Raw genomic sequence first — 57,671 nt, forward strand, 5'->3', positions numbered from 1 at the left:
TCCAGGACACCCACGCCACCGCGGAGAAGGTCGCCGCGGCACTGGGCGACTCGGCCGGGGAGGTCGCGGTCTGCTCCACCGGCCTGATCGGTGAGCGGCTGCCGATGGACCCGCTGCTGGCCGGGGTCGACCTCGCGGTCTCCCAGCTCGCCAGGGACGGCGGCCTGGCCGCCGCCGACGCCATCCGCACCACCGACACCGTCTCGAAGATCTCCTTCAGGAAGGGCGCGGGCGGCTACATGGTCGGCGGCATGGCCAAGGGCGCGGGCATGCTCGCCCCCGGCCTCGCCACCATGCTGTCGGTGATCACCACCGATGCCGACCTGCCCGCCGAGCGGCTCGACGAGGTGCTCCGCAAGGTGACCCGGGTCACCTTCGACCGGCTCGACGCCGACGGCTGCATGTCCACCAACGACACCGTGCTGCTGCTGGCCAGCGGCGCCTCGGGAGTCGTCCCCGGCCTCGCCGAGTTCGAGCAGGTCCTCCTCGCGGTCTGCGCCGACCTCGCCCGCCAGCTGCTGATGGACGCCGAGGGCGCCTCCAAGGCGATCGCCATCGAGGTCGTCGGCGCCGCCTCCGAGGACGACGCGGTCACCGTCGGCCGTGCCGTCTCCCGCTCTAATCTCCTCAAGTGCGCCATCTACGGCGAGGACCCCAACTGGGGCCGGGTGCTCTCGGCCGTCGGCACCACCGACGCCGTCTTCGAACCCGACCGGCTCAACGTGGCCATCAACGGCATCTGGATCTGCAGGGGCGGCGCCGCGGGCGACGACCGCTCCAAGGTCGACCTCACCCCGCGCGAGGTGACGATCACCGTCGACCTGTCGGCCGGGCCGCACTCGGCGACGATCCACACCACCGACCTCACCGCGGCGTACGTCCACGAGAACTCGGCGTACTCCACATGAGGCGCGCCGAGGCCCTGACGAAGGCCGCCACGCTGATCGAGGCGCTGCCCTGGCTCGCGAGCTTCCACGGCACGACCGTCGTCATCAAGTACGGCGGCAACGCGATGACCGAGGAGCACCTGCGCGAGAAGTTCGCCGCCGACGTCGTCTTCCTGCGCTACGCCGGGCTCAGGCCCGTGATCGTGCACGGGGGAGGACCGCAGATCAACGCCCAGCTCGACCTGCTCGGCATCGAGTCCACCTTCACCGCCGGCCTGCGGGTCACCACCCCCGAGGCCATGCGGGTCGTCAGGATGGTCCTCGTCGGCCAGGTCAACCGCGACGTGGTCGGCCTGATCAACCGGCACGGGCCGTTCGCGATCGGCATGTCCGGCGAGGACGCCCACCTGTTCACCGCCGTGCGCAAGCACGCCGTCGTCGACGGCGTCGGCGTCGACATCGGCCAGGTCGGCGACATCGTCAGGGTCGAGGCCGGAGTCGTGCGGGCGCTGCTGGACGACGGGCGGATCCCGGTGATCTCCTCGGTCGCGCGCAGCGACGACGGCACCGTCTACAACGTCAACGCCGACACCGCCGCCGCCGCGCTCGCCGTGGCGCTCCAGGCGTCCAAGCTGATCGTCCTGACCGACGTCGAGGGCCTGTACCGCGACTGGCGTCCCGGCGCCGACGAGAACGAGATCATCGAGCAACTGTCCGCCACCGAGCTGGAGAAGCTCCTGCCGGGCCTGTCCAGCGGCATGATCCCCAAGATGGAGGCGTGCCTGACCGCCGTCCAGGGCGGCGTGCCACGGGCCCACGTGCTCGACGGCAGGGTGCCCCACTCGGTGCTGCTGGAGATCTTCACCGACGAGGGCATAGGAACCATGGTGCTGCCGGACGCCCCAGAGGCGGCGGCCACACCGGAGCCGGTCAGGCGGCGGCCCGCGGCCCCCGCCCAGCTGAAGGGGAACGACCAGTGAGCCCGCAGGAAAGTCCCGCAGGAGAGGCGCTCGCCAGACGCTTCGAGGCCGCCTTCATGCCCAACTACGGCGTGCCCCCGGTGGCACTGGCCCGAGGCGAGGGCACGAGGGTCTGGGACGTCGACGGCCGCGAGTATCTCGACCTGATCGGCGGCATCGCGGTCAGTTCGCTCGGCCACGCCCACCCCGCCCTGGTGGAGGCCGTCTCCCGGCAGGTCGCCACGCTCGCCCACACCAGCAACCTCTTCCTGCACGAGCCCGAGGTGCTGCTCGCCGAGCGCCTGCTCGGCCTGCTCGGAGCCCCGGCCAAGGTGTTCTTCACCAATTCGGGAACCGAGGCCAACGAGGCCGCGCTGAAGCTCTCCCTCAAGTACGGCAGGTCGAACGGCCGCACCTACTTCGTGGCCGCGGAGAACGCCTTCCACGGCCGCACCCTCGGCGCGCTCGCCCTGACCGGCAAGCGCTCCATCCGCGACCAGTTCGGCCCGTTCCCGATCGACGTCCGCTTCGTCCCCTACGGCGACGCCGACGCGCTCAAGAGCGCGGTCACCGGCGAGTGCGCCGCCGTCTTCCTCGAACCCACCCAGGGAGAGGCGGGGGTCGTGCCCCCGCCCGAGGGCTACTTCACGGCCGCCAGGGAGATCTGCGACGCCACCGGCGCGCTGCTGGTCGCCGACGAGATCCAGTCGGCGATCGGCCGCACCGGGCACTGGTTCGCCCACCAGCACGAGGGCATCCTGCCCGACGTGCTCACCCTGGCCAAGGGCCTCGGCGGCGGCATGCCGATCGGCGCCTGCGTCGGCTTCGGCGCGGCGGCCACCGTCTTCGCCCAGGGCGACCACGGGTCCACCTTCGGCGGAAACCCCGTCTCGGCCGCCGCCGCGCTCGCCGTACTCGACACCATCGACGGGGACGGCCTGCTGGAGCACGTCCGTACCGTCGGCGCCGAACTCGCCGAGGGCATCGCCGCGATCGACCACCCGCTGCTCGCCGGCGTCCGCGGCCGGGGCCTGTGGCGGGCCGTCGTGCTGACCGCCGACCGCTCCGCCCAGGTCCAGGCCGCCGCCCAGCGCGCGGGCTTCCTGGTCAACGCCCTCCAGCCCGACGCGGTACGGCTAGCGCCCCCGCTGGTGATCACCTCCGCCCAGGTCGCGGCCTTCGTGGCCGCGCTCCCCGCGATCCTCGACGAGGCCGCAGATGCCCAGTAACCCCGCCGGACAGGCGCACGTCAGGCACTTCCTGAGGGACGACGACCTCTCGCCCGCGGAGCAGGCCCAGGTGCTCGACCTGGCCGAGGCCGTGAAGAAGGACCGCTACGGCTACCGCCCCTTCGAGGGGCCGCAGACCGTCGCCGTCCTGTTCGACAAGCACTCCACCCGCACCCGCGTCTCCTTCGCGGTCGGCATCGGCGAGCTCGGCGGCCTCCCCCTCATCCTCGACGCCGGATCCTCCCAGATGGGCCGCGGCGAGTCGATCGAGGACACTGCCCGGGTCCTGGAGCGCCAGGTGGGTGCCATCGTGTGGCGCACCTCGGGCCAGGAGAGGATCGAGGCCATGGCCTCGGCATCCTCGGTGCCGGTGGTCAACGCCCTCACCGACGAGTTCCACCCCTGCCAGATCCTCGCCGACCTGCAGACCGTCAGGGAGCACTTCGGCAGGACGGCGGGGCTCACCCTGGCCTACTTCGGCGACGGGGCCAACAACATGGCCCACTCCTACCTGCTCGGCGGGGCCGTCGCCGGCATGCACGTCCGGGTCGCCGCTCCCGCCGGATACCGGCCCGACCCGGAGATCCTGCGGCGGGCCGGCGAGGTCGCCGCGGGGACCGGCGGGTCGGTCGCCGTCCTCGCCGACCCGGCCGAGGCCGCCGCAGGCGCGGACGTGATCGCCACCGACACCTGGGTCTCCATGGGCCAGGAGGGCAAGGAGCAGCGGATCGCCGACCTGATGCCGTACCAGGTCAACGCCGCGCTGGTGAGCCGGGCGGCCCCCGGCGCCGTCGTCCTGCACTGCCTGCCCGCCTACCGCGACCTGGAGATCTCCGCCGAGGTCCTCGACGGCCCGCGGAGCCTGGTGTGGGACCAGGCGGAGAACCGGCTGCACGCCCAGAAGGCCCTGCTGCACTGGCTGGTCTCGGTGGCGGGCCGGGACGCGTCCTCGGACGACGGCCCGGTGGGGGGCGGACCCGTGAGCGCCGACACGCCCGGAGGCGGGTGATCCGCATGACGATCCCGATGACCAAGGTCGCCCGCCAGGCACGGATCGCCGACCTGCTGCAGCGGCAGCCGGTCAGATCCCAGCCCGAGCTGGCCAAGCTCCTGCTGGAGAGCGGGGTCGAGGTCACCCAGGCCACCCTCTCCCGCGACCTGGACGAACTCGGCGCGCTCAAACTGCGTGCCGAGGACGGCTCCCTGGTCTACGCCCTGCCGGGCGAGGGCGGCGGCCGGATAAGGCTCGCCAGGCTCGGTACCGGCGAGTCCCCTGCCGCCAGGCTCGGCAGGCTCGCGGAGGAGTTCCTCGTCTCCGCAGAGGCCTCCGCCAACCTGGTCATCGTCCGTACGCCGCCGGGCGCCGCGCAGTTCCTCGCCTCCGCCATCGACCACGCCGACTGGGAGTCCATCCTCGGCACGGTCGCGGGGGACGACACGATCCTCGTCATCAGCCGCGATCCGATGGGCGGGGCAGCTGTCGCCGAGGGGCTGCTCCGGCACGCCGATCGACGTATCTAGCCTGCTCAGGTGGGCTGTCCATGGCAGCATCTGACACCTGTGACCAATAAAGATCTTGGAGATACCCATCATGACCGACCGGGTCGTACTCGCATTCTCCGGAGGCCTCGACACCTCCGTCGCCATTCCCTTCCTCGCCGAGAAGACCGGTGCCGAGGTCGTCGCGGTCGCCGTCGACGTCGGCCAGGGCGGTGAGGACATGGAGGCCATCCGCAAGCGCGCCATCGACTGCGGCGCCGTGGAATCCGTCGTTGTGGACGCCCGCGAGGAGTTCGCCACCGACTTCTGCGTGCCCGCGCTGCAGGCCAACGCCCTCTACATGGACCGCTACCCGCTGGTCTCCGCCCTGTCGCGGCCGCTGATCGTCAAGCACCTGGCCGCGGCGGCCAAGGAGTTCGGCGGCACCCACGTCTCGCACGGCTGCACCGGCAAGGGCAACGACCAGGTCCGGTTCGAGGCCGGTCTGGCCGCCCTGTACCCCGAGCTCAAGGTCATCGCCCCCGCCCGCGACTACGCGTGGACCCGGGACAAGGCGATCGCCTACGCCGAGGAGAAGAACCTGCCGATCGAGACCACCAAGAAGAACCCGTACTCCATCGACCAGAACATCTGGGGCAGGGCCGTCGAGACCGGCTTCCTCGAGGACATCTGGAACGGCCCGATCGAGGACGTCTACGCCTACACCGCCGACCCGGCGCAGCCGCGCGACGCGGACGAGGTCATCATCAGCTTCGTCAAGGGCGTCCCCGTGGCGCTGGACGGGCGGCACCTCACCCCGTTCCAGGTCATCGAGGAGCTCAACCGCCGCGCGGGCGCCCAGGGCGTCGGCCGCCTCGACATGGTCGAGGACCGGCTCGTCGGCATCAAGTCCCGCGAGGTCTACGAGGCGCCGGGCGCCATCGCCCTGATCACCGCCCATATGGAGCTGGAGAGCGTCACCGTCGAGCGCGACCTCGCCCGCTTCAAGCGGTCGGTGGACCAGCGCTGGGGCGAGCTCGTCTACGACGGCCTCTGGTTCTCCCCGCTCAAGAAGGCTCTCGACACCTTCGTCGCCGAGGTTCAGGAGCACGTCACCGGTGAGATCCGGATGACCCTGCACGGCGGCCGGGCCACCGTCACCGGGCGCCGCTCCGAGGCATCGCTGTACGACTTCAACCTCGCCACCTACGACACCGGCGACACCTTCGACCAGTCCCTGGCCAAGGGCTTCGTCGAGCTGTGGGGCCTGCCCTCCAAGATTGCCTCTGCCCGGGACGCCCGGCTGGTCTGATTGGGCTAAGGTCGCGGATTGAATGGGGAGGGAGAACAACGGTGACTGATGGTGGCAAGCCCATGCGGCTCTGGGGCGGCCGGTTCGAAGGAGGTCCGGCCGACGCGCTGACCAGGCTCTCGGTGAGCGTGCACTTCGACTGGCGGCTGGTGCCGTACGACCTGCTGGCCTCGCGCGCGCACGCCAGGGTGCTGCACCGCGCGAACCTGCTGAGCGACGACGAGCTGACGCGCATGATCGGCGCCCTGGACGATCTGGAGCGCGCCTGCAAGGCGGGCGAGTTCCGGCCGACCGTCGCCGACGAGGACGTCCACACCGCGCTGGAGCGCGGCCTGCTGGAACGCCTCGGCACGCTCGGCGGCAAGCTCCGTGCCGGTCGCAGCCGCAACGACCAGGTCGCCACGGACCTGCGGCTCTACCTGCGCGACCACGTCAGGCACATCGTGTCCCGGCTGGTGGAGCTGGAGACCGCGCTGATGAGCCAGGCCGAGGAGCACGCCGAGACGGCGGCCCCCGGCATGACCCACCTGCAGCACGCGCAGCCGGTGTCCTTCGGCCACCAGCTCCTGGCGCACGTGCACGCCTTCGCCCGCGACATCGATCGCCTGCGCGACTGGGACAGGCGCGCGGCCGTCTCCCCGCTGGGCGCGGGGGCGCTGGCCGGATCCTCCCTGCCGCTCGACCCGCAGGCCGTGGCCAGGGAGCTCGGCTTCGACTCCGCCGCGCCCAACTCGATGGACGCCGTCGCCGACCGCGACTTCGCCGCCGAGTTCCTGTTCGACGCGGCGATGATCGGCGTGCACCTGTCGCGGCTGGGCGAGGAGATCGTCCTGTGGGCCTCGCAGGAGTTCCGCTGGATCGAGATGGACGACGCCTACTCCACCGGCTCGTCGATCATGCCGCAGAAGAAGAACCCCGACGTGGCCGAGCTCGCCCGGGGCAAGAGCGGTCGTCTCATCGGCAACCTCATGGCGCTGCTGACGACGCTCAAGGGCCTGCCGCTGACCTACAACCGTGACCTGCAGGAGGACAAGGAGCCGGTCTTCGACTCCGTCGACAGCCTGCTGCTCGTCCTTCCCGCGATGGCGGGGCTCGTCGCGACCATGCGCGTCAACACCGCCAAGCTGGAGGCCTCGGCCCCCGACGGGTTCGCGCTCGCCACCGACCTGGCCGAGCTGCTGGTCCGCAGGGGCGTCGCCTTCCGCGAGGCCCACGAGGCGGTCGGGCACCTGGTCGTCTGGTGCCAGGTCAACGACAAGGACTTCGGCGATCTCACCGACGAGGAACTGGCCAAGGTCTCGCCGCACTTCACACCCGACTCCCGCGAGGTCCTCTCGGTGCCCGGTGCCCTGGCGGCCCGCAAGGCGCACGGCGGTACGGCACCCGACCGGGTCCGTGACCAGCTCATCGCGCTGCGTGAGATCGTCGACGCCCAGGCCGCCTGGGCGAGCGGAAGCTGACGCGCGGCGATGGCCGCTGACGAGCACGGCGGGCGACCGCCCGCCGCGTCCACGCCACTGGCCCGCGACTTCTTCGACCGGCCCGCTCACGAGGTCGCCCCCGACCTGCTGGGAAGGGTGCTCGTACACGGGCCGGTCGAGTTGCGTCTCACCGAGGTCGAGGCGTACGGGGTGCCGGGCGAGGACCCCGCGTCGCACACCTACCGGGGCCGGACGCCGCGCAACGCGGTGATGTTCGGCCCACCGGGTCACCTGTACGTCTACTTCACGTACGGTATGCATTTCTGCGCCAACCTCACGTGCCTTCCCGAGGGAGTCGGCTCCGGCGTGCTGCTGCGGGCCGGAGAGGTGATCTCCGGTGTCGAGACCGCCCTGGCCCGCCGGGGCGCGGGAAGCGCCCGTCCCGTCAGGGAGGTCGATCTCGCCAGGGGGCCGGCACGACTGGCGGTGGCGCTCGGACTCACCCGCGAGCACAACGGGCTCGACGCCTGCGCGCCCGGATCACTCTCCGTGGTCGAGGGCGAGCCGGCCAAGCCGTCGTCCGTCCTGTCGGGGCCGCGCACCGGGGTCTCGTCGGGCAGGGAGACGCCGTGGCGCTTCTGGATCGACGGTGAGCCCACGGTCTCTCCCTACCGGCCGCACGTCCCGCGCCGCCGGTAGGGTCGACGGTGTCTTCCCAACGGGCACGTCCTGCGCCGCTGCCAGACCGACGGCGTCTCCCCACCGGGTACGTCCCGCGCGGCCGGTAGCTTCCCACCGGGTACGTCCCGCGCGGCCGGTAGACAGACGGTGTCTCCCTGCCGAGCACGGTCTGCGCCGCCTGGTAGATCGACGGTGAGCCCAGGGTCTTTCCCCCGCCGGGCCGCACGTCCCGCGCCACGGTAGATCGTGTGTGCTCCCTCCTCGCCCGCTCTCGCGCCTTCTCGCGCAGGTCGCCTCGCGCGAGAGGAGGGTTTCGAGTGGCGCGACGGTGCCGTGATCGGGCAGGGTGTACGAGAGCGCTAAATGTCCCTTCGAGCATTGGAAAGCAAGGATCGTGACCGACATTCTGGATGACCTCGCCTGGCGCGGCCTGATCGCGCAGTCCACCGACATCGACGCCCTGCGCGCGGCGATGGCCGAGGGTCCGATCACGGTCTATTGCGGCTTCGACCCGACCGCCCCCTCCCTGCACGTCGGCAACCTGGTCCCGCTGCTGACCCTCACCCGCATCCAGCGGGCGGGCCACCGGGCCATCGGTCTGGTGGGCGGCGCGACGGGTCTGATCGGCGATCCCAGCGGCCGGAGCACCGAGCGCTCGCTCAACTCCTCCGACGTCGTGGCCGAATGGGTGGCGCGGATCCGCGTCCAGGTGGAGAAGTTCCTCGACTTTTCGGACGAGAAGGCCGGGATCCTCGTCAGCAACCTCGACTGGACGGAGGGCATGACCGCGATCGACTTCCTGCGCGACGTCGGCAAGCACTTCCCGGTCAACCGGATGCTCGCCCGAGAGTCGGTCTCGGCCCGGCTGGGCGGGGAAGGGCTCAGCTACACCGAGTTCAGCTACCAGATCCTGCAGGCCAACGACTACCTGGAGTTGAACAGGCGCCACGGCTGCACGCTCCAGATCGGCGGCAGCGACCAGTGGGGCAACATCACCGCGGGAACCGACCTCATCCGCCGGGTGACGGGCGGCCATGTTCACGCCCTCACCGTGCCGCTGATCACCAAGGCCGACGGGACCAAGTTCGGCAAGACGGCCGGCGGCGCGGTCTGGCTCAACCCGGAGATGACCTCCCCGTACGCGTTCTACCAGTTCTGGCTGAACGCGGACGACCGTGACGTGGTGAAGTTCCTCAAGATCTACAGCTTCCGGTCCCGCGAGGAGATCGAGGGGCTGGAGAAGGCCGCCGCCGACCGGCCCGCCGGGCGCGAGGCGCAGCGGGCGCTCGCCGAGGAGTTCACCACGCTGCTGCACGGCGCCGACGAGTGCGCGGCGGTGATCGCCGCCTCGGCGGCCCTGTTCGGCCAGGGTTCCCTGGAGGAACTGCCCGCGCGCACGCTGGGGGAGGCCCTCGCCGAGGTGCCGCGCGCGGAGGTGCCCGCCCTGGGGGCCTCCTTCGTCGACCTGTTCGCCGAGAGTGGCCTGGTCAAGTCGAAGTCGGAGGCGCGCCGCGCGGTGAAGGAGGGTGGCGCCTACCTCAACAACGTCAAGGTCACCGACGAGACGTACGTGCCGTCTGCCGATGATCTGCTCCATGGACGCTTCCTGGTGCTGCGCCGTGGCAAGCGTTCCGTCGGCGGTGTCGAGGTCGTCGCGAGCTGATCCTGCCCCTGTTTCGGGGGGTGCGTGGTCCCCGTGGTCTCTCGCGTTGTTCCGATCTTCCTCGTTGACCTGGCCCTTTGGTCAGGTCAACGCGGTGATTGCCGGTGACTGACGCTCCGGCTCCGGCCGGGGCGTCAGTCGTTTCACCGCGTAACATTCCGGTAGCGAACGTTCCTGGTTTTCTTAAGGAACTGCCCTGACCTGCGGTTTTGTCGGGTGTGGCTGATTTGACGATGTTCCGAAGGGCGCATAATCTTTGCAATGCCCCGGAGCGAGCCGGACGCCGATCGGCGGACGGGCCCAGGGCCACTCCACCTGAACGAACCTGAGCGTTCGGATCCCACGCAGGTCGCCGGAAAACCGGTTGATTCGCTGTGGCCCGGATGTCACGGTAGGTTCAGAGGGTCGCCTCGGAAGCGAGGCGCTGGAAATCCTAGCAAGTTTGCAGGTTTTGTGACAAACAGCTGATAGCTAGCAATTTGACACAATCTTAACAGGCTTGTAAGGTTGAAATACGAAATGGAACGCCCCGGAGTTCTGGTCGGCCGGTTGGTCGGGTCAGGGTGATGGTGTACGCGTCCGTTTCTTGAGAACTCAACAGTGTGTTAAAAGCCAGTGCATGAAGCACAACCCCGTCCTACCACTCTTTTCGGGTGGGGGATGGATTCCTTTGGTTGATTACATCCACCATGTGTGGTGGGTGCTTTCAGCTGGGTAAGGACTGTTCAGACATTGTTTGGAGAGTTTGATCCTGGCTCAGGACGAACGCTGGCGGCGTGCTTAACACATGCAAGTCGAGCGGAAAGGCCCTTCGGGGTACTCGAGCGGCGAACGGGTGAGTAACACGTGAGTAACCTGCCCCTGACTCTGGGATAAGCCCGGGAAACTGGGTCTAATACCGGATATGACACATGACGGCATCGTTGGTGTGTGGAAAGTTTTTCGGTTGGGGATGGACTCGCGGCCTATCAGCTTGTTGGTGGGGTAATGGCCTACCAAGGCGACGACGGGTAGCCGGCCTGAGAGGGCGACCGGCCACACTGGGACTGAGACACGGCCCAGACTCCTACGGGAGGCAGCAGTGGGGAATATTGCGCAATGGGCGAAAGCCTGACGCAGCGACGCCGCGTGGGGGATGACGGCCTTCGGGTTGTAAACCTCTTTCAGCAGGGACGAAGTTGACGTGTACCTGCAGAAGAAGCGCCGGCTAACTACGTGCCAGCAGCCGCGGTAATACGTAGGGCGCAAGCGTTGTCCGGAATTATTGGGCGTAAAGAGCTCGTAGGTGGCTTGTCACGTCGGGTGTGAAAGCTTGGGGCTTAACTCCAGGTCTGCATTCGATACGGGCTGGCTAGAGGTAGGTAGGGGAGAACGGAATTCCTGGTGTAGCGGTGAAATGCGCAGATATCAGGAGGAACACCGGTGGCGAAGGCGGTTCTCTGGGCCTTACCTGACGCTGAGGAGCGAAAGCGTGGGGAGCGAACAGGATTAGATACCCTGGTAGTCCACGCTGTAAACGTTGGGCGCTAGGTGTGGGGACCTTCCACGGTTTCCGCGCCGTAGCTAACGCATTAAGCGCCCCGCCTGGGGAGTACGGCCGCAAGGCTAAAACTCAAAGGAATTGACGGGGGCCCGCACAAGCGGCGGAGCATGTTGCTTAATTCGACGCAACGCGAAGAACCTTACCAAGGCTTGACATCGCCCGGAAACACTCAGAGATGGGTGCCTCTTCGGACTGGGTGACAGGTGGTGCATGGCTGTCGTCAGCTCGTGTCGTGAGATGTTGGGTTAAGTCCCGCAACGAGCGCAACCCTTGTTCAATGTTGCCAGCACGCTCCTTCGGGGGTGGTGGGGACTCATTGGAGACTGCCGGGGTCAACTCGGAGGAAGGTGGGGATGACGTCAAGTCATCATGCCCCTTATGTCTTGGGCTGCAAACATGCTACAATGGCCGGTACAGAGGGTTGCGATACCGCAAGGTGGAGCGAATCCCTAAAAGCCGGTCTCAGTTCGGATTGGGGTCTGCAACTCGACCCCATGAAGTCGGAGTCGCTAGTAATCGCAGATCAGCAACGCTGCGGTGAATACGTTCCCGGGCCTTGTACACACCGCCCGTCACGTCACGAAAGTCGGCAACACCCGAAGCCCGTGGCCCAACCAGCTTGTCTGGGGGGAGCGGTCGAAGGTGGGGCTGGCGATTGGGACGAAGTCGTAACAAGGTAGCCGTACCGGAAGGTGCGGCTGGATCACCTCCTTTCTAAGGAGCACCGGCTTCCATGGCGCAAGCTGTGGGGGTCTACGCCGTGTTCGTGAGCGAACGTCTCACGCTCGGCACGCTCATTAGTGGAGCATTGGCTACTCAACCGGGCCTGACGGCCGGGACCGCTAGTACCGCCCTCCTTGGAGGGAGTGGGAACGGGGTGCCGCGCGGGTGGGACTGGTTGAACACACTGTTGGGTCCTGAGGAAACGGACCATGTTCGGGGCTGCTGCCGGTTGGTGGTGGCCCTGGTGCCTGCCCCGGGTTCGGGGTGGGTGTCTGTTTTGCCTCGTGCGGGGCCGACCTCCTGTCAGACCAGTTCACAGCTGCGCATGTTTTGTGTGTGGTGGTGGGTGTTGGTGGCGGGTGTGGTTTGGTCGCTGTTTGTTGTTTGAGATTTGCATAGTGGACGCGAGCATCTTTGTGGCCAAGTTTTTTAGGGCACACGGTGGATGCCTTGGCATCAGGAGCCGATGAAGGACGTGGGAGGCTGCGTTAAGCCCCGGGGAGTCGCCAACCAGACTTTGATCCGGGGATGTCCGAATGGGGAAACCTAGCACCAGTCATGTGGTGTTGCCTCCGCCTGAATGTATAGGGCGGTTGGTGGTAACGCGGGGAAGTGAAACATCTCAGTACCCGTAGGAAGAGAAAACAATTTAGTGATTCCGTGAGTAGTGGTGAGCGAAAGCGGATCAGGCTAAACCGTAGGCGTGTGATAGCCGGCAGGCGTTGCGTTTGCGGGGTTGTGGGACCCTCTGGGAGGAGCTGCCGTTTCTCCAGACAGTTAGAAATCCTTCCGATAGTCGAAGCTTCTGGGAAGTTGCGCCGTAGACCGTGAGAGTCGGGTAGGCGAAATTGGTTGGACTGTTTGAGGGGATCCCAAGTAGCACGGGGCCCGAGAAATCCTGTGTGAATCTGCCAGGACCACCTGGTAAGCCTAAATACTCCCTGATGACCGATAGTGAACAAGTACCGTGAGGGAAAGGTGAAAAGCGCCCCGGTGAGGGGTCGTGAAATAGTACCTGAAACCGTGTGCCTACAAGCCGTAGGAGCGTAAACGAGGTTCGCCTTGTTTGTGATGTGACTGCGTGCCTTTTGAAGAATGAGCCTGCGAGTTATGGTGTGTGGCGAGGTTAACCCGTGTGGGGGAGCCGTAGCGAAAGCGAGTCTGAATAGGGCGTTTGAGTCGCATGCTGTAGACCCGAAGCGGAGTGATCTAGGCATGGGCAGGTTGAAGCGCGGGTAAGACCGCGTGGAGGACCGAACCCACCAGGGTTGAAAACCTGGGGGATGACCTGTGTTTAGGGGTGAAAGGCCAATCAAACTCCGTGATAGCTGGTTCTCCCCGAAATGCATTTAGGTGCAGCGTTACGTGTTTCTTGCCGGAGGTAGAGCACTGGATGGCTAATGGGCCCGACAAGGTTACTGACGTCAGCCAAACTCCGAATGCCGGTAAGTGAGAGCGTAGCAGTGAGACTGCGGGGGATAAGCTCCGTAGTCGAGAGGGAAACAGCCCAGACCACCGACTAAGGCCCCTAAGCGTGTGCTAAGTGGGAAAGGATGTGGAGTCGCAGTGACAACCAGGAGGTTGGCTTAGAAGCAGCCACCCTTGAAAGAGTGCGTAATAGCTCACTGGTCAAGTGATTCTGCGCCGACAATGTAGCGGGGCTCAAGTACACCGCCGAAGTCGTGGCATTCACACATGTACCGAGCCTTTGTGGTTTAGGTGTGTGGATGGGTAGGGGAGCGTCGTGCGGCCGGGGAAGCAGCGGAGTGATCCAGCTGTGGAGGCTGTGCGAGTGAGAATGCAGGCATGAGTAGCGAATCAGAAGTGAGAAACTTCTGCGCCGGATGACCAAGGGTTCCTGGGGCAGGCTAATCCGCCCAGGGTAAGTCGGGACCTAAGGCGAGGCCGACAGGCGTAGTCGATGGACAACGGGTTGATATTCCCGTACCCGCTACGATGCGCCAATACTGAATCCAGTGATACTAAGGGTCCTTAAGTCCCTAACGCCCTTCGGGGTGTGGGTGAGACTGAACGCCTGGCCTGAACTGGTAGTAGGTAAGCGATGGGGTGACGCAGGAAGGTAGCCCAGCCCAGGCGATGGTAGTCCTGGGGTAAGCATGTAGGGAGAACCGTAGGTAAATCCGCGGTTCATGTATCCTGAGATGTGATGCCGAGCCGATTGTGGCGAAGTGGGTGATCCTATGCTGCCGAGAAAAGCCTCTAGTGAGTGTCGTGGCGGCCCGTACCCTAAACCGACTCAGGTGGTCAGGTAGAGAATACTAAGGCGATCGGGTGAACTGTGGTTAAGGAACTCGGCAAATTGCCCCCGTAACTTCGGGAGAAGGGGGGCCTTCGCTGGTGATGAGCTTCGCGCTCTGAGCTGGTGGGGGTCGCAGAGGCCAGGGGGAAGCGACTGTTTACTAAAAACACAGGTCCGTGCGAAGTCGTAAGACGATGTATACGGACTGACGCCTGCCCGGTGCTGGAACGTTAAGGGGACCGGTTAGTGCACTTTGGTGTGCGAAGCTGAGAACTTAAGCGCCAGTAAACGGCGGTGGTAACTATAACCATCCTAAGGTAGCGAAATTCCTTGTCGGGTAAGTTCCGACCTGCACGAATGGCGTAACGACTTCCCCGCTGTCTCAACCGCAGACCCGGCGAAATTGCACTACGAGTAAAGATGCTCGTTACGCGCAGCAGGACGGAAAGACCCCGGGACCTTCACTATAGCTTGACATTGGCGTTTGGAACGTCTTGTGTAGGATAGGTGGGAGACGGTGAAGCTATCACGCTAGTGGTGGTGGAGTCATTGGTGAAATACCACTCTGGTCGTTTTGAACGTCTAACTTCGGTCCGTGATCCGGATCAGGGACAGTGTCTGGTGGGTAGTTTAACTGGGGCGGTTGCCTCCTAAAGAGTAACGGAGGCGCCCAAAGGTTCCCTCAGCCTGGTTGGCAATCAGGTGTCGAGTGTAAGTGCACAAGGGAGCTTGACTGTGAGACCGACGGGTCGAGCAGGAGCGAAAGCTGGGACTAGTGATCCGGCGGTGGCATGTGGAAGCGCCGTCGCTCAACGGCTAAAAGGTACCCCGGGGATAACAGGCTGATCTTCCCCAAGAGTCCATATCGACGGGATGGTTTGGCACCTCGATGTCGGCTCGTCGCATCCTGGGGCTGGAGTAGGTCCCAAGGGTTGGGCTGTTCGCCCATTAAAGCGGTACGCGAGCTGGGTTTAGAACGTCGCGAGACAGTTCGGTCCCTATCCGCTGCGCGCGCAGGAGACTTGAAAGGAGCTGTCCCTAGTACGAGAGGACCGGGACGGACGAACCTCTGGTGTGCCAGTTGTTCCGCCAGGAGCACGGCTGGTTGGCTACGTTCGGAAGGGATAACCGCTGAAAGCATCTAAGCGGGAAGCTCGCCTTGAGATGAGGTCTCCCACCATGAGAGTGGGTAAGGCTCCCGGTAGACGACCGGGTTGATAGGCTGGAAGTGGAAGCGCAGTAATGTGTGGAGCTGACCAGTACTAATAGGCCGAGGACTTGACCACAAAGCAATATGCTCGCGTCCACTACGCAATTCTGAGACAACAAACATTGGTTTGTGTGTTTCATAGGGTTACGGCGGTTATGGCGAAGGGGAAACACCCGGTTACATTCCGAACCCGGAAGTTAAGCTCTTCAGCGCCGATGGTACTGCACCGGGGACGGTGTGGGAGAGTAGGTCACCGCCGGACAATCGTTTCACGTAGGCCCCCACCTTTGGTGGGGGCCTACGTGTTTTTTGCGTTACGGAGCGTTTGTTGAGCGGCCTTTGGCTCCCACGGCATTCCTGGGCAACGTGATGGCCGGCGGGTCAGACGGCCCCGCAGATCTCTTAAAATCGCCCACGAAGGGTCCAGCGGGATGGTCGTGATCATTTGTGGGTGCGGGGGGAAGGGCGTATGGACTTTCAGGGGCTTGCTAGGCTGGAGAGGCCGGGCCACCCCACCAGCGGGTGGCCTTCGTCGCGCCAGACCACGATAGGGCGGGGCAGCGATAGCGAACGGGGCGCACCCCGCGGCCGGAGACCGCCCGCATAGCGAACGTCCCATCCGATCGAGGAGATGGGACGTGCTCGCAGAGTGAGCCAACGAATGGACCAGAAGTGAACAGTGACAACGGGCCTGAGGGCGCGGGCCGACGCGAAGAGGGCGAAAACCGCGGATCTGGTGGCCAGGGAGGCCACCGTAGCGATCGCGCAGGTGGTGACAGGGGACGTCCGGGCGACGGTCCCCGGTATGGTGAGCGCCGAGAGGGGCGCCCGAGTGGTTCTTACGGCTCTCGTGATCGTGGCGACCGGCCGTCCTACAACCGTGACGACCGTGGTGCCAGTCGTCCTCCGTTCAACCGTGACGACCGTCCGGGGGGCGGGCAGAAACCCTCAGGGCCGCGTGGCGAGGGTCAGCGTCCTTACGGTGACCGTGACCAGTCCCGCGGTGGTTCCTATGGGGCCCGTGATCGTGGCGACCGGCCGTCCTACAACCGTGACGACCGTGGCTCCGGCCGTCCTCCGTTCAACCGTGATGACCGTCCCAGCGGTGGTCGTCCTCCGTTCAACCGTGATGACCGTCCCAGCGGTGGTCGTCCTCCGTTCAACCGTGATGACCGTCCCAGCGGTGGTCGTCCTCCGTTCAACCGTGATGACCGTCCCAGCGGTGGTCGTCCTCCGTTCAACCGTGATGACCGTCCCAGTGGAGGTCGTCCTCCGTTCAACCGCGATGACCGCGGTGGTGAGCGTAAGCCGTTCAATCGTGATGATCGTCCTGGTGGCGGGTATCGCGGTGATCGTCCTTCCTTTAACCGCGACAGTCGTGGGGGGGATCGTCCTCCGTTCAATCGTGATGATCGGCCGTCGTCCAGTCGCGATGATCGTGGTGGCGAGCGTCGTTCGTACGGTGACCGTGACCAGGCCCGTAGCCAGTATGGTTCGCGTCCCGATGGTGAGCGCAGGCCGTTCAACCGCGACGACCGTCCCGGCGGGGGCCGTCCTCCGTTCAACCGCGACGACCGCGGTGGTGAGCGCAGGCCGTTCAATCGTGACGATCGTCCCGGTGGAGGTCGTCCTCCGTTCAACCGCGATGACCGCGGTGGGGGCCGTCCTCCGTTCAATCGTGATGACCGTGGTTCGGGTCGTCCGCCGTTCAATCGTGATGATCGGCCGTCGTCCAGTCGCGATGATCGTGGTGGCGAGCGTCGTTCGTACGGTGACCGTGACCAGGCCCGTAGCCAGTATGGTTCGCGTCCCGATGGTGAGCGCAGGCCGTTCAACCGCGACGACCGTCCCGGCGGGGGCCGTCCTCCGTTCAACCGCGACGACCGTGGCGGTGAGCGTCCGTCGTTCAACCGCGATGACCGCGGTGGTGAGCGCAGGCCGTTCAACCGTGACGACCGTCCCAGCAGTGGCTACCGTGGTGACCGTCCCGCCTCCAACCGTGACGACCGCGGTGGTGAGCGTCCGCCGTTCAACCGCGACAGTCGTGGGGGGGATCGTCCTCCGTTCAATCGTGATGACCGTGGTTCGGGTCGTCCGCCGTTCAATCGTGATGATCGGCCGTCGTCCAGTCGCGATGATCGTGGTGGCGAGCGTCGTTCGTACGGTGACCGTGACCAGGCCCGTAGCCAGTATGGTTCGCGTCCCGATGGTGAGCGCAGGCCGTTCAACCGCGACGACCGTGGCGGTGAGCGTCCGTCGTTCAACCGCGATGACCGCGGTGGTGAGCGCAGGCCGTTCAACCGTGACGACCGTCCCAGCAGTGGCTACCGTGGTGACCGTCCCGCCTCCAACCGTGACGACCGCGGTGGTGAGCGTCCGTCGTTCAACCGCGGAGGGGACCGGCCGCCGTTCAACCGCGACGACCGTCCCGGGGGAGGGCGTCCCTTCGGGAATCGCGACCGCGATGCTGAGGGGTCCCGCACCCGCTATGGCCGGGATGACCGGTCCGGCGGAGGCGGCGAGGCTCCCAGCGGCCAGCGGGAGGAGTTGCCCGAGCTCGCCCCGGACATCACCGCGGAGGAGCTCGACAAGGAGATCCGCGAAGAACTGCGTTCCCTTCCGCTCGACCTCGCGGATCTGATCTCCCGCCACCTCGTGGCGGCCGAGAGGGCTCTCGGCGAGGACGACGCGGAGCGGGCGTACGAGCACACGAAGGTCGCCCGCCGCTTCGCGGCCAGGATCGGAGTGATCCGCGAGGCCGTCGGCATCGCGGCCTACCGTGCCGGTCACTTCTCCGAGGCGCTCAGTGATCTGCGCGCGGCTCGCCGGATGACGGGTTCCGACTCGTTCCTGCCGATCATGGCGGACTGCGAGCGCGGCCTTGGCCGTCCCGAGCGTGCCCTTGACCTGGTCCGCTCCAAGGAGGCCGAGCGGCTCGACCGCGTCGGCAAGATCGAGCTCGCCATCGTGGAGTCCGGCGCCCGGAGGGATCTCGGCCAGAACGACGCCGCGGTCATCACCCTCCAGCGCCTTCCTGAGCTGCGTGACACCCGTCCCCAGCCCTGGTCGGCCCGCCTCGCCTTCGCCTACGCCGACGCGCTGTCCGCGGCGGGTCACGAGGGGCCGGCCACGGAGTGGTTCGGCCGGGCGATGGCCTTCGACGAGGACGGTGAGACCGACGCGGCCGAGCGCTACGCGGAGCTGACGGGCGCTGTCATCGAGGACCTCGAAGAGGACGACGAGGACGGGGACGGGGAAGTTGTCGATGGCGACATCCGCTCTAGCGATGACGCCGCTGTCGAGGGCGATGACGACGCCGATGACGGTGACGATGACGGTGACGAGATCGACGATGACGATGTTGACGATGACGTCCATATGGACGATGACGCGGACATCGACGACGTCGCGGCTCTAGACGCGGAGATCGAGGCCGAAGACGATCTCTTTGACGACGAGTTCAGTGCGAACCGGCCCGCTGCCGGTGATGCTCCGGACAACGACTCCTCCGACGAAGGGGTCTCTTCCGGGAACTCCGGGAACGAGACGGTCGACGTCGAGCGGAAGGCGGAGGAGAAGCCCGGCAAGGTGGAGCGCGCTGTCGGTCCGGCCTTCATCGAGCCCGACTTCGGCGACATTCTCAGTGACGCTTCCGATGTCGACTCCGACGGAGACGATGACCTGGACGACGACCTTGACGAGGACGACGAGCAGGGCCAGGGCCGGGGCAAGGCCGAGAAGAAGTAGTCCCGAGGACCTTCATCACATTCCGGGTGGACGAGCTGTGCACCCGGAATGTGGGAGGTACCTCCATGGCGGTCCCGGACTTTACGGGACGCGTCTTTACGGCTGGATCCGGTCCAGCCAGTGCAGGATTCCAGCCACGTTGGACGGGGCGCCGCTCAGCAGCTCGAACTGCTCGGCGGTCACCTCGTTCGCCGTCAGGGCCGCGTAGCGGTCGCGGGTGCGCTCCCTGACCATGGCAGCCGCGTGGTCCAGGTCCATGCCCTCCGTGCGGGCCTGACGGGTCAGGTCGACCCAGACGCGAAGCTCCTCGGCGGAGCGTCCCAGGATCTCCTCCACATCCGCGACCGGTCCGTAGTGACTGAAGAGCAGCCTTTGCGGGCCCAGCGCTTTGAACAGGGCGATGGAGTCCAGCGCGGTCCCCAGGTCGAAGTCCGGCGGGGGCGTGGCGGGACGCAGGTCGCCCGTCTCCGGGAGGTAGACCCCGGCCGCGTCGCCGACGTAGAGGTCTCCGGTGCCGGAGTCGATGAGTCCCACGTGGTGTCTGGCATGCCCCGGCGAGTAGTGGCTGTTCAGGGTACGGCCGTTGCCGAGGTCGATCGTGTCGGTGTCGCCGAGCGCGCGGATCCGCGAGGCTTCCGTGGGGGAAAGCTCGCCGAACAGGATGTCCAGCCTGTCGCCCCAGACCATTCGCGCGCTGGCCATCAGCCTGGACGGATCGGCGAGATGCCGGGCGCCCTTCTCATGAACCACGATCTCCGCGTCCGGGTAGAAACCGGCGATGTCGCCGACCCCGCCCGCGTGATCCAGGTGGATGTGCGTGACGACGACCGTGGCGAGATCTCCCGGACCGACACCCAGTGAGGTGAGGGCGTCGCGCACCACGGGAGCGGAGGTGGAGGTACCGGTCTCCACCAGGCAGGGGCGGTCTCCAAGAATCAGGTATCCGGCCGTGATGCTGGAGTACCCGGCCATCCTCGTGTCGATCTCATAGACGTCCCCGCCGAGGGCGGTGATGTTGTCCACAGGCCACCTCATAACTGGAACCGGTATCCACAGAACGATATTCGGCCATTCCGGCGCAGCTCACATCGTAGAGAGTCGTCCTCGACCGGCAGGATCGAGGGAGGATCGCATGGATCGTAACGAGGTCATTCTCGTTGGCCGCCTACCTGAGGCGGCTCACATCAGGTCGTTGCAGAGCGGGAGCACGCTCGGCACCTGGCGGCTGATCGTCCGGCGGCGGCACCACGGGCGTGGCGCCCGGGTCGACACCATCCCGTGCGCGTCGTTCGAGACCGAGGTCATCGAGGCCGTGACCGGTTGGCTGCCCGATGACATCGTCGAGGTGACGGGTTCGCTACGCCGCCGCTGGTGGGGAAGTGAAGGGGCCAAATCGTCCGGTTACGAGGTCGAGGTGCGTTCGGTGAGACGCCTTGAGCGCAAGGTCACCATGATCTTGACCGGCGACGAGGGAGGTCCTGTGCCTGCCCCGCCCCGGTCGGTGCACTCACTTCTGCATGCGAGAAAGGGGGCCGCGGGTCTCCAGACGGGGGAGGGGAGCGCGAGGCAGGGCGGGGAGCCGCGAATCACCCCGGCCAGACCCGGTCTCACCTCAGTGCCTGACCTCACCACCTCAGCCGGGCCGGACCCTACCCCGGTTGGACTGGATCTCGCCCCGGTCGGACTCCGGCTCCCTTAGTTCTCAGGACCCGGTGGTTCTCAGGACTCGGGCTTCTCGAAGGGCAGGTTCTTCCTGGGGGATGTCTGTCCCGGGGAGAGCAGGCGCAGAACCAGGCCGGTCCTGGGCTTCGGGCCGAAGGAGGTGGACTTGCGAGGCACCCGTTCCCCCTGAGCGGCGATCGCGAGCACATCGTCGACCGCCAGCGGGCGCAGCAGCACCGCGGTCCCACCGGAGGCCTGTGCGAGCCGTACGGCGGCCTCCGGGTCGTGGTGGACGATGCGCACCGACAACTCGTCGTCCTGTATCCCCCACACCTTCGGCAGGAGAAACTCCGCGAGGATCGAGGTGTTCAGGGCCCGCCACCCGGCCGAGCGCTCGGCCGGCATGGCGTGTTCGAGCTGGTCGAGGTCAGGGTCGGTGAGAAGGTGGGTGGGCCCGCCGGCGGACAGCAGGTAAGCCGGTCCGCTGGTCTCCTCCAGCGCGGCCAGGCCGTCGGTCAGGTCCGCGTGGTCGTGTACCTGCCACGAGCCCTTGGCCTTGGCCAGCGCCTCCTCAAGCGGTAGTTCGGGAATGACCCGGTGGATGGCCTTCAGGTCCGGTGGGTAGGCGCTGGAGTCCACCAGGAGCGCAAGGCCGAAATCCCACGGCTCGGGCTTCACGGAGCTCACCGGAGTCACCGCTTCCACGGGCTTCACGGATGCCACGGGTGTGAATGCTTCCACGGGCTTCACGGGCGTGCCTGCTTCGGGTTCTACGGGCGCCCCGGGCGTGACCGTTTTCACGGCTGTCACGGGCTCTACGGGCATGACTGTCGCGGCATCACTCGTGGTGGAGGCACGGTGTTCCCGCTGGAGCGCGAGGTAGGTGGCGTAGCGGTGGTGCCCGTCGGCGATGAGAGCCTGGCGGGGGCGGAGGTCGGCGTCGATGGAGGCAAGCTCCCCGGTGTCGGTGACGGCCCACAGCCGGTGCCTGACACCGTCTCCGGTCTCCGCCTCCGCCAGCGGGGGCCGGGACGCGGCGATGCGGTCGACGAGGTGGGTGGTGGCGCCGCCCGCGCCGTCGTAGAGCAGGAAGATGGGTTCCAGGTTGGCTTCCGTGGTGCGCATCAGCGCCAGCCGGTCGGCGACCGGTCCGGGCATCACGTTCTCGTGCGGCAGGACGATCTGCAGCTCCGGGTCGGCCAGGCCCACGTCGCCGATGATCCCGCGCTGCAGGACCCCGGGACCCGACTGCTCGTAGACGTAGACCGCGGGTGTCTCGTCGGCGGCCAGCACCCCGGAGGAGAGCCATTGGTGAAGCGTCTCCCGCGCCTCGGCGTATCTGTGGCGGTCGGTGCCGGGAAGGATCAAACGCACCACGTTGTTGGGGTGGGTGTCGAGCAGCTTTCGCACGCCGGCCTCGTCGATGAGGTCGTAAGGCGGTGAGGTGACCCCGGCCAGATCGTCGACCGTGAACCGTACGCCGCGGAACGGGCGCAGCACCAGCCCGCCGGGTATCGGCAGTTCAGGATTCGCCATAGAGGGCATGCTGCCATAAAGGCCTGAAACGGCCGGGGGCCGCTTCGAGTCTGCGGTGGTGCCCGGTCCGTCAGGGAATCGGCCAGATCTGTCGTCTGTCGATGAAGGAGGCCTCACACAATGGTCCAAGGACGTGGCGGTCCGTCTGATTCCCCCAGCCCCGAGACGGGCGCTCCGGTCGGGGACGTCTACGAATGGTTTCAACGAGGGATGAGGCTGCTGGCCGAGGGCAGTCCGGCGGCGGCCGCCGCGCTGCTGGAGCGGGCGGCCGACGCGGAGCCGGAGTCGAGGAGCATCCGGGAGGCCCTCGCCCGAGCGCAGTTCAACTCCCGGCAGTACGCCGACGCCGTCGACAGTTTTCGCTGGATCATCGACGCCAATCCGGCTGAGGACTACGCGTATTTCGGCCTCGGGCTCGCCCTGTGGCGTACCGGGGACATGGAGGGGGCTCAGGAACCGCTGGCCATCGCCGTCGCGATGCGGCCGGACCTGCGGCACTACGTTTCCGCGCTGAAAAGCGTTCGCGCCACGTTGCGCGCGCGCAGGATGTGATCGATCCGTACCGACCTGCCGGTGTGATCCCGTATGCCCGCGGGGTGTGAGTCCGCCGGTGTGATCGCGTGCGCCTGCGGGGTGTGATTCGTGTGAGTCCGCCGGATCCGTACGCCTGCGGGGTGTGATTCGTGCGAGTCCGCCGGTGTGATCCCGTGCGCCCGCAGGGGGCCGCGCGAGTCCGCCGGATCCCGTGCGCCTGCGGGGTGGGATTCATACCGGCCTGCCGGTGTGGCCCGTGGGCGCTCGTCAGGTGTGATCTGTGGGGGTTCGCCGGATGTGATCCACGCGGCTTCGTGGCATGGGATCGGTGCGGGTGATGGAACGTGGGTGATGAAATGGGCCGGTGGACACGAATACGCTGATCGACCCGTATGACACTCTTCTCCTTGACCTCGACGGGGTGGTGTATCTCGGACGCAACGCCGTACCGGCGGCTCCGGAGTCCCTGCGCCGGGCGGCGGAGCGTGGTGTGCGCCTCGCCTACGTCACCAACAACGCCTCACGCACCCCCGCCGCCATCGCCCAGCACCTGCGTGCGCTGGGCGCCCCCGCGGTCTCCGAGGACGTCGTGACCTCCGCCCAGGCCGCCGCGCGGGTCGTGGCCGAGCGGGTCGAACCGGGTGCCGCGGTGCTGGTGGTCGGCGGGATGGGGCTGCGCTCCGCACTGCGCGCCCACGGACTGCGCCCGGTCAGCACCGCCCTGGACGCCCCGGTCGCGGTCGTCCAGGGCATCGCCCCCGATCTCTCCTACGGCCTGCTGGCCGAGGGGACACTCGCAGTGAGAGGGGGAGCCCTCTTCGTCGCCGCGAACGCCGACTCGACCATGCCGACAGGCAGGGGCGAGCTTCCCGGCAACGGCGCGATGATCAGGGTCATCGCCACGGCGACCGGGGTGGAGCCGATCGTCGCGGGAAAGCCCGAGCCGCCCCTGCACCGCGAGTCGATGCTCCGTACCGGATCGCAGCGGCCCCTGGTGGTCGGCGACAGGCTCGACACCGACATCGAGGGGGCGACCAACGCGGGGGTGGACAGCCTGCTGGTCCTGACCGGGGTGGCGAGCCCGCTCGACGTGCTGACCGCCGCCCCCCGGCACCGGCCCACCTACATCGCCGCTGATCTGTCCGACCTGCACCGGCCCTATCCCGAGGTACGGCGGATCGGGGACGGATGGACCTGCGAGGGGTGGACGGCCCGCTGGGAGGAGGGCGCCCTCACCCTCGAAGGCGGAGGTGAGCCGCTCGACGGGCTCCGCGCCGCTTCCGCCGCGACCTGGGAGGCCGCAGGCGAGGGCCAGGCGGACGAGGACGCGGTGAAGGCGGCGCTCGACTCCGCACTCCCGCCGCGAACCTCGCGCTCCGGCTGAGACGGCGGCCTCAACCCCCGCGCCTCTGCCACGTGACTCCATGTGATCTCACGTGACCCCACCTGATGCCGAGCCGGACGTTGGCCTCCGGGCCCCTCCGCCCGCGTGATCCCGCCCTCGGGCGGGATCCTCAAAGGAGCTTGCGCAGACGGAGAAGGTCGCCGAAACTGGCGTCGACCTTGACCCGGCCGCCGAAAACGGCCCGTCCCATGTCGAGGTCCCCGTTGACCAGCGAGACGAGGTCGTCGCTGCCGATGGTCAGTTTCACCTCGGCCTGCCTGCCGTCGTCCGGGGACAGATCCTCGAAGGGGCCGAGGCCGCCGTGGTGGATGTGGCCGTAAAAGGTGACGCCGAGATCCTTGACATGGCAGCTGATGCTGCGCTCGACCACGTGCTTGGCGCGGCTCTCCTGGTCAACCTCGTCGAACTGCTCGCCGAGTTTGCGCAGTGCCACCCGGCACTCGTCGACGGTCGCCATCGCGTGGCGCTCCCTTCTCTCCCTGACCGATCCGAATCCCTTTCAGGTACGGACGGTAGCGTTCCACATGGGTACGGCATGCAATCCGGCGCGGGGGTGTGCCGGAGAAAGAGGCTTCTGCCATGGCGTCCGAAACATTGCGGGGCTGTGTGTTGGCGGTCGCCGACCTTAATGGAATGACAACGAGCGAGGTCCCCGTGATAGTTCGCGGTTTACCCATCTTTGAAGAACCCTTTCCATCCTCGCCCGTGCTGGACCGGCCCGCGTCGGATTGGCCTGTGCTGGTCGGTGGCGGAAGGGACGGTGGCGGCCGGGTTCGTGGTGTGGCCCCGGAAAGGCCACGGAAGCGGGAAGTCCGCGAGTACGGGCACGGGAGAGCCGTAAAGGCGGGGAAGCCCGCCAAGGCGACGAGGGGCGCGGGTTCCGATACGGTCGGGGAATTCACCGACGCGGCGCCGACGAGCGTCGTGTTCGTACGGCGGAAGCCGTGTTCGTACGGCGGCAAGGGCCGCGGAGACGGCCATGACGGCCGAGGCGGCCAGGAGCGGTTCCGGAGGGGGCGCATGACGGATCTGCTGGAGGAGACGGGCGACGAGCGCGCGGATGCCGCGCTGGGCGGGCTCACCCGTCTCGGCGCCCTGCCCGTCTCCGCGCACGCGGACGTCTTCGAGGAGGTGTTCACCGGACTGGAACAGGCGCTCGCCGCGGTGAACGGCACCTCGGGGCGGGAATCCGGCGCGGCCGATGACACTCCGGGACGGGCGACCGTCTCGCCGGACGGTGCCTCGGGGCGGGTCATCGCCCCGGCGCACGGTGTCTCAGAGCGGGAAACAGTCTCACCGAACGGTGTTCAGGGGCAGGGACCAGCCTCGGCACACGGTCTCCCCGGGCAGGGATCCGCATACGGTCTCCCGGGGCAGGGGCACGCCTCGGCGGACGGCACCCGGGACCGGCGCCCGTGAGCCGGCGAACACGCCTCGACAGCGAACTCGTCCGCCGGAAACTGGCGCGGTCCCGGGAACAGGCGGCCCAGCTCATCGAGGCCGGCCGGGTCAGCGTCGGCGGCCAGATGGCCGCCAAGCCCGCGACCCAGGTCGACACGGCCTCGGCGATCGTGGTCGCGGAGGCGGCGGAGGGGCCCGACTACGTCTCGCGGGGCGCGCACAAGCTCCTCGGCGCGCTGGAGGCCTTCGGCCCCCTCGGCCTCACCGTCGAGGGACGTCGCTGCCTGGACGCGGGGGCCTCGACCGGGGGCTTCACCGACGTGCTGCTGCGCGCCGGAGCGGCCCACGTCCTGGCCGTCGACGTCGGGTACGGCCAGCTCGCGTGGTCGCTGCGGACCGACGACAGGGTCACGGTCATGGAGCGGGTCAACGTCAGGGATCTGAAACCCGACATGGTCGGCGAGGCGCCCACGCTGATCGTCGGTGACCTCTCCTTCATCTCCCTGCGCCTGGTGCTGCCGGCCCTGGCCCTGTGCGCCGCAGGGCGGGCCGACTTCGCGATGCTGGTCAAACCCCAGTTCGAGGTCGGCAGGGAGCGGGTCGGAGCGGGCGGGGTCGTCCGCGACCCGGAACTCCGCGCCGGGGCCGTACGGGACGTGGCCGAGGCCGCGCGGACGCTCGGCCTGACCGTGCGAGGGGTCACCGCGAGCCCGCTGCCGGGTCCGTCCGGCAACGTCGAGTACGTCATCTGGCTGGGCAAGGGAGAGGGCGCTCCGCCGGTCTCCGATCTTGACGCGGAGATCGAGCGAGCGGTGGCGGAAGGCCCTCAATAGATGGGATCACCCGGCCCCCGGCCATCCGAGCCTCCTGGCCCCGGATCACCTGATCACCTAAGCCCCCGGACCACCTAAGCTCCAGGACCACCCGGTCGCCCGGCTCCGGGGCGCCCGAGTTCCCGGCCATCCGTCCCCCGGTGACCCGAGTCCCCCGTTAGACCCGAGAAAGTGGAGACTTGACATCCTCCCCTCCCCGAACGGAGGGGATTTCGACGATCATCCGTGAGAGTCCTGATTCACCACCGGTCGCCCGCCAGGAGAAATCCCTTGAGGTCCTGCACCAGATCCACAGGCGTTTCACCTCTCCGCCGACCCGTCGGCGAGGACACTGCCGGTCACATTCGTGGCGGCACGGTCATCGCCGCCGGGCGCGGTACCGAATCGCGCGGCGCCGCGCCGCGTTTCCTCCCTCGCCTCGGGGCGAGGGTCTCCACGCTCAAGGAGAGTCGATGACTGCCAAGCGCACCGTGCTGGTCACCGCGCACACCGGGCGGGCGGCGGCCGTCGACAGCGCCCGGATGGTGATCCAGCGGTTCGTGGACGCCGGGTTGATCGTGCGAGTCCTCAATGCCGAGGCCGACGAGATCGCCTGCGCGGGCACCGACGTGGTACCCGCGGGTTCGGCGGCGGTCGACGCCGCCGAGATGATGATCGTGCTCGGCGGCGACGGCAGCCTCCTGCGGGCGGCCGAGCTCGCCCGCCCGGCGGGGGTGCCGCTGCTGGGGGTCAACCTCGGTCACGTGGGTTTCCTGGCCGAGGCCGAGGTGGAGGACCTGGCGGAGGCGGTCGACAGTGTGGTGGACGGCCGCTACGACGTCGAGGAGCGGATGACCATCGAGGTCACCGCCCGCCTCAACGGCAAGCTGCTGGCCGACAGCTGGGCGCTGAACGAGGTCACCGTCGAGAAGAGCGAGCGGATGCTCGAGGTGGTCGCCGAGATCGACGGGCGCCCGCTGTCACGCTGGGGATGCGACGGGGTGATCTGCGCCACACCGACCGGTTCGACCGCGTACGCCTTCTCCGCCGGAGGCCCGGTCGTGTGGCCCGAGGTGGAGGCGCTGCTGCTGGTCCCCATCAGCGCTCACGCCCTGTTCGCCCGGCCTCTGGTGGTCTCGCCCCGCTCCAAGCTGGCGCTGGAGGTCCAGACGGAGACGGCGGGCGCGGTGCTGTGGTGCGACGGCCGCCGCAGGTTCGACCTGCCCGCCGGGGCGAGGGTGGAGCTCCGGCGGGCCGAACTGCCGGTACGGCTGGCGCGGCTGCATGGTCTGGAGGACACCGGGGCGCCGTTCACCGACAGGCTGGTCGCCAAGTTCGATCTCCCCGTACAGGGGTGGCGTGGTCGTGTGAGGCCCTAGTTCGTCCGGGCGGGCGACGCCTCAAGCGCGTAGGATCGTGCCCGCGCACCGCACTGATGTTCGGTGAATTCGATGTGACGGGAGGGACCAGTGCGACCTAGAGTCGAGGAGGTCCGCATCCAGGGGCTCGGCGTGATCGATGAGGCCGTCCTGGTGCTAGCGCCGGGATTCACCGTGGTCACGGGCGAGACGGGCGCCGGTAAGACCATGGTGGTGACCGGTCTGGGGCTGCTGTTCGGCGGCCGTGCCGACCCCGCCCGTGTCCGCCCCGGCTCCGGCAAGACCACCATCGAGGGCACGCTGATCGTCGACCCGGCGGGGCGGGTCGCCCAGCAGGTGCAGGACGTGGGTGGCGTGGTCGAGGACGGCGAGCTGATCATCTCGCGGACGGTCTCCGTCGAGGGGCGCAGCCGCGCCTGGCTGGGCGGGCGGACCGTCCCGGTGGGCACGCTCACCTATCTGGCAGAGGACCTGGTGGCCGTGCACGGCCAGATGGACCAGCAGCGGTTGCTGCAGCCGGGCCGCCAGCGGGCCGCTCTCGACCGTTACGCCGGTGAGGAGCTGGTCAAGCCGCTGCGCGCCTACGAGCAGGCCTACAAGCGGCACAGGAAGACCGCGGAGCAGCTGGCCGAGCTGACCACCAGGGCCAGGGAGCGCGCCCAGGAGGCCGACCAGCTCAGGTTCGGGCTCGGAGAGGTCGAGAAGGCCGATCCCAAGCCCGGCGAGGAGATCGAGCTGCGCGAGGAGGAGGAGAGGCTCTCCCACGCCGACTCCCTCAGGGGCGCCGCGGAGACGGCGCACCGGGCGCTGCTCGGCGACCCGCTCTCGGGCGAGCAGGCCATGCCGGACGCCATCGCGCTGGTCGGCGAGGCCCGCGCGGCCGTGGAGGCGGTGCGCGACTTCGACCCCTCGCTCGCCGGGATCGCCGACCGGCTCGCGGAGGCGGGCTATCTGATCTCCGACGTCGCCACCGAGCTGGCCGCGTACGCGGAGTCGGTCGACGCCGACCCGGGCCGGCTCGCGGTCGTGCAGGAGCGGCGGGCCGTGCTCATCCACGTCATCCGCAGATACGGCCAGGACACCGCGGAGGTGCTCGCCTGGGCCGCGCGGGCCGCCGCCCGGGTGGCGGAGCTCGACGGTGACGACGACCGCATCGGCGAGCTCACCCGCGAGCACGAGGAGCTCACCGAGCGCCTCACCGAGCTGGCCGCCGAGCTGACCCGGGTCAGGACGGCGGCCGCGGAGCGGTTCGGGCAGGCCGTGACCGAGGAGCTCACCGCGCTGGCCATGCCGCACGCCAGGGTGGTGGTCACCATCGCAGTCGCCCCCGAGTTCGGCCCGCAGGGCGTCGACGAGGTCGAGCTGCGGATGGCGCCGCACCCGGCCTCCCCGCTCCTGCCGCTGAACAAGGGCGCCTCCGGCGGTGAGCTGAGCCGGGTGATGCTCGCCATCGAGGTGGTGTTCGCCGGTGCCGACCCGGTCCCGACGTTCGTCTTCGACGAGGTCGACGCGGGGGTGGGCGGCAAGGCCGCGGTGGAGATCGGCCGCAGGCTGGCGCGGCTGGCCCGCACCTCCCAGGTGATCGTCGTCACCCACCTCCCGCAGGTCGCGGCCTTCGCCGACCAGCACCTCGTGGTGGAGAAGGCCGACGACGGGAGCGTGGTGCGCAGCGGCGTGATCGCCCTCGACAAGGACGGCAGGGCGCGGGAGCTCTCCCGCATGCTCGCCGGGCTCGAGGACTCCGAGCTGGGCCGCGCGCACGCGGAGGAGCTCCTGTCGATCGCCGCCGCCGACAAGGCATGACCTGAAACGGGCCGAACAAGCCGGATAAAGGAGTTAGGAAGTACGTGGAGGGTTGAAGGAGTAATTCTCATGTTCTAGGGGAGCAGGTGCCGGGGGTCTCGGGTGACGTATCTGACACGCTGCCGGCTGTTTGGCTCGCCCGGTCGTTCCCTCTGGCAGGATGGGCGTGATGAAGGTGCCGATTGACGGGCTTCAAGACAGGCTCACAAGGTACCTCCGCCGCAGGAAGGTCACGGACCTTCCCGGGGTGACGGCAGTGGCGAGAATCGATCGGCGGACCAAGAGGCTGACCAAGCGCCTCAGGGCCGGGGAAATCGCGATTATCGATCACGTTGACGTTGACCGGGTGAGCGCGGAGGCTCTTGTCGCGTGCGGCGCGGCAGGTGTTGTCGACGTCGCCTCCGGCATCAGCGGCCGCTATCCCAACCTGGGCCCGCAGATCATCGTCGACGCCGGGGTGCCGTTCATCGACAACGCCACCCCCGAGCTGTTCGAGCGGATCAAGGACGGCGACCTGGTCAGGCTGCACGAGGGCGTCATCTACCTCGACGACGAGACGGTCGGCAAGGGCGACGTGCAGACGGCCGAGTCCATCGAGGCCGCGATGAGCGAAGCGCGGGCCGGGCTGACCGTGCAGATCGAGGCGTTCGCGGCCAACACCATGGAGTACGTCCGCCGCGAGCGCGACCTCCTCATCGACGGGATCGGCGTTCCCGACGTCCGGACCGTCATGGAGGGCAGGCACGTCCTCATCGTGGTGCGCGGTTACCACTACAAGGAGGACATCGCGGCCCTCCGCCCCTACATCCGCGAATACCGTCCGATCATGATCGGGGTGGACGGCGGGGCCGACGCGCTGCTGGAGGCCGGCTACCTGCCCGACATCATCGTCGGAGACTTCGACTCGGTCTCCACCAAGGCGCTCACCATCGGCGCCGAGCTGGTCGTGCACGCCTACCGCGACGGCAGGGCGCCGGGGCTGGAGCGGGTCCAGCAGCTGGGCCGCACCGCGGTGCTCTTCCCGGCGATCGGCACCAGCGAGGACATCGCCATGCTGCTCGCCGACGACAAGGGGGCCGATCTCATCGTCGCCGTCGGCACCCACGCGACCCTGGTGGAGTTTCTCGACAAGGGCCGCTCCGGCATGGCCAGCACCTTCCTCACCCGCCTGCGGGTGGGCAGCAAACTCGTCGACGCGAAAGGCGTCAGCCGGCTCTACCGCAGCCGGATCTCCACACCGTCCCTGCTCCTGCTCGTCGCGACCACGCTGATCACCATGGGAGTGGCGATCGTCGTCTCCCCGGTGGGCAAGATCTGGCTGGACAGCGTCCGCGACGTCTGGAGCGGCTTCATCTTCTGGCTGGTCGGACTCTTCTCGTGATCGATTTCCGCTATCACCTCGTCTCCATTGTCGCGATCTTCCTCGCGCTGTCGGTCGGCATCGTGCTCGGCACCACCCTCCTCGAAGACCCCGTCATCAAGGCGAGCGAGTCGCTGGCCAACCAGCTCCGCGAGGGCAACAACGAGCTCCGCGACCAGGTGGAGGTCCTGCAGAGGCGCGAGGCCGCCAACGACGCCTTCGTGGTCGGCGACACCTCCCGGCTGGTCCAGGACGCGCTCGTCGGCAAGAGCATCGTGATCGTCGAGGCCCCGGGCAGCACGGCGAGCGTGCGCGAGGCGGCGCAGCAGGTGATCGAGGAGGCCGGGGGGAACGTGACCGGCCGGATCACCCTCACCGAGCGATTCATCGATCCCGCCCAGGCGGGCTTCGTCGACAAGCTGGCCGTCGGGGCCAAGGCCGCCGAGACCGTCTTCTCCGTCGAGGACACGGCGTACGACAAGGCGGCCGAGGTGCTCGCCGGCGCGATCCTGACCAGTGACTCCAGCCAGGTGGGCAAGGAGCACCCGGCCGGGGCCGGCATCCTCGACGCCTTCCAGCGCGGAGGCCTGCTCACCGTCACCGACGAGCCCGCCAGGCGCGCGGACGCGGCCCTGGTGATCGCCCCGGCGGAGGCGTACGTCGGGGAGACCGCGGGCGAGCAGGCGGGCGCGCTCGTGACGCTGGCGCTCGGCCTCGACGACGCGGGCCAGGGCACCGTGCTGGCCGGTACGCAGACCTCCGCCGCGCCCGGCGGGGTGATCACCGCGCTCCGCGAGGACGCGGCCTTCATGGAGAAGGTTTCCAGCGTCGACACCGCCGATATGCCCTCGGGACGGGTCGTGGTGGTCTACGCTCTCCGAGAGCAACTCACCGGGCTGGCCGGCCAGTACGGCATCGGCCCCGGTGTCTCCGGCATCGAGCCCAGCGCGACGCCGACCCCCACGGCCACCACCACGGCCGCCACGGCCACCTCCGGAGGATGACCCGATGGCTCGTCGCGCTTTCCCCCGCGCCCTCGCGGGTGCCCTCGCAGGCGCGTTCCTCGGCGCGGTCGCCGCGCGTGCCGCGTATGCCGCCTTCACCCGCAGGCCCCCGGTCGGCGACACGGAGACCTGGGCGCGCACGAACCACCGGGGCGAGCCGATCACCCTGCTCGAGGGTCCGGCGTTCGTCGCCGGAGCCGGTGCCGCCGCGGCCGTGATCCCCGGGCTGCCCGGCGGTGTCCGCGTGGCGGCGCTGCTCGCGGTGGCGGGCGGCGGCGGGCTCGGAGCCTACGACGACCTGTACGGCGCGACCTCGTCCAAGGGGTTCAAGGGGCATCTGAGCGCCCTGGCCAAGGGTGAGGTCACCAGCGGGGCCGTGAAGATCCTCGGCATCGGCGCGACCGGCCTTGCCGCCGCCGCCGTCACCTCCTCGGGCCCCCTCGACGTCGCCGTCAACGGCGTGTTGATCGCCGGGAGCGCCAACCTGGCCAACCTCTTCGACCTGCGGCCAGGCCGCGCCGTCAAGGTGGGCCTGCTCGCCGGCGCGCCCCTGCTCGCCGCGGGACTGCTCAGGGACGACCCGGTCCCGGCCACCCTGGTCGCACTCCCCATGGGGGCCGCCGCCGCGCTGCTGCCAGAGGACCTCGGCGAGCGGGCGATGCTCGGCGACGCGGGGGCCAACGCGCTGGGCGCGCTCCTCGGCCTGGCCGCCGCCGTCACCCTGGGCCGACCCGGACGCCTGGTCGCCCTCGGCGCCGTGGTCGCGCTGACCGCCGCCTCAGAGAAGATCAGCTTCACCAAGGTGATCGCGGGCAACCCCGTCCTGAACCGCCTCGACATGCTGGGTCGTCGCCCTGTGGAGCAGGCACCCACATCCCGATGAGCACGAGGATCGCGCGGGGAGTGGCGGGAGCGGCACTCCTCATCGGAGTCGTGACCGTCCTGGCCAGGCTCGTCGGCTTCGGCCGCTATCTCGTCCAGTCGCAGAGTGTCGGCAACAGCTGCCTGGGCACCGCCTACAACACCGCCAACTACGTACCCAACATCGTCTTCGAGCTGGTGGCGGGCGGTGTGCTGGCTGGGATGGTGGTGCCGGTGCTGGCCTCGGCGGCCTCCAGATCGGGTGACGACCCCGAGGCCAGGGCGGAGGTGAGCAGGACCACCTCGGCGCTGCTCACCTGGGCGATGCTCGTCCTGGTGCCGCTGACGCTGCTCATCGTCGCGTTCGCCGGGCCGATCGTCGCGCTGCTCGTGGGCGATCCGCACGGATGTGACCTGGCCGGCGTCGTCGAGGCCGGCACCGGCATGCTCGTCGTCTTCGCCCCTCGGATGATCTTCTTCGGCCTGGCCGTGGTGCTGTACGGGGTGCTCCAGGCCCACCGGCGGTTCATGGGCCCGGCCCTGGCGCCGCTGGTCTCCAGCCTGCTCATCGTCGGCTCCAACCTGCTGTTCGAGGCGGTCAACGAGGAGGCCGCCGGGAACCTGTCGAAGCTCAGCGGCGCCGGGCAGCTGTCGCTCTCCCTCGGCGCGACCGTCGCCGCAGCCGCGATGGTGCTCACCGTGATCGGCCCGGTGACCAGGCTCGGGCTCCGGCTGCGGCCCGCGCTGTCGTTCCCGCCGGGCGTCGCGGCCACGGCGCGGCGGCTCGCCACCGCGGGTCTCGCCGTGCTGATCGCGCAGCAGGTCGCGCTGATCGTCGTCATCCGCCTCGCCAACAACCTGGGCGGCGAGGGCGCGATCGCCGCCTACACCTACGCCTGGGCGCTGTACCAGCTGCCGTACGCGGTGCTCGTGATGCCGATCGCCACCAGCTCGTTCCCGGTGCTGTCCACCCGGGCGGCCGAGGGGGACACACCGGGTTTCGACGCCCTGACCGCCTCCACCACCCGGGTCGTGCTCCTGGTGACGGGGCTCGCGGCCGGGGTGATGGCGGCGGTCGCGGTGCCGGTGTCGCAGGTGTTCCTGGAGGGCACCGCGGGCGGCGACCCGGCCGAGATGGCCAGGGGCGTCGCACTGTTCGCGCCGGGCCTGGCCGGGTACGCGCTCATGCTGCACCTCGCCCGCGTCCTTTATGCCAGCGGGCGGGGCCGGTCGGCGGCCGCCGCCTCGGTGACCGGATGGGCCGTCGCGCTGGTGGCCCAGATCGTGCTCGCCCACACCGCGGGGGATCGGGCCGACGTGGTCGGGCAGCTGGCGCTGGGCAGCACCGTCGGCATGACCGTCGGCGGGCTGCTTCTCACCGCCGCGGTGCTCCGCGCCAGGGGCGCGGCCGCGCTGGCCGGGACGCCGCGCACCCTCCTGGCGACCCTGGCCGGCGGCGCCGCGGCCTGGGGGGCGGGACTCGCCCTGGTCGGCGCCTTCGGCGCGGTGTCCACGTGGGAGTCCGTGGCGGTCGGGCTGGCCGCCGGCGTGGCCGGTGTGGCCGCGTTCGCGGCCGTGGCGTTGATGATCGACAGGCAGGACGCCCAGGCGCTGCTGGCGAGGCTCCGCCGGGGGCCCGCGAGGGAGGGGACCCGTTCCGATGACTGATCAGGGCAGGCGCGTGGCACTCGTGCTGGGGACGAGCACGGGAGGGGTCGGCCGGCACGTGGCCATGCTGGCCGGAGGGCTGGTGCGCGACGGCCACCGGGTGGTCGTGGCGGGTCCGCCGAGTACGGAGCGCGCCTTCGGCTTCGCCGCCCTCGGCGCGCGCTTCGCACCCGTGCCGATCTCCGACCGGCCTCGTCCGGCCGACGACCTGCGGGCGGTCCTGGCGCTCCGGGCGCTGCGCGGGGCGGACGTCGTGCACGCCCACGGGCTGCGGGCCGGGGCTCTGGCGGCGATCGCGCTGGCCGGGACCGGGACGGGCCTGGTGGTGACCCTGCACAACGCCGCCACCGCGGGCGGCGCCATCGGCGCCGTCTACGGTCTCCTGGAACGGATCGTGGCCCGCCGCGCCGACCGGATCCTGGTCGTCTCCCCCGACCTGGGGGAGCGGATGACCCGCCTGGGGGCCGGGCGGGTCGAGGCCGCCGTCGTCCCGGCGCCCCCGCTGCCCCTTTCGGGGCGCGATCCCGGCGACGTACGGCGAGAGCTCGGCGCGGGTGATCGGGTGATCTTCCTGACGGTCGCGAGGCTCGCCCAGCAGAAGGGCCTGGAGACCCTGCTCGACGTCGCGAAGGCCCTGCGGGGGGCTCATGGGGACGCGGGGGCCGTGCCGGGTTCGGTGGAGGCCGAGCACGTGCGCGGCGGGCCTGTGCCGGACCTGCCGAAGCCCGCGTCGAGTTCGGTGGAATCCGTGCGCGGCCGGGGCTCGCGGGAGCGGGCGCCCGAGGTCGTGTTCCTGGTGGCGGGGGAGGGGCCGCTGCGGGGGGAGCTGCAGGGGCGGATCGACCGGGAGAACCTGCCGGTGCGGCTGCTCGGCAACCGCGCCGACGTGGGGGATCTGCTCGGGGTGGCCAGGGCGCTGGTGGTGCCGAGCCGCTGGGAGGGGCAGCCGCTCACCGTGCAGGAGGCCCTGCGGGCGGGCACGGCGGTCATCGCCACCGCGGTGGGCGGCATCCCGGAGATGGTGGGCGAGGCCGGGCTGCTGGTGCCGTACGGGGACGTCGCCGCGATGCGCGACGCGGTCGCCAGGGTGCTCGCCGACGACGGCCTCGCGGAGGGACTGGCCGGTGCCGCCGCCCGGCGGGGCCGGGGGCTGCCGGGCGAGCCGGAGGCGCTTGAGGCGGTACTCGTGGTCTACGCCGGGCTCTCCGGCTGAGCACGCGGGCGGTGCTTGCGGTTCGTGCCGCGTGAAGGTGCTCACGGTTCGTGCCGCGTGAGGGCGCTCGCGGTCGGCGTCGGGTGAAGGTGTTCGCGGTTCGTGCCGCGTGAGGGTGCTCACGGTTCGTGCCGCGTGAGGGTGCTCACGGTCAGCGTCGCGTGAGAAGGTGCGCGGTTCGTGTCGCGCTTTCCCGTGGGACGTTGCCCGAAGGGGGCGCGGTACCGGGAGTGTGCGGCGGGGTTCGCGGTCCGCACCGTGCCTTCTCGGGGAACGTGAGGGGAATTTACGGCTTATGCCGCGTTCCTCCGGGGGGCCGGAGAAGCGGTGCCCGCGGTCTTCCGGAGGCCGAAAAGCGTGAAGGGGCCGGTGACAGGCGATTCCGGGGCCGGGGGGAACAAGCGGGGGTGTCGCAAGGTTGGATTAGGCGACACCATGCCGGACGCCTATACTGGCGTGGTTAGGGGGGGAGTATCCCTTCGTGGCAGTCTCGTCATCACGGTGTTGCCTCGCTCCACGAGGCCCCCGGGGCTGTCGGTCCGTGATCGTCCACCGATTTCACATCGGCACGGTCTCATGCGGGCGGGAGAGACCTCCGGCAGTCAGTCGTGCGCGCCGCCGGAGGTTTATCAAACGTGAGTGTTCCTGTGTGGGCATGGTTCGCCGTCATCGGCGGCCTTCTCGTCGTCCTCGCCTTCGACCTGTGGATCGTCGATAGAGGCGAACCCCGAGAGTTCTCCTTCAAGCAGGCCGCGTTCTGGGTCGGCTTCTACGTCACGCTCGCGGTGATCTTCGGCATCATGCTGTTGATCGTCGCCGGTCCCACCCCCGGAGGCCAGTTCTTCGCCGGGTATCTCACCGAGTACAGCCTGAGCATCGACAACCTCTTCGTCTTCTACATCATCATGACCCGCTTCGCGGTGCCGAAGATGTACCAGCACAAGGTCCTCCTGATCGGCATCCTGATGGCGCTGGTCATGCGCGGCATCTTCATCGCGATCGGCGCCGCGGCCCTGGCCAACTTCGGCTGGCTGTTCTACGTCTTCGGCCTGTTCCTGATCTACACCGCGGTGCAGCTCGTCCGCCAGTTCGGCCAGGAGGAGTCGGTCGACGAGAACGCGGTCCTGCGGTGGGCCCGGCGGGTGCTGCCGCACACCGACGACTACGTGGGCTCCAAGATCATTGTAAAGGTCAACGGCAAGCGGATGGTCACCCCGCTGCTGATCGTCATGATCGCCATCGGCACCACCGACCTGCTGTTCGCGCTCGACTCGATCCCGGCGATCTTCGGCCTGACCACCGACGCCTTCATCGTCTTCACCGCGAACGCGTTCGCCCTCATGGGCCTGCGCCAGCTTTACTTCCTGCTGGGTGGCCTGCTCCAGCGACTGGTCTACCTCAGCTACGGTCTTGCGTTCATCCTTGGTTTCATCGGGGTTAAGCTGATCCTTGAGGCGCTGCACTCCAGCGGTGTCTCCTGGGCCCCCGAGGTGCCGATCTGGCTGTCCCTGTCGGTCATCGTCGTCACGATGATCGTCACCACCGTGATCAGCCTTGCGAAGGCCCGGCGTGACATCCGCGCGGGCAAGGAAAACACCACCCCGGCGAGTGTCGAGCAGGGCTAGCGAATCGGCGTGTGAGGCGCTTTGCTTGTCTCATTGCGCCTTATAAGGGCTAAGAGATGGGTAACATCCTGCCCCAGAGCGGGTAGACATACCGGTCTAATGCCGCAAGACATCACAAAGGTTCCCTGTGTCCCACGATTCAGCAAGCCGCATGCCAGGTCCGCTGGGCCTGGCACGTGGCGTCTCCCCGTGGTTGCTCCCGACCGTGGCCGCCGCCGCCGTGACCTCCCTGCTCAGCCGCCGTGACCGGCGCTGGGCGCTGGCGGCGGTCCCGCTGACCGCGCTCACCGGTGGGATGCTCTGGTTCTTCCGCGATCCAGATCGCACTCCGGGCACCGGGCGGATCCTGTCGCCCGCGGACGGCGTGGTGCAGAGCATCGACCCGTGGCCGGACGGCCGCACCCGGGTCGCGATCTTCATGAGTCCGCTCGACGTGCACGTCAACCGGGCGCCGCTGGCCGGCACGGTCACCTCGATGGAGCACGTGTCCGGCGGGTACCTGCCCGCGTTCAACAAGGACAGCGACACCAACGAGCGGGTCGTCTGGCACCTGGACACCGCTCTCGGTGACATCGAGATGGTCCAGATCGCCGGCGCGGTCGCGCGCCGCATCGTGCCCTACGTGGCCGAGGGGGCGAAGGTGGCCAAGGCGGAGCGGATCGGCCTGATCCGGCTCGGCTCGCGGGTCGACCTCTACCTTCCCGAGGGAATCGCCCCGGCCGTCTCCGTGGGCCAGAAGACGGTCGCGGGGGTGACGAGTCTTGACCACGGCTGACGCGAGCTGGCCGATGGACGAGACGGACGACGAGCCACAAGGACCCGTGGGCAAGGCGTTCCGCCTGTCGGCCGCGGACTCCCTCTCCCTCGGCAACGCCCTCTGCGGCTTTCTCGCGGTCTGCGTGCTCGCCTGGTCGGCCATCAGCGCGCTGCAGCAGGACAAACCCTTCGCGGCCGACCCTCGGTTCTTCGGCACCGCCGTGGTGCTCCTGCTGATCGGTGCCACCTGCGACCTGTTCGACGGCCTGGTGGCCAGGAAGTTCCGCGCCTCGGCCATGGGCGCCGAGCTGGACAACCTCGCCGACGTGATCAGCTTCGGCTTCGCACCCGCCTTCATGGTGGTCATCTGGGCGGGGTTCAATCAGCAGATCCCTTTTCTGCTGGTGATGGCCGCGGCGTCGTCGGTGCTGCTGGCCGGGGTCGTCCGGCTCGCGCGCTTCGCCTGCGTGAAGACCAAGAGCGGCGACTTCATGGGGCTGCCCATCCCGATGGGCGCGATGACCGTGGTCTCGGTCGTGCTGCTGTTCCCCCCGTCGATCTGGACGATCCTGCCCGTCTTCGGGGTGGCATACCTGATGGTGAGCCGGATCGAGTACCCCAAGCCCAAGGGCAACCTGGCCGCCGCCGTGCTCGCCTGGATGATGATCAATGTTGCCTGCCTGACCATCTGGGTCGCGGGTCTGGCCGGTGGCGACACGCTGATCAAGGTCGGGGCGGTCATGCAGATGACGATCGTGGCGGCCATCCCGCTGCGGGTCCTGATGTTCAAGCGGGAGAAGCGCAAGGAGCAGCGCAGGGCGTCCGCCGGGGTCGGCTGAGGCCGACCGCCCGGAGCGAGCCCTCGCCGGTTTCCCGATGGGGCGAGGGTGGCGGACGGTCGCGGATATGCCATGCCGAGATCCGTTCTTGCCCCGGAATGCCCCGATCCGCTTCCCCTGTCCGGCGCGGCTGCGTTCAATTGCCTCATGGCACCCGAGCCGCATGAGCACACGCGCACCTACTTCCTCGGCATGCTCGCCCGCGAGCTGGAGCTGAGAGGCATGTGCGTGACGCTCAGGCGGAACCCGCCGTCGCTGCGGGTCACCGATCCGGAGGCGGCGATGTTCAGCGAGACCCTCGACTGCGTCCCGCTGGCCGAGGGCTGGTTCTACCGCTGGTCCTGGGGCGATCTGGTCGAGCGGGTGGAGGATCCGTCCAAGGCCGCGGATCGGATCCTCCGGGTCTTCGGCGGCTGACGCCCGCCTTCCGGCCGCGAACGGCTACCGGCCGCGTTCGGGCGGCGCGGGGCCGGTCGCGCCCGCGTCCGGCGGTACCGCGGAAACGGTCGCCCGGCCGCCTGCCGCGCCCGCGTCCGGTGGTATCGGGGAAGCGGTCGCCTGGCCGCCTGCCCTGCCCGGTGACATCGGGGAAACGGTTGCCCGGCCGCCCGTCACGCCCGCGTCCGGCGGTACCGGGGGAGGGGCGTGGCGCGCGGTGCGGGGGCCGCCATCCGGCCGCCCGCCACCGCCCGACGGGGTGTCACCGGCCCGTCACCAGCCGCGCTCGCGCCACTCGGGCAGTGAGGGGCGCTCGGCGCCGAGCGTGGTGTCCTTGCCGTGGCCCGGATAGACCCAGGTGTCGTCCGGCAGCCGGTCGAAGATCCGTTCCGACACGTCGGTGAAGAGCTGGGCGAAGCGCTCGGGATCCTTGTTGGTGTTGCCGACGCCGCCGGGGAAGAGCGAGTCGCCGGTGAACAGGTGGCCCGGGTGGTGCAGGGCGATCGAGCCGGGGGTGTGCCCGCGCAGGTGGATCACCTCCAGGCTGATCACGCCGACGGTGATCCCGTCGCCGTCCTCCACCTCCAGGTCCACCGGCACCGGCAACGCCCCCGCGTCGAGCGGGTGGGCGATCACCGAGGCGCCGGTCGCCCTGGCGACCTCCTCCAGGGCCTGCCAGTGGTCGCCGTGCTGGTGGGTGGTGACGATCTTGCTGATCGGCTGGTCGCCGATGAGCTCCAGCAGCCGGTCGGGCTCGGCGGCGGCGTCGATGAGCGCGCCGTCACCGGTCCGGGTGCACCGGATCAGGTAGGCGTTGTTGTCGAACGGGCCGACGGCCAGTTTGGCGATCGTCAGGGCGGGCAGCTCGCGCAGGTCGGCGGGGCCGCCGACCTGCACATCACCGGTGTACGTCACGGGTTCTCCTCGGACGGGGTCGCGGGAAGGCGGGGCGGCACTCGTCCCGCCCTCGTCACCATCATCATTCCGCCCGGCGGGCGGTGAGGGGCATAAGGGGGGTGTTCACGTCGTTGAAATCGTGGGCTACCTGCCATATCTGAGGGAAGTCCGTAGTCTGGAGGGGGCGGGAGAACGACTCCGGACGCCGGACCGGAAAATTGTCGGCCCCCCTCGCTAGTCTTCCCGCGACTGCTTCCAACCCTCTACCAACGACGTCGGGACTGCTGTGGCTGACCGCCTCATCGTGCGTGGTGCACGTGAACACAACCTCAAGGACGTCTCGCTGGACCTTCCGCGAGACTCTCTGATCGTCTTCACCGGGCTGTCCGGCTCGGGCAAGTCAAGCCTGGCCTTCGACACGATCTTCGCCGAAGGCCAGCGGCGCTATGTCGAATCGCTGTCGGCGTACGCGCGGCAGTTCCTCGGGCAGATGGACAAGCCCGATGTCGACTTCATCGAGGGGCTCTCGCCCGCGGTGTCGATCGACCAGAAGTCGACGAGCCGCAACCCCCGGTCCACCGTCGGCACGATCACCGAGGTGTACGACTACCTGCGCCTGCTCTGGGCGCGCATCGGCAAGCCGCACTGCCCGCAGTGCGGGCGGGCGATCGCCAGGCAGAGTCCCGAGCAGATCGTCGACCGGGTCATGGAGCTGGAGGAGGGCACCCGCTTCCAGGTGCTCGCCCCGGTGGTCCGCGGCCGCAAGGGCGAGTACGCCGAGCTGTTCAGCCAGCTCCAGGCCAAGGGTTTCGCCCGCGCCCGCGTCGACGGCACCGTGGTCAGGCTGGACGAGCCGCCGACGCTGAAGAAACAGGAAAAGCACGACATCGAGGTGATCGTCGACCGCCTGGCCGTGAAGGAGGGCGCGAGCAGCCGCCTGACCGGCTCCGTGGAGACCGCCCTGGGCCTGTCGGGCGGGACGATCACCCTGGAGTTCGTCGACCTGCCCGAGGACGACCCCAACCGCGAGCGCTTCTACTCGGAGCACCTCTACTGCCCCTACGACGACCTGTCGTTCGAGGAGCTGGAGCCCCGCTCGTTCTCGTTCAACTCGCCGTTCGGGGCCTGTCCCGAGTGCACGGGCCTGGGGGTGCGCATGGAGGTCGACCCCGACCTGATCGTGCCCGACCCCGAGAGGCCGCTGGGCGAGGGCGCGCTCTCCCCGTGGGCCGGGGGCCACACCAGCGACTACTTCGTACGCCTGGTCGAGGCGCTCGGCCTGACCATGGGGTTCGGTCTCGACACCCCGTGGGAGCGGCTCCCCAAGAAGGCGCAGAAGGCCCTGCTGTACGGCCACGACGAGCAGGTCCACGTCCGCTACAGCAACCGCTACGGCCGCGAGCGCTCCTACTACACCACCTTCGAGGGGGTCATCCCCTGGGTGCAGCGCCGCCACGGCGAGTCCGACAGCGACGGCATGCGCGAGAAGTACGAAGGCTACATGCGGGAGATCCCGTGCCCGGCCTGCGAGGGGGCGAGGCTCAAGCCGGTCTCGCTCGCCGTCACGGTCGACGACCGCTCGATCGCCGACGTCTCGTCGATGTCGATCGGCGACTGCGCGACGTTCCTCGCCGGGCTGAAGCTGTCCGACCGCGACATGCAGATCGCCGAGCGGGTGGTCAAGGAGATCAACGCCCGGATGGGCTTCCTGCTCGACGTGGGCCTCGACTACCTGACCATGGACCGGGCCTCCGGCACCCTCGCCGGTGGCGAGGCGCAGCGCATCCGGCTCGCCACCCAGATCGGCTCGGGCCTGGTCGGGGTGCTGTACGTGCTGGACGAGCCCTCCATCGGCCTGCACCAGCGTGACAACCAGCGGCTGCTGGAGACCCTGATCAGGCTGCGCGACATGGGCAACACGCTCATCGTGGTCGAGCACGACGAGGACACCATCGCCGCCGCCGACTGGGTGGTCGACATCGGCCCCGGGGCGGGGGAGCACGGCGGCCAGGTCGTCGTCTCCGGCACCGTGGCCGACCTGCTGGCCTCGGAAGACTCGATGACCGGCGCCTACCTGTCCGGCCGCAAGACGATCGCGATCCCCGCCGTCCGCCGCAAGCGCGACAAGAAGCGGCAGATCACCGTGAAGGGCGCCCGCGAGCACAACCTCAAGGGCGTCGACGTGGAGTTCCCCCTGGGGGTGCTGACCGCGGTCACCGGCGTCTCGGGGTCCGGCAAGTCCACCCTGGTCAACGACATCCTCTACAACGCGCTGGCCAAGGAGCTGAACGGCGCGCGCACCGTTCCCGGCCGCCACGCGCGGGTCAACGGGATGGACCTGGTCGACAAGGTCGTGCACGTCGACCAGTCGGCGATCGGCCGCACGCCCCGGTCCAACCCGGCGACCTACACCGGCGTCTTCGACAAGGTCCGCGACCTGTTCGCGCAGACCACCGAGGCCAAGGTCCGCGGCTACCAGAAGGGGCGGTTCAGCTTCAACGTCAAGGGGGGCCGGTGCGAGGCCTGCTCGGGAGACGGCACCCTCAAGATCGAGATGAACTTCCTGCCCGACGTCTACGTGCCCTGCGAGATCTGCCACGGGGCGCGCTACAACCGGGAGACCCTGGAGGTCCACTACAAGGGCAAGACGATCTCCGAGGTGCTCGACATGCCGATCGAGGAGGCCCTGGGCTTCTTCGACTCCATCCCGGCCATCAAGCGCTACCTCAAGACGCTCAACGACGTCGGCCTGGGGTACGTCAGGCTCGGCCAGCCCGCCACGACCCTGTCCGGCGGTGAGGCGCAGCGCGTCAAGCTCGCCTCCGAGCTGCAGCGCCGCTCCACCGGACGGACGATCTACGTGCTCGACGAGCCCACCACCGGCCTGCACTTCGAGGACATCCGCAGGCTGCTCGGCGTCCTGGGCAAGCTCGTCGACGGGGGCAACACGGTCATCGTCATCGAGCACAACCTCGACGTGATCAAGACCGCCGACTGGCTGATCGACATGGGCCCCGAGGGCGGCTCCCGGGGCGGCAGCGTGCTCGCCGTCGGCACGCCCGAGGAGGTCGCCCTGGTCGACGAGAGCCACACCGGCCGCTTCCTGCGCAAGATCCTCGGCAGCTGAGGGCCGGATTCCGGACCGGGTTCCCCCGTCAATACCCTTGACGCGGGAGCCCGGTTCCGACGGGGATGACATTGCGAGAAGGGCCGCGATGAGCACGCAGGAGACCTCTGCCATGCCCGCGCGCAGGCAGGTGATCGCCGCCGCGGGGGCCGTGGCGTGCGGGGCGGCGCTGACGGGGTGCGGCGGCGGGGAGTCCGCCGCGGCCGCCGTACCGCCGGGGATCAAGGGGAAGGTCATCGCGCGGACCGCCGACATCCCGGTGGGCGGCGGCAAGGTGATCGGCAAGTGGAAGATCGTGATCACCCAGCCGACCTCGGGGGTGTTCCGGGCGTTCACGGCGAGCTGCCCGCACCGGGGGTGCGCGGTCGGCAGGATCGGGGACGGCGTCATCCGCTGTCCCTGTCACGGCAGCGAGTTCGCCGTCGACTCGGGAAAGTGCCTCAAGGGCCCGGCGGAGGCGCCGCTGGCCCAGTACACCCTGAAGGTCGAGGGCGACGGGATCATCATGGTCTGACGGTCCGTGCCGCCCTCCTCCTCCGGGGAGGCACGGACTCGCCGGGCTCATCGGGGCCGGTTCGCCGGGTCCGAAGCCCGCGACGAGGGTTTCCGGGGGGATCCTCCGGATGGCCCCGGAAAGAGCGTCGAGGGCGTAATTCTTCACAGTCTCCTGACGTGTTGTACGGCATGCTGAACCGTCATCGGGGTGCCAGCCGTACCTGAAGATGATGATTCTGGAGGATATACATGACTGAGACGACGCGTCGTACGGTGATATTGAGCGCCGGTGGGGCCGGGATGGCCGCGGTGCTGACCGCGTGTGCGGGTTACGGAGAGCCGGCGGCGGACAGCGGGGACACGTCCTCGACCGCCGCCTCGCAGGCGCCGGAGGCGGCCGAGACGACCGCGGGTGCCGATTCGGGCGGCTCCGGGGCGAACGCCCTGGCCAAGACCGCGGACATCCCCGAGGGGGGCGGCAAGGTCTTCAAGGACGAGAAGATCGTGATCGTCCAGCCGGCCGCGGGCGAGTTCAAGGCGTTCAGCTCCGTCTGCACCCACCAGGGGTGTGACGTCGACAAGATCGCGGACGGCACCATCGACTGCCCGTGTCACGGCAGCAAGTTCAAGATCACTGACGGTTCCGTGGCGAACGGCCCGGCCACCAAGCCGCTGGAGGAGAAGGCGATCAAGGTGGACGGCGACTCCATCGTCCTCGCCTGAGCCCGGCCGCGAGCCCACCGCCGGGAGGAACGTTCCGGCGGGGGGCCGCGGGACGGCCGTACGGCGCCGGGCCGTCCGGCGGAGCGGCACGGCCGTCGGGTGGGGCCGTCCCGGCCCCGGGCCGGTGAGGAGGGCAGGGCCGCTGTGCTCGGTCCTGGCTTCCGGACGGGTGAAGGCCGGGCCGCCGTGCTCGGTCCCGGCTCCCGGACGGGGGGAAGGCCGGGCCGCCGTGTTCCGTCCCGGGCTGCTGGGGAGGCCCGGCCACGTGAAATGCGGAGCCCCGTCGTCTCCCGGCCGCGTGCCGTGCGGAAATCTGTAAGGAAAGCTGTCGGTCCGGGCCGATAGGCTTTCTGTGTGGCGAGATCTGTGGGTGGTCCGGCGAGTTTCCGGCCGAAGCCGGGGTCCATCCCCGAGTCCCCAGGCGTCTACCGGTTCAAGGACGCCGACGGCCGGGTCATCTATGTCGGCAAGGCCAAAAGCCTGCGTCAGCGGCTCAACTCCTACTTCGCCGACTTCGCGGGCCTGCATCCGCGCACCCAGACCATGCTCACGACCGCCGTGGACGTCGACTGGACGGTCGTCGGCACCGAGGTCGAGGCCCTCCAGCTCGAATACTCCTGGATCAAGGAGTACGACCCGCGGTTCAACGTCAAATACCGCGACGACAAGTCATACCCCTACCTCGCGGTCACCATGGGGGAGGAGTTCCCCAGGGTCCAGGTGCTGCGCGGCGCCAAGCGCAAGGGCACCCGCTACTTCGGCCCCTACTCCCACGCCTGGGCGATCAGGGAGACCGTCGACCTGCTATTGCGGGTCTTCCCGATCAGGAGCTGCTCGGGCGGGGTGTTCAGGCGGGCCGCGCAGATCGGCCGCCCCTGCCTGCTGGGCTACATCGACAAGTGCTCCGCCCCCTGCGTCGGCCGGGTCACCGCCGAGGAGCACCGGGAGCTGGCCGACGACTTCTGCGAGTTCATGGCGGGCAACACCGGCCGGTTCATCAAGCGGCTGGAGCGCGAGATGCGCGAGGCCGCCGTCGCGCAGGAGTACGAGCGGGCCGCCAGGCTGCGCGACGACATCCAGGCGTTGCAGCGGGCGATGGAGAAGCAGGCCGTGGTCCTCGGCGACAACACCGACTGCGACGTGGTCGCCCTGGCGGAGGATCCGCTGGAGGCCGCAGTCCAGGTGTTCTACGTCCGGAGCGGGCGCATCAGGGGCCAGCGCGGCTGGGTGGTCGACAAGGTCGAGGAGGCCACGCCGGGCGAGCTGGTCGAGCAGTTCCTCCTGCAGATGTACGGCGACGCGGCCGCCGAGGCGCTGCCCAGGGAGGTGCTGGTGCCCGTCCTGCCCCCCGACGCCGAGGCGGTCACCGAGCTGCTCTGCGAGCACCGCGGGGCGCGGGTGGAGATCAGGGTCCCCCAGCGCGGCGACAAGAGGTCGCTGATGGAGACCGTCGAGCGCAACGCCGTCGAGTCCCTGAAGCAGCACAAGCTGAGGCGGGCCAGCGACCTGACCGCGCGGAGCAGGGCGCTGCAGGAGGTCGCCGACGCCCTCGACCTCGACCAGGTGCCGCTCCGCATCGAGTGCTACGACGTCTCCCACATCCAGGGCACCGACGTGGTGGCCTCCATGGTGGTGTTCGAGGACGGCCTGGCCCGCAAGAGCGAATACCGCAGGTTCTCCGTGCGCTCCACCGAGGGTGACGTCGCCTCCATTTACGAGGTGATCTCCCGCCGGTTCAAGCGCTACCTGGAGGAGCGCTCCGCCACCGGGGAGCTCGACGCGGCCACCGGGGCCGATCCCGAAGAAGCGGAGGAAGGGCTGCGGACGCCGGGCGTCGATCCGGAGACCGGCAGGCCGCGCAAGTTCGCCTACCCGCCCAACCTGGTGGTCGTCGACGGCGGTCCCGCGCAGGCCGCAGCGGCCCGCAGGGCGCTCGACGAGCTCGGTGTGGACGACGTGGCGGTGTGCGGGCTGGCCAAGCGGCTGGAGGAGGTCTGGCTGCCCGGCGAGGACCTGCCGGTGATCCTCGCCCGCTCCAGCGAGGCCCTTTACCTTCTTCAGCGGGTGCGTGACGAGGCCCACCGCTTCGCCATCACCTACCATCGATCCAAGCGGTCGAAGAGCGTCAAGGAAAGCGCTCTGGACGAGGTCCCCGGTCTCGGCCCGGCCCGCAGGCAGGCGTTGATCAAGCATTTCGGATCGGTGAAACGGCTGCGGGAGGCGACCGCGGCGCAGATCTGCGAGGTTCCCGGGATCGGCCCCTCGACGGCCGAGACGATCGTGTCGGCCTTGAAGGGGCAGAACCCATGAGCGAAAGAGAGCCCGCGTTCGTCCTCGTCACCGGAATGTCGGGGGCGGGGCGGAGCACCGCCGCCAAGGCCCTGGAGGACCTGGGGTGGTTCGTCATCGACAACCTGCCGCCCGGGTTGCTGTTCGCCATGGCCGAGGAGGCGGGCCGGGTCAAGCTGGCCGCCGACAAGGTGGCCGCGGTGGTCGACGTGCGCAGCCTGGCCTTCACCAGCGACCTCAACAGCGCGATCGAGGAGCTGGAGGGGCGCGGAGTCGCCGTGCGCGTGGTGTTCCTGGAGGCCAGTGACGAGGAGCTGGTCCGCAGGTTCGAGAACGTCCGCCGCCCGCACCCGCTGCAGAGCGACGGCCGCCTGGTCGACGGGATCGCCCGCGAGCGCGGCATCCTGCGCGAGGTCAGGGCCAACGCCGATCTGGTGATCGACACCTCCAACCTCAACGTCCATGAGCTCCGCGGGAAGATCGTCGCCTTCTTCGGCGGCGAGGACCGCCCCGGCCTGCGGGTCAACGTCGTCTCCTTCGGCTACAAGTACGGCCTGCCCGTCGACGCGGACCTGGTCGTCGACTGCCGGTTCCTGCCCAACCCCCACTGGGTCCCCGAGCTTCGCCCCATGAACGGACTGGACGCTCCCGTACGGGAGTACGTTCTCAACCAAGCGGGTGCGAAGGAACTCCTCGACGCCTACGAGGAGGTGTTCGCCATCATCGCCTCCGGCTACACCCGCGAAGGCAAGAGCTACGCCACGCTCGCCGTCGGCTGCACCGGCGGCAAGCATCGCAGCGTCGCCATGGCCGAGCAGATCGGTGGCCGGCTGCGCGATAGGGGTGGCATGGAGGTGCAGGTGAGCCATCGGGATGTGGGCCGGGAGTGAACGAGGGTCTCAAGATCGTCGCGCTGGGTGGGGGACACGGGCTGTACGCCTCGCTGTCGGCGTTGCGGAGGGTCACCTCCCGGCTTACGGCGGTGGTCACCGTCGCCGACGACGGAGGGTCGAGCGGCCGTCTCCGCCGCGAGCTCGGCGTGCTTCCCCCCGGAGACCTGAGGATGGCCCTGGCCGCGCTGTGCGGTGACGACGAGTGGGGGCGGACCTGGAGCGAGGTCGTCCAGCACCGCTTCCGCAGCGAGGGCGACCTGCACGGCCACGCGATCGGCAACCTGCTGATCGTGGCGCTGTGGGAGCGGCTCGGCGACACGGTCTCCGGGCTCGACTGGCTCGGGCGGCTGCTCGGCGCGCACGGGCGGGTGCTGCCGATGTCCTCGGTGCCGCTCGACATCGCCGCCGAGGTCGAGCTGGACGGCGAGGTGAGCACGGTACGCGGTCAGGTGGCCTGCGCGCTCACCCCCGGCAGGGTCCGGGCCATCTCGCTGCTGCCCGAGGACCCGCCGGCGTGCCCCGAGGCCGTCCAGGCGGTCCTCGACGCCGACTGGGTGGTGTTCGGCCCCGGCTCCTGGTTCACCAGCGTGCTGCCCCACCTGAAGGTGCCCGAGCTGGCCGAGGCGCTGCACGCCACCCGCGCCCGCCGCCTGGTCGCGCTGAACCTCGCCCCGCAGGCGGGGGAGACCGACGGCTTCTCCCCCCAGAAGCATCTGGAGGTGCTGCGCCAGCACGCGCCCTCCCTGGAGATCGACGTCGTCGTCGCCGACACCGGGGTGATCGACGACCGCGACGAGCTGGAGAAGGCCGCGGCCGATCTCGGCGGGAGGCTGGTCCTCGCCTCCGTGGCGGACGAGGACGGCTCCCCGCGACACGATGCACAACGTCTTGCCTCCGTCCTGGACGAGATTTTCCGTGAGAAGCGTTGATCCTGGTCAGCGGTGCTCAGGAGTGCGAGAAACTTCTGTGAGCCCGATTTATCTCGGGCCGCATGGGGTCTGTATGGGGGAGGACGAACGCGCATGGCGATGACAGGTGTGGTCAAGGACGAGCTGAGCAGGCTTCCGGTCCTGAAGCCTTGCTGCCGTAAGGCCGAGGTGTCGACGCTGCTGCGGTTCGCGAGCGGGTTGCACCTGGTGAGCGGCCGGATCGTGATCGAGGCCGAGCTTGACACCAACGTCACCGCCCGGCGGCTGATCAAGGACATCGGTGAGGTCTTCGGGCACAAGGCGGAGGTGCTCGTCCTGGCCCCGGCCGGATTGCGCAAGGGTTCGCGCTACCTCGTGCGGGTCTACCGCGACGGGGAGGCGCTCGCCCGCCAGACCGGTCTGATCGACAACCACGGGCGCCCGGTCCGCGGCCTGCCCCGCCAGGTCGTCGCGGGGGCGACCTGTGACGCCGAGGCGGCCTGGCGGGGGGCGTTCCTGGCGCACGGCTCGCTGACCGAGCCGGGCCGTTCGATGTCGCTCGAGGTCACCTGTCCCGGGCCCGAGGCGGCGCTCGCACTGGTCGGTTCCGCGCGGCGGTTGAAGATCCACGCCAAGGCCAGGGAGGTGCGCGGCGTCGACCGGGTGGTGGTCCGTGACGGTGACGCCATCGGCGCGCTGCTGACCCGGCTGGGCGCCCACGACAGCGTGCTGGCCTGGGAGGAGCGGCGGATGCGCCGCGAGGTCCGTGCGACGGCCAACCGGCTGGCCAACTTCGACGACGCCAACCTGCGCCGTTCGGCCCGCGCCGCGGTCGCCGCGGGGGCCAGGGTCCAGCGGGCCCTGGAGATCCTCGGGGAGGAGGCCCCCGAGCATCTGGTGATCGCCGGCCGCCTGCGGGTGGAGCACAAGCAGGCGTCCCTGGAGGAGCTCGGCCAGCTCGCCGACCCGCCCCTGACCAAGGACGCGATCGCAGGTCGCATCCGCCGCCTGCTGGCCATGGCCGACAAGCGGGCCCAGGACATCGGCATTCCCAACACCGAGGCCAATCTCACCGTCGACATGCTGGCCCCGTAGGTCCTCTTCCGGGGCGTGCCGCCGGAAAGCCCCTCGGCTCAGGGCTGCTTTCTGGGCTTGAAGTAGTTCACGTCGGCGGCCTCGTCCGGCTGCGGGACGGACGAGGCGGCACGGGTGTCGTGGGCTTCACGGGCGCTCTTGACGCGCCTGTTCACGAAGCTGAAGCCCGCGTAGGCGGCCACCACCCAGAACAGCAGCGACATGGGGTCGCTTCTGAGAGCGTCGGGGAAGGCGTTGAGGACCCGGACGACGGCGGAGCCGTAATCCTCGCCGGACAGCCGTACCCAGACGACGACGGCCCCGGCGACCTGGCCGAGCGCGGCGCCGACGAGGGAGAAGAAGGCGGCCAGCGGCGGCAGCACCGGGCTGGTCGGCCTGACCGCGATCATGGCGAGGCCGACGAGGAGACCGACGCCGATGGCGGCGAAGCCGATCTCGTACCCGCTGAAGGCGATGAGCGCGCCGTAGCCCGCGGCGCCGGCCACGGTGGCGAGGAGACCGGTGAGAATGCCTGGCAGGAGACCGTTCGCCAGGTGCGGATCGTTGTCTGTCATGGCAGGTCCTCGTGGGGTTGAGGGTATTTACAGTGACGAGTCGGGCACTTTACTTGAATGGTGCGATACCTGTTCGTGGGTTGGGGAATAACGAAGGCCCCCTCAAGTGGTCTAGGCCAATTTGGGTCCGATAAGGTTCGTGGTTGAGGTTTCAGCCCGCCCCAAGTCGCCGATCCCGAGAGACCGGCGCACCGACGTACGAGGAGATCGGCACCGTGACCATCCGCGTAGGCGTCAACGGATTTGGCCGCATCGGCCGCAACTTCTGGCGCGCGGTCGCTGCCAGCGGCAAGGACATCGAGATCGTCGCGGTCAACGACCTGACCGACAACGCCACGCTCGCCCACCTGCTGAAGTACGACAGCATCCTCGGCCGCCTGCCGTACGAGGTGAAGAGCACCGCCGACGAGATCATCGTGGACGGCAAGACGATCAAGGCGTTCGCCGAGCGTGACCCCGCCAAGCTGCCCTGGGGCGACCTGGGGGTGGACGTCGTCGTCGAGTCGACCGGCTTCTTCACCGACGCCAACAAGGCCCGCGTGCACGCCGAGAACGGCGCCAAGAAGGTCATCATCTCGGCTCCGGCCAAGAACGAGGACTTCACCGTCGTGATGGGCGTCAACCACGACAAGTACGACCCGGCCAACCACACGGTCATCTCCAACGCCTCCTGCACCACCAACTGCCTGGCGCCGATGGCCAAGGTCCTCAACGACACCTTCGGTATCGAGAAGGGTCTGATGACCACGATCCACGCCTACACGCAGGACCAGAACCTGCAGGACGCCCCGCACAGCGACCTGCGCCGCGCCCGCGCCGCCGCGATCAACATCGTGCCGACCTCGACCGGCGCCGCCAAGGCCATCGGCCTGGTGCTGCCCGAGCTCAAGGGCAAGCTCGACGGCTTCGCGCTGCGCGTGCCGATCCCCACGGGCTCGGCCACCGACCTCACCGTCGAGGTCGGCCGCGAGACCACCGTCGAGGAGGTCAACGCCGCCCTCAAGGCCGCCGCCGAGGGTGAGCTCAAGGGTTACCTCACCTACAACGAGGACCCGATCGTCTCCTCCGACATCGTGACCGACCCGGCGTCCTGCATCTTCGACGCGCCCCTCACCAAGGTGATCGGCAACCAGGTCAAGGTCGTCGGCTGGTACGACAACGAGTGGGGTTACTCCAACCGTCTCGTCGACCTCATCGAGCTGGTCGGCGCCGACCTCTGATGAAGGACATCTCCGAGTTCGACGTGGACGGCCGGCGCGTCCTGGTGCGCGCCGACCTCAACGTCCCCCTCGAGGGGGGCGTCATCACCGACGACGGCCGCATCCGCGCCTCGGTGCCGACGATCAAGGAGCTCGCGGGCAGGGGTGCCCGCGTGGTCGTCGTCGCGCACCTGGGACGCCCCAAGGGCAAGCCGAACCCGGAATACTCCCTGGCCCCCGTCGCGAAGCGGCTGGGTGAGCTCCTGGGCGCCGATGTCGCCTTCGCCACTGACGTGGTCGGCAAGTCCGCCCAGGACGTCGTGGAGGGCCTCCAGGACGGCCAGGTGGCCCTTCTGGAGAATCTGCGCTTCGAACCGGGCGAGGAGTCCAAGGACGACGAGGAGCGGGCCGCCTTCGCCACGAAGCTCGCCGCCTTCGCCGACGTCTACGTGGGCGACGGCTTCGGCGCGGTGCACCGCAAGCACGCCAGCGTCTACGACGTGCCCGGCCTGCTGCCGCACGCCGCGGGCCGGCTGGTCCTGGCCGAGGTCGAGGTGCTCAGGAAGCTGACCGACGAGACCGAGCGGCCGTACGTCGTGGTGCTCGGCGGTGCCAAGGTCTCCGACAAGCTCGGCGTCATCGGCAACCTGCTGACCAAGGTCGACCGCCTCCTCATCGGCGGCGGCATGGCCTACACCTTCCTGGCGGCCCAGGGCTACGAGGTCGGCGGGTCGTTGCTCCAGGAGGACCAGCTCGACAAGGTGCGCGGCTTCCTCGACGAGGCGGGCAGGCGCGGTGTGGAGATCGTCCTGCCGGTCGACGTGCTGGCGGCCGTGGAGTTCGCCGAGGACGCCGAGTACGAGGTGGTCGACGCCACCGCGATCCCGGCCGACCGCGAGGGGCTCGACATCGGCCCGCGCACCCGCGAGCTGTTCGCGGGCAAGCTGGCCGATGCCAGGACCGTGTTCTGGAACGGCCCGATGGGCGTCTTCGAGTTCGAGGCCTTCTCCGGCGGAACTCGCGCGGTCGCCGAGGCGTTGATCGCCTCGGAGGCCTTCACGGTCGTCGGCGGGGGAGACTCGGCCGCCGCCGTGCGCAGGCTCGGCCTGCCGGAGGACGGGTTCTCCCACATCTCCACCGGTGGCGGGGCCAGCCTCGAATACCTGGAGGGCAAGACCCTCCCCGGACTCGTGGCGCTGGAGCGGTAGAAGTGAATCCACGCGGTGAGCGGAGTGGCCGGTCGACGACCGATGCCGTCCGCGCAGTGAACAAGGAGTGGTGAGCGAACGATGAGCACACCTCGTAAGCCGCTCATGGCAGGCAACTGGAAGATGAACCTCAATCACCTTGAGGCCATCGCGCACACCCAGAAGCTCGCCTTCGCGCTGAACGACAGGGACTTCGACCGGGTCGAGGTGGCCGTGCTGCCGCCGTTCACCGACCTGCGCAGCGTGCAGACCCTGGTCGACGGCGACAAGCTGCGGATCGTCTACGGTGCGCAGGACCTGTCGCAGCACGACGGCGGCGCCTACACCGGTGAGATCTCCGGGGCCATGCTCGCCAAGCTCGGCTGCACCTTCGTCCTCGCGGGCCACTCCGAGCGCCGCCAGTACCACCGCGAGGACGACGACGTCGTCAACGCCAAGGTGCAGGCGGCCTACCGGCACTCGCTCACCCCCATCCTGTGCGTGGGGGAGGGCCTGGAGGTGCGCCGGGCCGGCGGCCAGGTGGCCCACAGCGTCGCGCAGCTCGACGGTGCGCTCCGCAAGGTCACCGCCGAGCAGGTCGCGTCCGTCGTGCTCGCCTACGAGCCGGTGTGGGCGATCGGCACCGGCGAGGTGGCCACCCCGGACGACGCGCAGGAGGTCTGCGGGGCACTCCGGGCGCGACTCGCCGAGCTGTACGACGCCGAAGTGGCCGCCGGTGTCCGTATCCTTTACGGTGGGTCGGTCAAGTCTGACAACATCGCGGGCATCATGGCGCAGCCTGATGTCGACGGTGCCCTGATCGGTGGCGCGAGCCTCGACCCCGGGGAGTTCGTCAAGGTTTGCCGTTTTGGCGAATTGTCGAGCTGACTGAGCCATTCGGTGGGTACGACTTGACAGCACGTCATACCCTCTTAGAGCAAGTTTGAATCGTCGCGCCTTCGGCGTACACAAGGGTCGTGCCCGGACGCGGGTCACGCGCACATAGGGAACAGGTCAACGGTGACAATCGGAATCTCCATCGCCCTCATCCTGTCGAGCTTGCTGATGATGCTGCTCGTCCTGCTCCACAAGGGCAAGGGCGGTGGTCTCTCGGATCTGTTCGGTGGCGGTTTCTCGTCGTCGTTCGGAGGCTCCTCCGTGGTGGAGCGCAACCTTGACAGGCTCACCGTCATCACCGGTGTCGTCTGGTTCGTCTGCATCATCGCGCTGGGCCTGCTTCTGCGGCCCTGATCCGGCTTCGACAGGCGTGACAGTGGTTCAGTCCCCGCATCCCCAAGCGGCGGGGCCATCGAGCAAGGAGTTCATCCGTGGGTAGTGGCAACGCGATCCGTGGCAGCCGTGTCGGTGCCGGCCCGATGGGGGAGGCGGAGCGCGGCGAGGCGGCCCCCCGTGTGCGGGTGCCTTTCTGGTGCGCGAACATGCATGAGACGCGCCCCAGTTTCGCCAGCGACGCGGCCGTTCCCGAGTTCTGGGACTGCCCCCGGTGTGGCCTCCCCGCCGGTCAGGACGAGGCCAACCCGCCCGCGCCGCCGCGCAACGAGCCTTACAAGACGCACCTCGCGTATGTGAAGGAACGCCGCAGCGACAAGGACGGCGCGCAGATCCTGGCCGAGGCCCTGGAGCGGCTGCGCTCCTCCTCGCGCCCGATCTACTAGCCGGGCTCTCGCGTACGGTCCGGCAGGACTGACACGCACGCCTGAAAGGCCCCCGAGGGAGACCCCCGCGGGGGCCTTTCGCGCGCCACGGCCTCGGAACTCATCGGGAGTCGCGGGGGCAGGGGTCCTGACCCTGATTCCACGGTGGCGATCCGGCTCCGCCGGCTCCCGGCCGCGTTCGCCGTCCTGGACGACGAAGCGCTCGATCCAGGACGGTACGGCCCGCGGCATCGGCGGGACGATCCCTCGCCGCCGCGCGATGCCACTCCGGCCTAGGGCCTGTGGGGTATGTCCGGCCTGTTGGGCATGTTCGGCATGTCCGACCTGTTGGAGGTGTCTCCCCGGTGAGGGACGTCTCTCCTCGGAGACATGCCGGGCATCCTCTTCGAGCCCACCGCCACGGCTCCCAGGCCGAGCAGGAGGATGACGATACCGGTGACGACGTTGTTCCAGATGCTTCCCCTCGTCGCCGAGCCGGTGATCCAGGGCGACACTATGGTCCAGATTCCGATGACCGGCACGACCCAGCTGATCCCGTACGTCCTGCCGTAGGCGGACGCGAGGGCGATGGCCAGGGCGGCGACCGCGATGCCGGTGACGATGTTGCTCACGGAGAGCCTGGACAGGCCGTTGAAACCGACCACCCAGGGAGAGATCGCCAGGTACAGGCCCGCCAGGAGGCCCAGTCCGTCGATGACCTGGGCTATCGAGCTGGAGCCCGCTCGTTCGTACCTTTCCCGCATTTCGATGAGATCGGGATGTTGTTCCAGGCTTGCAGGTCTCGTCATGACCCATTCCCCCTTACCGATTTCATGCAAATTCGATTTCCGGTGAAAGCGAATTTATGCTTGCATACCCGATATAAGCTCCAAACAGCCCAAAGTAGTACAAATCTAGCTAATGAAATCTTCGGGACACGGGGATCGGGCGCGTCCACCCCCCGCCGTGACCCCTCGTAGGGGTGGTGACCTGCGGTGATCGGTGTGATCGCGATGGGGGTGGTGGCGCGCGCCTTGGGTACAAAACGGGGCATACCCCCTCGCGGGAACAGGGAGAGCCGAGGGGAAAGCGAGGTTGCCCGGAGGTGACCTTATGGACGAGAAGACAGGAACGCATGATCATCCGAGGAGCGCGCTGAATCTGCGGCTTTTCCTGGCGATCTTCGGTCTGGTGGTGTGCGCGGCTCTGGCGATCCTCTCGGCGTGGGCCGGGATCACCGCGCTCGCCGTGAGCCTGGCCGTACTGGCGGCCGTCGCCGTCGTGGACATCATGGTGCTCACGATCCGGATCGCCCGCAGGCGCCGGAGTGGTGAACGACACACCCTGTTCGAATAGTTCGAATAGTTCGAACGGATCGCGTCCGGCCGCGTCAGGGGATCCGGCGGCCGGAGACGGCCGGGGCGTGAGAGGGAGGACGGGCGGGTGTGACGCGGAGCTCCCGGGGAGGGGCGCTCAGCCCAGGTTCGGCCCAGGTTCGGCCCCGGTTCAGTCCAGGCTCAGGCCAGGAGGAAGCGGGTGAGGACGGGGGCGAGGATCTTCGGGTCGACCACGTGCTCGTGCACGTCGATGACCAGACGCTCGGCGCCGGGGACGTGGGAGGTGATCACGTCGGCGGCCTGGCCGAAGAAGTCGACCCGCAGCCCGGCCATCTGGGGGGCGAGGCCCGCGCCGGTGGCCACCAGCGTCGGCTGGGTGATCGTCGCCAGCCGGGTGACGGGCGGGGGCCCGTCTCCCAGGCAGGCGGCGTCGTAGGCGAGGGTGTGCGCGAGGTCGCGCAGCGCCGGCCACATCGGGGAGGTGCTCGCCGCGGCGATGTCGTCGTCCGACGAACCCGCCAGCCGCATGAACAGCGAGAGCGCCTCCTCGACCCGCCCGTCGCCGAGCGCCGCCCGCAGCCGGGTGCGGTAGTCGCGCCACGTCTGGACGGCGTCGTCACCGATGCTGTAGGGCACGTCGTACACCGCGACCCTGCCGATCGGCAGCCCCGCCGCCGCGGCTTCCAGCGCGAGGGCGCCGCCGGAGGAGGCGCCGAACAGGTGCGCGGAACCGCCGGCCGCGGCGATCAACGCCCCGAGATCCTCGATCTCGCGTTCCAGCGCGTACGGCCGCGTGTCGCCACTTTCCCCCCGACCGCGGCGGCTGTAGTTGACGACCGTGAAATCCTCCGCCAGCTCCGGGACGAGGGGGCGTTCTCCGAGCCGTCGTCCGGGCCGCCACCCACCAGGATGACGGCCGGACCGCGGCCGGCCCGGTCATGGACGATCGGTGTGCCGTCACGCGATATCACCTGTGCCATGCCCTGACCGTAGCTTTGCCCACCGACAATGTTCCGCGTGCCGCGACGGTTCCCCGGATCGCCCCATGCGGTTCTGCGGCGACGCGATAACGAACGGTACGCCGGGACGTGTGCAGTCAGGAAGATCCGTAATATATGGGTTTTCCTGATACGCACGTGACACGGGGGTCACCAGTGACGACAAGCATGACCGGGCTCACACGCCGCCGGCTCCTCCAGGTGGGCGCCGGGGCCGTGCCCGCCTTCGCCCTGGGTACCGAGCCCGCTCGGGCGGCCGAGCCGCTCGTCAGCGGGGTCGTCCCGGCGGCGCTGAAGCGCTTCGACGACGTGATGAAGAAGTACATCACGGAGCGCGAGATCGGCTGCGCGCAGCTCGCGGTCGCGCGCAACGGCAAGATCCTGCTGGCGCGGGGGTACGGGACGTACTCGGTGCGCACCGTCGAGGGCCAGCCGGTCCTGGCGCGCGTGCAGCCGACCTCGCTGTTCCGCGTCGCCAGCCTGAGCAAGCACATCACGTCGGCCGCGATCATGCGGCTGGTCCAGGACGGCAAGCTCAGTCTCTCGGCCCCGGTCACCACGCTGCTCGGGCTCTCGGCGGCGGCCGACCCCAGGCTGGCCAAGGTGACCGTGCTGAGACTCATGCAGCACCTGGGCGGCTGGGACGCCGCCGTCTCCAAGGACCGGCTCTGGCTGGACCACACGATCTCCGCCGCGCTCGACGTGCCGCTGCCGATCAGCCACGCGGACATCATCCGCTACTCCACAGCCCGCCCCCTCGATTTCGAGCCCGGCTCCAAGATGGTCTACAGCAACTACGGCTACGCGCTGCTGGGGCGGATCATCGAGAAGGTCTCCGGCACGGACTACGAGTCGTACGTCAAGCAGAGGCTCCTCGCGCCCGCCGGGGTCACCCGGATGAGGC

At 68.8% G+C, this 57,671-nt stretch carries 48 protein-coding genes and 3 rRNA genes (2 of these 51 cut by a window edge); 43 read left to right on the top strand and 8 right to left on the bottom strand.

Annotation, left to right across the window (positions count from 1 at the left end):
• The 12 genes from argJ to rrf all read left to right on the top strand — a co-directional run.
• Positions 1-908, top strand: the 3' portion of a protein-coding gene (argJ, locus tag OG587_RS23940; RefSeq protein ID WP_329078966.1) for a bifunctional glutamate N-acetyltransferase/amino-acid acetyltransferase ArgJ. 247 nt of this gene lie to the left of the window's left edge; only the last 908 of its 1,155 coding nucleotides appear in the window; the start codon falls outside the window, past its left edge; it ends in the stop codon at positions 906-908.
• Positions 905-1,867 (top strand): acetylglutamate kinase, encoded by a 963-nt coding sequence (gene argB / locus OG587_RS23945; protein ID WP_329078968.1) that lies wholly within the window; start codon positions 905-907, stop codon positions 1,865-1,867. The genes argJ and argB overlap by 4 nt, the downstream gene beginning before the upstream one ends.
• A 56-nt stretch (positions 1,868-1,923) precedes the next feature.
• On the top strand, positions 1,924-3,075 hold the full coding sequence (locus OG587_RS23950) for an acetylornithine transaminase (protein ID WP_329093990.1): 1,152 nt from the start codon (positions 1,924-1,926) through the stop codon (positions 3,073-3,075).
• Complete coding sequence (gene argF, locus OG587_RS23955; RefSeq protein ID WP_329078971.1) at positions 3,065-4,084, top strand: ornithine carbamoyltransferase; 1,020 nt, start codon at positions 3,065-3,067, stop codon at positions 4,082-4,084. Before OG587_RS23950 ends, argF begins: the two co-directional genes overlap by 11 nt.
• A gap of 5 nt (positions 4,085-4,089) precedes the next feature.
• The gene (locus OG587_RS23960) at positions 4,090-4,596 is read left to right on the top strand and encodes an arginine repressor (protein ID WP_329078972.1); all 507 of its coding nucleotides are present in this window, start codon (positions 4,090-4,092) and stop codon (positions 4,594-4,596) included.
• Between the two features lie 70 nt (positions 4,597-4,666).
• Entirely contained in the window at positions 4,667-5,866 is a 1,200-nt protein-coding gene (locus OG587_RS23965; RefSeq protein ID WP_329078974.1) for an argininosuccinate synthase, read from the top strand.
• 62 nt (positions 5,867-5,928) lie between these two features.
• Entirely contained in the window at positions 5,929-7,326 is a 1,398-nt protein-coding gene (argH, locus tag OG587_RS23970) for an argininosuccinate lyase (protein ID WP_329093991.1), read from the top strand.
• Positions 7,327-7,335: 9 nt separating this feature from the next.
• Positions 7,336-7,986: a DNA-3-methyladenine glycosylase gene (locus OG587_RS23975; protein ID WP_329078976.1), complete on the top strand. Its 651-nt coding sequence runs from the start codon at positions 7,336-7,338 to the stop codon at positions 7,984-7,986.
• Positions 7,987-8,362: 376 nt separating this feature from the next.
• Positions 8,363-9,631: a tyrosine--tRNA ligase gene (gene tyrS / locus OG587_RS23980; RefSeq protein ID WP_329078977.1), complete on the top strand. Its 1,269-nt coding sequence runs from the start codon at positions 8,363-8,365 to the stop codon at positions 9,629-9,631.
• Between the two features lie 733 nt (positions 9,632-10,364).
• A 16S ribosomal RNA gene (locus tag OG587_RS23985) occupies positions 10,365-11,888 on the top strand.
• A gap of 427 nt (positions 11,889-12,315) precedes the next feature.
• Positions 12,316-15,443, top strand: a 23S ribosomal RNA gene (locus tag OG587_RS23990).
• 69 nt (positions 15,444-15,512) lie between these two features.
• Positions 15,513-15,629, top strand: a 5S ribosomal RNA gene (gene rrf / locus OG587_RS23995).
• Together the 16S, 23S and 5S rRNA genes form the textbook arrangement of a ribosomal RNA operon.
• Before the next feature lie 686 nt (positions 15,630-16,315).
• Here the strand turns inward: rrf and OG587_RS24000 are convergent.
• Positions 16,316-18,076, bottom strand: coding sequence for a hypothetical protein (locus tag OG587_RS24000; RefSeq protein WP_329078978.1), 1,761 nt, complete (start codon positions 18,074-18,076; stop codon positions 16,316-16,318).
• Between OG587_RS24000 and OG587_RS24005 the strand changes: the two genes are divergently transcribed.
• The gene (locus OG587_RS24005; protein ID WP_329078980.1) at positions 18,023-19,114 is read left to right on the top strand and encodes a hypothetical protein; all 1,092 of its coding nucleotides are present in this window, start codon (positions 18,023-18,025) and stop codon (positions 19,112-19,114) included. The genes OG587_RS24000 and OG587_RS24005 overlap by 54 nt on opposite strands.
• Before the next feature lie 96 nt (positions 19,115-19,210).
• Here OG587_RS24005 and OG587_RS24010 read toward each other — a convergent pair whose 3' ends face one another.
• Positions 19,211-20,149 carry an MBL fold metallo-hydrolase gene (locus OG587_RS24010; RefSeq protein ID WP_443075210.1) on the bottom strand — a complete coding sequence of 313 codons (939 nt, stop codon included), beginning with the start codon at positions 20,147-20,149 and terminating at the stop codon, positions 19,211-19,213.
• A gap of 97 nt (positions 20,150-20,246) precedes the next feature.
• Between OG587_RS24010 and OG587_RS47255 the strand changes: the two genes are divergently transcribed.
• Positions 20,247-20,813, top strand: coding sequence for a single-stranded DNA-binding protein (locus OG587_RS47255; RefSeq protein ID WP_443075211.1), 567 nt, complete (start codon positions 20,247-20,249; stop codon positions 20,811-20,813).
• 20 nt (positions 20,814-20,833) lie between these two features.
• Here the strand turns inward: OG587_RS47255 and OG587_RS24015 are convergent, their stop codons facing one another.
• A complete protein-coding gene (locus tag OG587_RS24015) occupies positions 20,834-22,312 on the bottom strand; it encodes a DUF1015 domain-containing protein (RefSeq protein WP_329078983.1) in 1,479 nt (492 codons plus the stop codon).
• A 120-nt stretch (positions 22,313-22,432) separates the two neighbouring features.
• On the opposite strand from OG587_RS24015, the gene OG587_RS24020 reads away from it, so the two are divergent.
• Together OG587_RS24020 and OG587_RS24025 are read left to right on the top strand one after the other, a co-directional pair.
• Positions 22,433-22,864 carry a tetratricopeptide repeat protein gene (locus OG587_RS24020; protein WP_329078985.1) on the top strand — a complete coding sequence of 144 codons (432 nt, stop codon included), beginning with the start codon at positions 22,433-22,435 and terminating at the stop codon, positions 22,862-22,864.
• 346 nt (positions 22,865-23,210) lie between these two features.
• Positions 23,211-24,230 carry an HAD-IIA family hydrolase gene (locus tag OG587_RS24025; protein ID WP_329078986.1) on the top strand — a complete coding sequence of 340 codons (1,020 nt, stop codon included), beginning with the start codon at positions 23,211-23,213 and terminating at the stop codon, positions 24,228-24,230.
• A gap of 130 nt (positions 24,231-24,360) precedes the next feature.
• Here OG587_RS24025 and OG587_RS24030 read toward each other — a convergent pair whose 3' ends face one another.
• Positions 24,361-24,708, bottom strand: a complete 348-nt coding sequence (locus OG587_RS24030) for an SCP2 sterol-binding domain-containing protein (protein WP_329078988.1) — start codon at positions 24,706-24,708, stop codon at positions 24,361-24,363.
• A gap of 563 nt (positions 24,709-25,271) precedes the next feature.
• Here OG587_RS24030 and OG587_RS24035 point away from each other — a divergent pair.
• From OG587_RS24035 to OG587_RS24095, 13 genes are all read left to right on the top strand, one after another.
• Positions 25,272-25,670 (top strand): hypothetical protein, encoded by a 399-nt coding sequence (locus OG587_RS24035; RefSeq protein ID WP_329078990.1) that lies wholly within the window; start codon positions 25,272-25,274, stop codon positions 25,668-25,670.
• Entirely contained in the window at positions 25,667-26,485 is an 819-nt protein-coding gene (locus OG587_RS24040) for a TlyA family RNA methyltransferase (RefSeq protein WP_329078992.1), read from the top strand. Before OG587_RS24035 ends, OG587_RS24040 begins: the two co-directional genes overlap by 4 nt.
• A gap of 452 nt (positions 26,486-26,937) precedes the next feature.
• Entirely contained in the window at positions 26,938-27,843 is a 906-nt protein-coding gene (locus OG587_RS24045; protein WP_329078994.1) for an NAD kinase, read from the top strand.
• A gap of 90 nt (positions 27,844-27,933) precedes the next feature.
• Positions 27,934-29,646: a DNA repair protein RecN gene (recN, locus tag OG587_RS24050; protein ID WP_329078995.1), complete on the top strand. Its 1,713-nt coding sequence runs from the start codon at positions 27,934-27,936 to the stop codon at positions 29,644-29,646.
• 169 nt (positions 29,647-29,815) lie between these two features.
• Entirely contained in the window at positions 29,816-31,027 is a 1,212-nt protein-coding gene (gene steA, locus OG587_RS24055; protein ID WP_329078998.1) for a putative cytokinetic ring protein SteA, read from the top strand.
• Positions 31,024-32,010 carry a copper transporter gene (locus OG587_RS24060; protein WP_329079000.1) on the top strand — a complete coding sequence of 329 codons (987 nt, stop codon included), beginning with the start codon at positions 31,024-31,026 and terminating at the stop codon, positions 32,008-32,010. Before steA ends, OG587_RS24060 begins: the two co-directional genes overlap by 4 nt.
• Before the next feature lie 4 nt (positions 32,011-32,014).
• Positions 32,015-32,893: a hypothetical protein gene (locus tag OG587_RS24065; RefSeq protein WP_329079002.1), complete on the top strand. Its 879-nt coding sequence runs from the start codon at positions 32,015-32,017 to the stop codon at positions 32,891-32,893.
• Entirely contained in the window at positions 32,890-34,539 is a 1,650-nt protein-coding gene (gene murJ / locus OG587_RS24070) for a murein biosynthesis integral membrane protein MurJ (RefSeq protein WP_329079004.1), read from the top strand. The genes OG587_RS24065 and murJ overlap by 4 nt, the downstream gene beginning before the upstream one ends.
• Positions 34,532-35,752, top strand: a complete 1,221-nt coding sequence (locus OG587_RS24075; RefSeq protein ID WP_329079005.1) for a glycosyltransferase family 4 protein — start codon at positions 34,532-34,534, stop codon at positions 35,750-35,752. Before murJ ends, OG587_RS24075 begins: the two co-directional genes overlap by 8 nt.
• Positions 35,753-36,387: 635 nt before the next feature.
• Entirely contained in the window at positions 36,388-37,377 is a 990-nt protein-coding gene (locus OG587_RS24080) for a TerC family protein (RefSeq protein WP_329079007.1), read from the top strand.
• 127 nt (positions 37,378-37,504) lie between these two features.
• Entirely contained in the window at positions 37,505-38,152 is a 648-nt protein-coding gene (locus OG587_RS24085; protein WP_443075213.1) for a phosphatidylserine decarboxylase, read from the top strand.
• Positions 38,139-38,972: a CDP-diacylglycerol--serine O-phosphatidyltransferase gene (pssA, locus tag OG587_RS24090; RefSeq protein WP_329079011.1), complete on the top strand. Its 834-nt coding sequence runs from the start codon at positions 38,139-38,141 to the stop codon at positions 38,970-38,972. Before OG587_RS24085 ends, pssA begins: the two co-directional genes overlap by 14 nt.
• A 147-nt stretch (positions 38,973-39,119) precedes the next feature.
• Positions 39,120-39,389 carry a hypothetical protein gene (locus OG587_RS24095; protein WP_329079013.1) on the top strand — a complete coding sequence of 90 codons (270 nt, stop codon included), beginning with the start codon at positions 39,120-39,122 and terminating at the stop codon, positions 39,387-39,389.
• 294 nt (positions 39,390-39,683) lie between these two features.
• On the opposite strand, the gene OG587_RS24100 is transcribed toward OG587_RS24095, so the two are convergent.
• Positions 39,684-40,325: an MBL fold metallo-hydrolase gene (locus tag OG587_RS24100; RefSeq protein ID WP_329079014.1), complete on the bottom strand. Its 642-nt coding sequence runs from the start codon at positions 40,323-40,325 to the stop codon at positions 39,684-39,686.
• 268 nt (positions 40,326-40,593) lie between these two features.
• On the opposite strand from OG587_RS24100, the gene uvrA reads away from it, so the two are divergent.
• The 7 genes from uvrA to whiA all read left to right on the top strand — a co-directional run bounded on the left by uvrA (position 40,594) and on the right by whiA (position 49,837).
• A complete protein-coding gene (gene uvrA, locus OG587_RS24105) occupies positions 40,594-43,434 on the top strand; it encodes an excinuclease ABC subunit UvrA (protein WP_329079016.1) in 2,841 nt (946 codons plus the stop codon).
• Positions 43,435-43,522: 88 nt separating this feature from the next.
• A complete protein-coding gene (locus OG587_RS24110; RefSeq protein WP_329079018.1) occupies positions 43,523-43,948 on the top strand; it encodes a Rieske (2Fe-2S) protein in 426 nt (141 codons plus the stop codon).
• A gap of 230 nt (positions 43,949-44,178) precedes the next feature.
• Positions 44,179-44,652 carry a Rieske (2Fe-2S) protein gene (locus OG587_RS24115; RefSeq protein ID WP_329079020.1) on the top strand — a complete coding sequence of 158 codons (474 nt, stop codon included), beginning with the start codon at positions 44,179-44,181 and terminating at the stop codon, positions 44,650-44,652.
• A 366-nt stretch (positions 44,653-45,018) separates the two neighbouring features.
• Positions 45,019-46,962, top strand: a complete 1,944-nt coding sequence (gene uvrC / locus OG587_RS24120; RefSeq protein ID WP_329093992.1) for an excinuclease ABC subunit UvrC — start codon at positions 45,019-45,021, stop codon at positions 46,960-46,962.
• Positions 46,959-47,831 carry an RNase adapter RapZ gene (rapZ, locus tag OG587_RS24125; RefSeq protein WP_329079022.1) on the top strand — a complete coding sequence of 291 codons (873 nt, stop codon included), beginning with the start codon at positions 46,959-46,961 and terminating at the stop codon, positions 47,829-47,831. Before uvrC ends, rapZ begins: the two co-directional genes overlap by 4 nt.
• 14 nt (positions 47,832-47,845) lie before the next feature.
• On the top strand, positions 47,846-48,763 hold the full coding sequence (locus OG587_RS24130) for a gluconeogenesis factor YvcK family protein (RefSeq protein WP_329093993.1): 918 nt from the start codon (positions 47,846-47,848) through the stop codon (positions 48,761-48,763).
• 93 nt (positions 48,764-48,856) lie between these two features.
• Positions 48,857-49,837, top strand: coding sequence for a DNA-binding protein WhiA (gene whiA, locus OG587_RS24135; RefSeq protein WP_329079024.1), 981 nt, complete (start codon positions 48,857-48,859; stop codon positions 49,835-49,837).
• A gap of 38 nt (positions 49,838-49,875) precedes the next feature.
• Here the strand turns inward: whiA and OG587_RS24140 are convergent, their stop codons facing one another.
• Positions 49,876-50,391: a hypothetical protein gene (locus tag OG587_RS24140; protein ID WP_329079025.1), complete on the bottom strand. Its 516-nt coding sequence runs from the start codon at positions 50,389-50,391 to the stop codon at positions 49,876-49,878.
• A 215-nt stretch (positions 50,392-50,606) separates the two neighbouring features.
• Here OG587_RS24140 and gap point away from each other — a divergent pair, with 215 nt between their 5' ends.
• The 5 genes from gap (at position 50,607) to OG587_RS24165 (ending at position 54,453) form a co-directional block, all read left to right on the top strand.
• Positions 50,607-51,611 (top strand): type I glyceraldehyde-3-phosphate dehydrogenase, encoded by a 1,005-nt coding sequence (gap, locus tag OG587_RS24145; protein ID WP_329079027.1) that lies wholly within the window; start codon positions 50,607-50,609, stop codon positions 51,609-51,611.
• Positions 51,611-52,798 carry a phosphoglycerate kinase gene (locus OG587_RS24150; protein WP_329079029.1) on the top strand — a complete coding sequence of 396 codons (1,188 nt, stop codon included), beginning with the start codon at positions 51,611-51,613 and terminating at the stop codon, positions 52,796-52,798. The genes gap and OG587_RS24150 overlap by 1 nt, the downstream gene beginning before the upstream one ends.
• Positions 52,799-52,879: 81 nt before the next feature.
• Positions 52,880-53,665: a triose-phosphate isomerase gene (gene tpiA / locus OG587_RS24155; RefSeq protein ID WP_329079031.1), complete on the top strand. Its 786-nt coding sequence runs from the start codon at positions 52,880-52,882 to the stop codon at positions 53,663-53,665.
• 132 nt (positions 53,666-53,797) lie between these two features.
• A complete protein-coding gene (gene secG, locus OG587_RS24160; protein ID WP_030905020.1) occupies positions 53,798-54,028 on the top strand; it encodes a preprotein translocase subunit SecG in 231 nt (76 codons plus the stop codon).
• 77 nt (positions 54,029-54,105) lie between these two features.
• The gene (locus OG587_RS24165) at positions 54,106-54,453 is read left to right on the top strand and encodes an RNA polymerase-binding protein RbpA (protein ID WP_012892502.1); all 348 of its coding nucleotides are present in this window, start codon (positions 54,106-54,108) and stop codon (positions 54,451-54,453) included.
• A 272-nt stretch (positions 54,454-54,725) separates the two neighbouring features.
• On the opposite strand, the gene OG587_RS24170 is transcribed toward OG587_RS24165, so the two are convergent.
• Positions 54,726-55,241 (bottom strand): SPW repeat protein, encoded by a 516-nt coding sequence (locus tag OG587_RS24170; protein WP_329079042.1) that lies wholly within the window; start codon positions 55,239-55,241, stop codon positions 54,726-54,728.
• A 304-nt stretch (positions 55,242-55,545) separates the two neighbouring features.
• On the opposite strand from OG587_RS24170, the gene OG587_RS24175 reads away from it, so the two are divergent.
• Positions 55,546-55,788 (top strand): DUF6343 family protein, encoded by a 243-nt coding sequence (locus OG587_RS24175; RefSeq protein ID WP_329079044.1) that lies wholly within the window; start codon positions 55,546-55,548, stop codon positions 55,786-55,788.
• Between the two features lie 161 nt (positions 55,789-55,949).
• Here the strand turns inward: OG587_RS24175 and OG587_RS24180 are convergent, their stop codons facing one another.
• Positions 55,950-56,624 (bottom strand): alpha/beta fold hydrolase, encoded by a 675-nt coding sequence (locus OG587_RS24180; protein ID WP_329093994.1) that lies wholly within the window; start codon positions 56,622-56,624, stop codon positions 55,950-55,952.
• Between the two features lie 311 nt (positions 56,625-56,935).
• On the opposite strand from OG587_RS24180, the gene OG587_RS24185 reads away from it, so the two are divergent.
• On the top strand, positions 56,936-57,671 hold the 5' portion of the coding sequence (locus OG587_RS24185) for a serine hydrolase domain-containing protein (protein ID WP_329079045.1). Its footprint extends 524 nt past the window's final position; the window shows 736 of its 1,260 coding nt (coding positions 1-736); it begins with the start codon at positions 56,936-56,938; the stop codon falls past the right edge of the window.

It is taken from the genome of Streptosporangium sp. NBC_01469, from assembly GCF_036227305.1.
Lineage (GTDB): Bacteria > Actinomycetota > Actinomycetes > Streptosporangiales > Streptosporangiaceae > Streptosporangium.

Excerpts from the sequence above, each read along its gene's own strand:
- argB (WP_329078968.1), top strand. The coding sequence starts at position 905 with ATGAGGCGCGCCGAGGCCCTGACGAAGGCCGCCACGCTGATCGAGGCG.
- OG587_RS23950 (WP_329093990.1), top strand. The coding sequence starts at position 1,924 with ATGCCCAACTACGGCGTGCCCCCGGTGGCACTGGCCCGAGGCGAGGGC.
- argF (WP_329078971.1), top strand. The coding sequence starts at position 3,065 with ATGCCCAGTAACCCCGCCGGACAGGCGCACGTCAGGCACTTCCTGAGG.
- OG587_RS23960 (WP_329078972.1), top strand. The coding sequence starts at position 4,090 with ATGACGATCCCGATGACCAAGGTCGCCCGCCAGGCACGGATCGCCGAC.
- OG587_RS23965 (WP_329078974.1), top strand. The coding sequence starts at position 4,667 with ATGACCGACCGGGTCGTACTCGCATTCTCCGGAGGCCTCGACACCTCC.
- argH (WP_329093991.1), top strand. The coding sequence starts at position 5,929 with ATGCGGCTCTGGGGCGGCCGGTTCGAAGGAGGTCCGGCCGACGCGCTG.
- OG587_RS23975 (WP_329078976.1), top strand. The coding sequence starts at position 7,336 with ATGGCCGCTGACGAGCACGGCGGGCGACCGCCCGCCGCGTCCACGCCA.
- OG587_RS24010 (WP_443075210.1), bottom strand. The coding sequence starts at position 20,149 with ATGAGGTGGCCTGTGGACAACATCACCGCCCTCGGCGGGGACGTCTAT.
- OG587_RS47255 (WP_443075211.1), top strand. The coding sequence starts at position 20,247 with ATGGATCGTAACGAGGTCATTCTCGTTGGCCGCCTACCTGAGGCGGCT.
- OG587_RS24015 (WP_329078983.1), bottom strand. The coding sequence starts at position 22,312 with ATGGCGAATCCTGAACTGCCGATACCCGGCGGGCTGGTGCTGCGCCCG.
- OG587_RS24020 (WP_329078985.1), top strand. The coding sequence starts at position 22,433 with ATGGTCCAAGGACGTGGCGGTCCGTCTGATTCCCCCAGCCCCGAGACG.
- OG587_RS24030 (WP_329078988.1), bottom strand. The coding sequence starts at position 24,708 with ATGGCGACCGTCGACGAGTGCCGGGTGGCACTGCGCAAACTCGGCGAG.
- OG587_RS24035 (WP_329078990.1), top strand. The coding sequence starts at position 25,272 with ATGACGGATCTGCTGGAGGAGACGGGCGACGAGCGCGCGGATGCCGCG.
- OG587_RS24045 (WP_329078994.1), top strand. The coding sequence starts at position 26,938 with ATGACTGCCAAGCGCACCGTGCTGGTCACCGCGCACACCGGGCGGGCG.
- steA (WP_329078998.1), top strand. The coding sequence starts at position 29,816 with ATGAAGGTGCCGATTGACGGGCTTCAAGACAGGCTCACAAGGTACCTC.
- OG587_RS24065 (WP_329079002.1), top strand. The coding sequence starts at position 32,015 with ATGGCTCGTCGCGCTTTCCCCCGCGCCCTCGCGGGTGCCCTCGCAGGC.
- murJ (WP_329079004.1), top strand. The coding sequence starts at position 32,890 with ATGAGCACGAGGATCGCGCGGGGAGTGGCGGGAGCGGCACTCCTCATC.
- OG587_RS24075 (WP_329079005.1), top strand. The coding sequence starts at position 34,532 with ATGACTGATCAGGGCAGGCGCGTGGCACTCGTGCTGGGGACGAGCACG.
- OG587_RS24095 (WP_329079013.1), top strand. The coding sequence starts at position 39,120 with ATGGCACCCGAGCCGCATGAGCACACGCGCACCTACTTCCTCGGCATG.
- OG587_RS24110 (WP_329079018.1), top strand. The coding sequence starts at position 43,523 with ATGAGCACGCAGGAGACCTCTGCCATGCCCGCGCGCAGGCAGGTGATC.
- OG587_RS24115 (WP_329079020.1), top strand. The coding sequence starts at position 44,179 with ATGACTGAGACGACGCGTCGTACGGTGATATTGAGCGCCGGTGGGGCC.
- rapZ (WP_329079022.1), top strand. The coding sequence starts at position 46,959 with ATGAGCGAAAGAGAGCCCGCGTTCGTCCTCGTCACCGGAATGTCGGGG.
- whiA (WP_329079024.1), top strand. The coding sequence starts at position 48,857 with ATGGCGATGACAGGTGTGGTCAAGGACGAGCTGAGCAGGCTTCCGGTC.
- OG587_RS24140 (WP_329079025.1), bottom strand. The coding sequence starts at position 50,391 with ATGACAGACAACGATCCGCACCTGGCGAACGGTCTCCTGCCAGGCATT.
- OG587_RS24150 (WP_329079029.1), top strand. The coding sequence starts at position 51,611 with ATGAAGGACATCTCCGAGTTCGACGTGGACGGCCGGCGCGTCCTGGTG.
- tpiA (WP_329079031.1), top strand. The coding sequence starts at position 52,880 with ATGAGCACACCTCGTAAGCCGCTCATGGCAGGCAACTGGAAGATGAAC.
- OG587_RS24170 (WP_329079042.1), bottom strand. The coding sequence starts at position 55,241 with ATGACGAGACCTGCAAGCCTGGAACAACATCCCGATCTCATCGAAATG.
- OG587_RS24175 (WP_329079044.1), top strand. The coding sequence starts at position 55,546 with ATGGACGAGAAGACAGGAACGCATGATCATCCGAGGAGCGCGCTGAAT.